Here is a 55,646-nt window from a genome sequence, read left to right as displayed (position 1 = left end):
TAGGTGGGACATTGCGATGCTCATTCTGGTTCTTTCCTTTAGCCCTTGGAGAAGTTAGAGGGAACGGAAAGTGTCTCAAATCATTGTGGCACACAGGGGCAGGAGATTTACGACGAAAATGGACAGCGCTGTTCCGAGCAGTTTTCATTTTCGTAAGACTTTCCCTGCGCGTGCTCCTGTCGGTTTGCCGTTTTGCCAGGTGCGCTGGCCGGAGACGAGGACCGTGCTGACTCCGGTGGCGAGGGCGTGTGGGGCGACGAACGTGGCGTTCTCGTGGATGGCGTCGGGGGAGAACACGGTGATATCGGCGATGCTGCCCACTTTTAGGCTCCCGCGCTCTGTCCAGCCGAGGCGCTGTGCGGGGAGGCTGGTCATCCGCCGAATGGCCTCAGGGAGAGTCAGCAGGTTTTTCTGCTTGACGTAGTGCTCTAAAATACGTGCGAAGGTGCCGTAGGAGCGCGGGTGGGGACGGTGTGCCTCGGCATCGGGGGCATTGGGGTTCATGGCGACGGAGTCAGAACCGATCATCACGCGCGGGTCGGAAAGAATGCGCTCGACATCGGTTTCGCTCATGGCGAAGTGCGCGGCGCTGACCCAGCCGCTTCCTTCGGTGAGCAGGTTCAGGATGAAGTCGCGCGGGTCGAGGTTCTGCGCCTTGGCATTTGCAGTGATGCTCCTACCAACCAGTGCTGCGTGGGGGCAGGAGGCGATCTCAATAGCATCCCAGGAGACGCCGCCGGAGCGCTCAAGCTCGCCCATCCACTCTCTGGCACGGGCACGCAGCATGGGATCGGTGAGGTTTTGGGCGAGATCCTCGGGGTTTCCAGCATTGGCCCAGGTAGGGAGCGCGATGACGGCGAGGCTGGTCTGGTACGCGGTGTAGGGATACTGATCCAGAAGTATGTCCATGCCCCGGCTCTGAGCAGCGTCTACCATCGCCAGAGTCGAGAGAATCTTGCCCCAGTTGCGCCTGCGCTCAGCCTTGTGGTGCGAGAGCTGAAGCGGTAGCCCCGCCCCCTCAGCAACAGCGATTGCCTCCGCCACGGACTCTTCGAGTAAATCGCCCTCGTCTCTTAAGTGTGTCGCATAAAACCCGCCGTAGCTCGCCGCTACTTTGGCAAGCGCGGTGAGCTCTGCCACATCGGCGTAGCTTCCTGGAACATACTCCAGTCCACTGGAGAGGCCAATCGCCCCGGCCCGCATTGCTAAGTCCAGCTCACGTTGCATCGCCGTCAGCTCTGTGTCACTTGGTACGCGCTGTGCCATGCCCATCACGCGCTTTCGGAGGCTCCCGTGCCCGGCAAGCGTAGCGATATTGATCGCCATGCCGCTCTCTTCGACCCGTACAAGAAACCCGGCGAGCGTCTCCCAGTTTAACGTGCCACCCGCGCCCTCCAGCCAGCGGCGCTCCAACCCAAACTCCGATGCGTTCGTCGCAAGCCCCAGAGAAATCCCACAGTTACCGACCACCTCACTCGTCACCCCCTGCGCCAGCGACGACTCCATGCCTGGGGTGAAGAGCACGGAGACATCAGAGTGGGTGTGGATATCAATAAAGCCCGGCGCGATCACTTGCCCTGTCGCATCAATCGTAGTGAGTGCCTCGCTTCGCTCCAAATCCCCAATCGCCGTAATTTTATCCCCGATCACGCCCACATCGGCGCGAAACAGCGTGGTACCAAGGCCATCCGCCACAAGGCCACCAGAGAGGAGAAGATCGAAGCGAGGAGTTATCACGGGTGCTATTGTACCCGGTTGTGGGAGCGCAAAAATGGCCTCTCAAACGCCAGGTGAAAGAGCCAGCACAGGCCCAGAGTCGCCGGTAGCACGGTGACGAGTACTAGAGGAAATATCGAGAGCGGGGCGGCGGCGATGCGCACGGTGAGCGGGTGCAGTCCCAGAGCGAGGAGTGGGTCGTGGAGCAGGTAGAGGCTGTAGGAAAAACTCCCCAGCCAGAGAACGGGGCGGCAGCTCAGGAGTGTAAAGGCCCGTGGGGGTGCCAGAGAGCCGACAATCAATACGGCGACCGTGGCGCTGCCAAGAAGTAAGTCCAGGCTGATCCGGAGCGCACCTGCCTGCCAGTGAGTGCGTGGCCAGGGAAAGCTATCGCGCCAGATTGTCAGCTGCGCCGCGATAGAAACAAGCGTCAGTAGCGTTGCAAGCGCTTTGAGGGCATGGTGGCTGAGGCGAGGGGGATGGACGACCCACTCAGCGGCGAGCATGCCTTGGACAAACAGCAACAAGAACCACGGACTCGTGCCGTCAAGCCGGAGCGCCATGGGGATCGCAACCAGAGCCGCCGCCACAGCGAGCACCACGCACCGCCCCGCATGCCGTCGAACGGGGAGCAGCACGAGCACGAAGAGAAAATAGATCTGGCACTCCAGCGCAATACTCCAGAACGGCCCATTGATGGCGATAGACCAGCGCGGTGTCCAGTTGTGAACCAGAAGTGTGTGTGTCAGCAGGCTCTGCCACTCGCGCGAGTGCGGTGGGAGAATTGCGGGAACCATCACCCCCAGGAGCAGGCTAATGAGCATCGCCGCGAAGTACGCGGGCAAGATGCGCCGGGCGCGGCGTTTCAGGAAGCTCGGCGACAGAGGCAGGCCCGCATGCGGGGCAATCGGCAGCATTAAACAGAAGCCCGAGAGCACGATAAAGATCGCCACCGCGACATGACCGAACTTGAGTAAGTGGAACCAGTGAGGGAAAGTATCGGGTGCCGCCACAGCCACAAAGCGTGCCCAGATATGATTTAGCACGACATAGAACGCGGCAAGTCCACGGATTCCCTCCACAAAGGGGTAGTATTTAGGGGCACTCCTGGGTTGCATCTTCCCGTTATTGTCGGTTCAGCGCTCGGAACTGTTGAGGGCGAGATGCCGTACAATACGGTGAAGAAAGGATACTTCAACCATGCGTTTCTCATTTGTCGCGCCCGCTCTCGTGGCGGCACTCTCGTTTTCTCTTAATTTCCGTCGCCCACGCGGGGCTTGGTGTTGGCGATCCCGCTCCCGCGCTTAAGGTGAGCAAGTGGGTCAAGGGCAAGCCCATCACGCTCACCAAGGGGAAAGTTCACGTGGTCGAGTTCTGGGCGACCTGGTGTGGTCCGTGCCGCACGAGCATCCCGCACCTGACCGAACTCGCCAAGAAATTCCAATCCAAGGCGGACTTTGTCGGGGTGAGTATCAACGAAGGGGCGCCCGAGTTTCAGGCAAATGTCGCCAAGTTTGTCAAGGAGATGGGCTCGAAGATGGACTATAACGTTGCCGTAGACACCGCATCGCGTGGCGGCTTCATGAGCAAGAACTGGATGGACGCCGCCAAGCAAGACGGCATCCCGACCGCTTTTATTGTTGACAAGCTGGGTAAGATCGCCTGGATCGGTCACCCGATGGAGATGGAAGCGCCGCTCGCAAAGATTATCGCCGGAAAGTGGGATATCGCTACTGAGAAGAAGCGTGCCACGGACATGAAAGCGGCGGAAGGGAAGATGCAGGCGTTTGCAAAACAGTTCAATGCACTGCTTCTGGATGCGAAGCTCGACGAAGCCTTTGCTTTTTTAGACAAGGCAGTTGTGAGTAATCCTGCGCTTGGGCTACAAGTCGCGCAGTCGCTGAACCAGATTGCCTGGACAATTGTGGAAGGCAAACAAGAGCTTCCCGAGGAGCTTTCCAAGCTCAAGGGCTCAACCCTGCCTCTGGCGCAAAAGGCTGTAGATCTCACCAAAGGCGAGGACGGCATGATCCTGGACACGCTGGCGTTTATCCACTACAAGGCGGGCAAAGTCAAAGAGGCACTCACGCTGCAAGAGAAGGCCATGACCAAGCTGCCCGCAGGAACCCCAGCGGAGATCAAGAAAGAGATGGAGGAGCGCCTGGTACTCTACAAGAGCAAGCAATAGAGGTGAACCAAGAGAGACAGGGCATGCCAAACAACTTGCTCTGTCTCTCATAAATGTTGTGCGGGCCGGGTACAATGGGCACATTCTTAGTGGAGGTTACTGGTATGGTTCTCAACCGCTTTGCTTTCATTCTCTCCATCTTTGGCCTCGTCGTTGCCGCGTATATGTGGAATATGCACTCGCACCCCCAGGACATTCCCTGTGGCATCCACATGACGAAGGTCTCTGAGTGCACCCAAGTTGCGCTGAGCAAGTACTCACGCTTCCCTGTGGGGTACGGTCCCCCTGTGGCAATGTGGGGAACCTTTGGCTATCTTGGCCTCGCGGGCCTGGCCTTTTTGAGGACGTTGTTCGAGGATGCAAAGCGTAGTCGGCAACTTCTTACCCTCGGACTCGTGCTGGCAACAGGGGCACTGGGATTCGCCCTCTGGCTTACCTATATTGAGATTTATGTGCTTGATGCTATCTGTAAGTGGTGCATGACAAGCCAGGGGATTATTGCGGGAATCTTTTTACTACACTTGACCGACTGGCTCCGGCCATTGATCGGTGGGACGCCAAAGAAATCATGAAATCTGAGACGAAACTACTAGTTGTGATGGGGGCGATTGTCGCTCTCGGGGCGGGTTTTCTTACATTGACCCGAGACCCATCGCTTGATCCGCCCAAGCCACCTCCGACACCTGCACCGCTTACGGAGGCACGGTTTGCGGAGCTTGAGAAAGGGACACGTCACTTTAAGGGCCCGGCGGACGCGCGCTTCACCGTGATCGAGTTCGCCGATTTCCAGTGCCCCTCGTGTCGCTTTGCTTACGAGACGGCCATTAAAGATCTGGGGACCAAGTTTCCTCAGGTTCGATTTGGCTTTAGGCACTTCCCGTTGGAGCGACCCCATCCCTTTGCCATGCCTGCTGCAGTGATGTCCGAGGTGGCGGGCCGTCAGGCACCGGTGAAGTTTTGGGAGTCCTACGAGGCGTTGATGAAGGGTAAGGATGAGCTTGTGGACACGGCCTTCATTGAGAAAGCCGCTGTGGCAGCCAAGCTTGACATGGAGCGCTACAAAAAAGAGAAAGCAGATACGGCGCTGTTAAAAATGGTGCAGTCTGACCGTGACACCGGGATTAGCTTTGGAGTCAACGAGACCCCCACGTTCTTTGTGCATGATCGTAAGACGAAGCGGACGATGATGGTCACGGGCTATCGGCAGCTCTACCCGGAGATCAAAGACATCCCCGGACTGCCGACGCCCATGCCGCCTTCGGACGGCTCCGCACCTCTGCCGCCTGCGGATGGCTCGGCGCCTCATTCGACCAAGTGAGTTCCTGTACACTTCTGCTGGTTCGTCACGGCGAGACCGACTGGAATGCGGAGCAGCGCTGGCAGGGGCAGTGTGATGTCCCGCTCAATGAGACAGGGCGTGCGCAGGCACGCCGACTGGGGATACGTCTTACCCGGCTCTGGGAGCAGGGGGCGCTCCCCCGACCGGCGCGTGTCCTTGTCTCTGATCTATCTCGTGCGTTCGAGACCGCTCAGCTACTGAATGCGGCACCGCTGCTGGAGACGGACATCAGGCTCCGGGAGCGTGGTTTTGGCTCGTGGGAAGGCAAGACAAGCGCGGAAGTCGGTCATCCGCCCGGGAGCCGTGAGCGGGCCCCGGATGCCGAATCCCTAGAGAGTGTCTGGGAGCGTATGCGGGCAGTGACCGAGCCTCTTGAAGGAGTAGTGCTGATTGTGGGACACGGTGGGGCGCTACGAGCGCTCCTCGCCCACGCGGCAGGGCACGGCCCCGAGGGAATGCGGCACTTTACCCTCGCCAACACGAGCCTCTCGGTTGTTACCTATGCACAGCGGGACAGTAAGCTTCTCCGCCTCAACGATATAGCGCACCTCGAAGATGGAACTTAACGTATGCAGGACAAGAAAAATCTACCTAACTTTGCGGTTGTCGCTCCCGGCATCTGGCGAGGTGCGGCCCCTACGACCGAGGGTTTTAAGCAGCTCAAGACAAAAGGCGTGCACACCATAATTGATCTGCGCATCGAGAAAAAAGGGCAAGCGGAGGAAGAAGCCGCCACCAAGGCGCTCGGGCTGAAGCGTGTGCGTATCCCGATGGGGGCCGAGGCACCTACCGAAAAGCAGGTCAAGGAGTTTCTCGGGCTACTCGGCAAATCGGCTACGGAGCCTGTGTTTGTGCACTGTCAGCACGGAGCCGACCGCACCGGAGCGATGGTGGGTATCTGGCGTGTCACACAGCAGGGCTGGGGTTTTGATCAGACCTGGGCGGAGATGCGCAAGTACGGCTTCAAGTCGTGGCTCAAAGAGCTAAAAGGGACGGTGGAGAAGCGGGCCAAAAAGAAATAGGCCGGGGCTGCTTGCCCCGGCCTATTTCTTATCACTTGCCTACTTCTTGCCGCCTGCCTTCAGGGCATCGGCTTCCTTCATGAACTTGCCATCGGGGCCTTGCCAGCGATTGGCTTTAGCATTCCAGACTGGCTTGCCCGCCGCCATCTTAGGTGCGCCCGCCGCCATCTTAGGTGCGCCCGCGGTTGCCGACTTTTCGCCACCGGCTTTTACAAACCGCCCCTTGGCATCGCGAGCGGCTCCCGCCTTCTTAGGCTCTTCTTTTTTAGCGTCCGCCTTGATAAAACGTCCTTTTGCATCACGCTGCGTGGCGGTTTTTGCGCCCTTTTCTCCTGGCTTTGTCTCACCGGGTTTGGTACCCTGGGCAAGTGCCGAAAGGGAGAAGAGGCTCACTGCGCCAAGCGCGATCAAAGACGAAAGTACACGATTACGAAGCATTATTGGCTCCCTGTTTTTTAGAGTTAGTGGTGCAACCCAACATGGTCACACCTGTATTTTGAGTGCCTGAGACGTGAGAAATGTTCCACAGACGGGTACAGTATAACATGTCGTCGTCATTGCAGAAAGTCTTGCCCCGGCGCTGGTATTTGGATGCACTCTCAAGCCTGGCTTTTTTAGCGCTGGGTATTTTCCTAATACGGCCCCTAAAAGCGTTCCCCCCCCTCGCGGTGTTCGTTATCTTATTTCACCTGGGCATGGCGTATTTTTTTGGGCGTAGCGCGGTGCGTAGTCTTTTGAAAATCCGACAGATTCCCTGAAACTAAAAGTTACGGAAAACGGAGCACGACGGGGCTGGTAGAATACCCTCGTGGAGAACTTCAAGCGCCTGCTGCACTATCTGTATCCTTACCGTGTTAGGGTTGGGCTGTCAGTGATCCTGATGTTCGTGGTGACCCTCTCCGCGATTCCGATGCCGCTCTTTCAGAAGCAGATTCTGGATGTGGCCATTCCGCGAGGCGACACAAAGCTTCTCTGGAAGATTTTCTTCGCGGTGATTGGTCTCTCGGCTGCACGTGGTGTTGTCTCTTTCACCCTCAACTATCTGATTTCCTGGCTCGGGCAGCGCGTTGTTTTCGACCTACGCTTCCAGAGCTACCGGCACCTTCAGCGCCTCTCGCTGGCCTACTACGATGGTCGTCAGCCGGGCAAGATCATGGCGCGCCTTACGGGCGATATTGATGTCATCCAGTACGCGCTTACCCAGGGCTTTGTCTATCTCATTACGGATCTTGCGACTCTGGTGATGATTATCGGCTGGCTATTTTATATCGAGTGGCGGCTCGCATTGATTGCACTTATCACGCTGCCGCTTTATGTCGTGAACTACAAATTGCTACTCGGGCGGATTCGCCCTGTCTCTGTCGAGCTGCGTGAGAAGTGGGAGCAGATGCTGGCGGGCCTCACCGAGAAGATCGGTGCCATCGCGGTAGTGAAAGCCTTTGCGCGGGAGGGCTATGAGGAGAGCGAGTTCATCAAGGCCGAGCGCGAGCGCTTTGTGATCGGGATGATGCAGACGCGCCTGAACCGTATTTTGGGGGCGAGCAGTCAGCTCATCCGCATGCTTGGCACCGCCACTCTCCTCTGGTTTGGGGGAAAGCTCGTGGGCTTTAAGGAAATGACAGCAGGGCAGCTCCTGGCATTTTACTCCTACCTTGCCTACCTCTACGACCCTGCTGTGCGTGTCGTGGACTTCAATGTTCAGCTCCAGTGGGCGGGGGCTGCGATCGAGCGTGTCTTCGAGACGTTGGACACGCGCCCTGAGATCATTGATGCGCCTGATGCCACCTATCTGCCGACCGTGAAGGGCGCGATCCACTTCGATCATGTCCACTTCGGTTATGATCCGACCAACTTAGTGCTCCACGACATTAATTTTCGGGTGAACCCTGGTGAGATTATCGCTGTTGTCGGTCCAAGTGGAGCGGGTAAGTCGACACTGGTCAACCTGCTCGCGCGCTTTTACGATGTTACCAAAGGCCGGATTTTTGTAGACGGCCACGATGTGCGTAAAGTGCGCCTTGAGACTATGCGTCGCCATATTGGATTAGTCTCACAAGAAACCATTCTCTTTTCGGTCAGCCTGCGCGAGAATATTCGCTACGGACGCAAAGAGGCCAGTGTGGCTGATGTGATCGCCGCCGCTAAAGCCGCCGATCTGCACGAGTTTATCCTCTCGCTCCCTGACGGCTACGACACCAAGATCGGGGAAGACGGCATCAAGCTCTCCGGTGGTCAGAAGCAGCGCATGGCGATTGCCCGTGCGCTGCTTGCCAACCCGCGTATTCTGATTCTTGACGATGCCACAAGCGCCTTAGACTCGCACACCGAGTCCCATATCCAGGCCGCGCTCGCCGAGCTGATGAAGGGGCGCACGAACTTCGTGATTGCGCACCGTCTCAGCACGATCTTAAACGCCGACCGCATTCTGGTCATGCAAGACGGTAAGATCATTGACCAAGGAACCCACACCGAGCTCAGCGCCCGGCCTGGCCTGTACCAAGATCTCTACAACGAGCAGTTTAAGACTGTCCAGGACCTTACCGACGAAGAAAAAGCTCGCCTGCTGGAGGCGGTATCAGAGCCCATCCTTCAGTAGGCCATCACCAGCGGTAGTCCACGGTTTTCAGAAATACCCGTGAGAGTACCATGTGGCCCGTCGGGGAGGGATGGACCTTATCGCCCGCCAGTGTGCCAAACGCGACGCTCCGGAGCGCTTTGTCGTAGGCGGCTTGCGTGTCTCCGAAGCGGCAGCCCGTCTCCTTGGCGAGCTTGTGGACGAGCTTTCCGTAGACATCCATCTGTGCGCGCATCGGCTGCGCCTTATCCGGCTCGACATAGAACGGGGTGAGTAGCGTGATGCCTTTGACTGTCGGGCGGGTCTTCTCGATTAGCTCACGGTAGGATTTCTCGAACTCCTCGGGGAAAACGCTGTCCGGGTTGTTGGTGCCCGAGAACTGCCGCCAGACATCGTTGGTGCCGATCATAATGCTCAGCCAGTCTGGCTTGAGGTCCAGCACATCCTTTTGCCAGCGCGAGACTAAGTTCCGAATCGTGTTTCCACTAATGCCCGTGTTTAAGACACGAATCTTGCGCTCTGGGTAGGTTGCCCCGAGTAGCGCGTTCACTTGTGCCGGGTAGCCGCCCCCCAAACCACCGCCCTCACCAACGGGCCGCGCCCGTCCCGCATCCGTAATCGAATCGCCGATAAACAGCAACGTTCCGCCTTCAATCTTCATAAAGCACCTACTCCTCGTAAAAATGCCCGGGCCAGTGTCATGTGCCCCACCGGGCCGGGGTGAATCCTGTCCCACGCAATGCTCACCGGATGGCTGTGTTCCAGAAGCGCATTAAAGGCAGCCTGCGTGTCCACGAAAATCGCCTCGAACTCCTCCGCAATCTCGTGCACCGCCGCGCCGTACTCATCCATACGCGCACGCATGGCATCGTCGGGATTGGCTTCGATCATAAACGGAGTCATGAGCACCAGACCCTTGAGCTTGGGGCGCGTTCGGTGGCAGAGGCTCCAGAGCGTCTCACTGTACTCCGCGAGCGGCACGGCGCGTTCGGGGGCGAGCGGTGCGTCGAACTGTCGCCACACATCGTTGATCCCGATCATCACGCAGAGCCACTCGGGAGCCAGATCGGTCACATCTGACTTCCAGCGGGCCGCGAGATCTCGCACTGTGTTGCCACTGCTGCCGACACTTCGGACACGGATCTGGCGTTCGGGGTAGACCGCCCCTAAAATCGCCGCAACATCGCGAACATACCCACCGCCGATGTCTCCCCAGCTCCAGGGATTGGCCTCGCCGACGGGGTGGGCTCGGCCACAATCCGTAATCGAGTCGCCGATAAAAAGTAGATTCGAGTTGGCTTCAATGCGCATAGCGCTTGCTTCGTCAAAAAGCCCTCTATTTCCTTCTTTCTTCACAGCACCTTAGGGTTCGGTATAATGACACGTTATGCCCGTTCCTCCGTCATTCAAACGCCTCGCGCCTGCCGGGTTTTATCTCCTGGCAGGCGTTATTGCTGTCTCTGATCAGGTCGTCAAAGCCCTTGTCAAGGCCCAGATTCCGCTCCACACATCGGTGCCACTTTGGCCGGGGGTGTTTCATTTAACCCACGTCCAGAACGATGGGATTGCTTTTTCCATGCTCGCGGGTAAGACCTGGCTGATCACGATCGCCTCGCTGGTTATCATGACTGGGATTGTTCTCTCGGAGCGGCGGACGAAAGGCGGGCTGGATCGCTTCACGGGAGTTGCGCTGGCGTTGCCGCTCGGGGGGGCGCTGGGAAATTTAATTGACCGTCTGCGCTCCGGGCTTGTCACAGACTTTCTGGACTTTCGCGCGATAAATTTTGCCATTTTCAACGTCGCGGACACGGCGATTACCACGGGGATATGTCTGCTGGCGATCCGCAGTTTTCTGCTGAGTGATCCGAGCGCTCCCCCTGTGCCCCCCCCAATCGCCACGGAGGAGAGTGCCTGATGCTTCCCATTTTATTTCATATCGGGAGCTTCCCGCTGCGCTCGTGGGGCCTCTTGCTCATGATCGCCTTTCTCATGGGGGCCTGGCGTGCTAGCAAGGCAGCGCCACGCTATGGGATCAAGGTGGAAGACTACTGGGACGCGTCGCTGGCCGGGCTATTTGGGGGCGTTCTGGGAGGGCGCTTAGGCTATGTTCTCCAGAACCTCTCCACCTATCTTGAGGATCCCAAAAAGGCGATATTCAGTATAGCGGCGGTCTGGCAGGGAGGCATGACCAGCTTCGGCGGCCTGCTGGGCGGCGTCGCTGTCGGGCTCTATGTCTGCAAGAAAAAGGGCATGAATACCTGGGATGCGATTGATTTGGGGGCGCCGTCGCTGGCAATCGGAATGTTCTTTGGGCGAATCGGGTGTCTGCTCAATGGTTGTTGCTACGGGCACCCGTGTGCGCTGCCGTGGGCAATGGACTTCCACCCCGACGAGCATACCGCGATTCTGAGAGTCCATCCCACGCAGCTCTACGAGGCTCTCGGGGTTGCGATTGCCTATGTTCTTTTAATCTCGCTGGAGAAGCGACGGGCGTTTAGGGGGCAGATTTTCCTGGCTTTTTGTGTTCTCTATGGCATCGTGCGTTTTGTTGTCGAGATCTGGCGCGAGCAGTCGGGTGCGGAGTCCGTTAAGGCAGGGCTCTCCACGGGACAGTGGGCAAGCCTCGGGGTTGCGCTTATCGCCGTCGCAGCCTGGCCGCTTCTGGCGAAGAAAAATCGAATAGTTTAATGATTGAGTTAGTGGTTACAGAGGCAGGAGGGCGCTTGGATGCGTTTCTTGCCGAGCATCTTCCCGAGGTCTCCCGCTCGCAGGCGGCGCGCTGGATTGATGAGGGCGCGGTGATTGTCAATGGGAAAGCGGTCAAGGTGTCCTACAAGACCCAGGCGGGCGATACAATTGGAGTCACGCCGCCGCCGATGAAGAGCACTGAGCTGATTCCTGAGAATATTCCTCTCACTATTGTCTTTGAGGACGAGGACTTGCTGGTGATTCACAAGCCCAAGGGAATGGTGGTGCACCCCGCGCCGGGGGCGCGTACGGGCACGCTGGTGCATGCCCTTCTGTCACACTGCAAGGGGCGGCTCTCAGGAATTGGTGGGGAAGAGCGCCCGGGCATTGTCCATAGATTAGATAAAGACACGTCGGGTTTGTTAGTTGTCGCCAAGAACGATGTGGCGCACCGCCACTTGCAGGAGCAGATTCAGAGCCGTGCCGCTAAGCGTACTTACGTGGCGCTGATCTGGGGGAGCCCCAACTTTGAGGATGCCCTGATCGAGGCCCCGATAGACCGGCATCCCAACGATCGGCACCGGATGGCCGTCAGCCAGCCGGGTGAGGGTCGTGAGGCAGCCACCGAGGTGCATGTGCTGGAGCGCCTTGGCCCGATGACCCTGATCGAGTGTCGGCTCCGCACCGGACGCACGCACCAGATACGTGTTCACTGCCAGTTCGCGGGCTATCCCGTGGTCGGCGACTCGGTCTATGGTGGCCTGCGCAAGCTCGATATTGAGACGCAGGGGCAGGCGCTCCATGCGTGCAAGCTGGAGTTTACGCACCCTCGAACCGGCGCGGCGCTCTCCTTTGAGCTCCCCTTGCCTGGCTACATGCGGGGGATTTGCGCCGCCTACCGCCGAACAAATCCGATGTAGCTCGCGGGGTATAATTGCTCTATGCAACGACTTGCCGCAACTCTTGCCGCGCTGGGGCTCGCCGCGAGCGCTCTCTTGCCCGCCGTGTCCCAGGATAAAGCCAAACCCGCGCCGCCTCGCCCTGAGGTGATTCAGCTCTTCGAGACCCATGTCCGCCCGACTTTTGTGGCCTCATGTCTGGCTTGTCATAGTAAAGGCAATGCGCTGGGGGGCTTGCGCTTCGATGGTCCGGTGACTCTTGCACAGGCCGCCGAGATCGTCAAACGTGTCAAAGGCGAGGGCGGCAAGCCCCGGATGCCCCAGGGAATGGCGGCGCTCGCACCCGAGAAAATCGCGGCGATGGAGGGCTGGGCCAAAGCCGGTGCCCCCTGGCCGGAGCTGAAGGGGTTGTTGGGGGGGAAGCTCTGGTCGCTGGAGCCGGTGAAAAAGCCTCTTCCTCCCGTTAACGCACTAAAAGTCTGGGCGCGCAGTGGCATTGATAACTTTGTGCTGGCTAAACTAGAAGCGGCTAAACAAAAGCCGGTTGCCTACGCCGACCGCCGGACACTGCTGCGCCGGGCGAGCTACGAACTGACAGGGCTGCCGCCAAGCGCTGAAGATGTCACTGCTTTTATTGCGGATAAGTCGCCGGATGCATGGCCTAAAGTCATCGATAAATTGCTTGCCTCGCCGCGCTACGGCGAGCGGATGGCGCGCTTCTGGATGGATATCGCCCGCTACGCCGACACCAAGGGCTATGTCTTCGTGGACGACAGAAACTACTACCACGCCTACACCTACCGAGACTGGCTGATCCAGGCATTTAATGACGACATGCACTACGATCAGTTCCTGCGCTACCAGCTTGCCGCAGACCGAATGGAGCTTGGCGAAGACCGGCGGCATCTGTCTGCCCTCGGTTATTTGACTCTCGGGCGGCGCTTTATCAATAATATCCACGATATTCTCGATGACCGCATTGATGTCACGATGCGTGGGATGCAGGCGATGACCGTGGCGTGCGCCCGCTGCCACGACCATAAGTTCGATCCCATTCCCACCAAGGACTACTACGGCCTCTACGCCATCTTCGCCTCTAGTAGTGAGAACGAGCCTATTATCTCAAAAAAAGAGATCCGTGAGCCGTATGAAAAGCACGATAAGCTGTTCCAGGTCGCTAAAAACGAGCGAGAGGAGCTGATTCGCGCCGAAGTCCGTCGGCTACGTGAGACGGTGAAGGCGAGCACGGCGACCCCTGAGCTCAAAGCCATTCTCCAGGGTTTCCGTGAGAACGAGCAGCCCAATGACAAGCAGCGCGGCGGGCTTTTGCCTAGCTTTGAGGCCACCAAACGCGACCGGCTCGCGGAGCTGGACAAATCTCTGGTCGAGCTGAAGAAGACCTATCCACCCACGCCCGAGTTTGCCCATGCCATGTCCGAGGCGGCTCCACGGCCCGGCGTTGTTTTCAAGCGTGGCAACCCTGGCAGCCCTGGCGATCCCGCACCACGCCACTTTCTGAGCTGCGTGGTAGGCGACACGCAAACCGAGTTCCCAACGGGAGGGCGGCTGGAGCTTGCAAACGCGATTACCGACAAGAACAACCCCCTCACGGCGCGCGTGATCGCGAACCGAATCTGGGGCTTGCACTTTGGCACGGGCATTGTCCGAACCCCGTCCGACTTTGGGCGGCAGGGCGAGAAACCCACGCATCCGGAGCTTCTCGACTGGCTGGCTGCAACCCTTGTGGAAGATAGCTGGAGCCTCAAGAAACTCCAGAAGAAAATCTTGCTCTCGGCCACCTGGATGCAGAGCAGTGATGCTAGCGAGGCCGCATTTGTGAAAGATCCGGAGAACCGGCTCTACGGACGGCAGAATCGGCGGCGCCTAGAGCTGGAGCCGCTGCGCGATAGCCTCTTGCTGGCCTCGGGGGCGCTGGACATGAGCAAGATCGGCGGCAAGAGTGAGGAGCTCTGGATGGGGGCCTACACGAAGCGCCGCGCCGTGTACGGCTTTATCGAGCGCCAGAACCTACCCGCGATCTTTAAGACACTGGACTTTGCCACGCCCGATGTGAGCAGCCCGCAGCGCTTCAAGACCATCGTGCCACAGCAGGCGCTCTTTCTCATGAACTCTCCGCTGGCCGCGGATCAGGCACGTGCACTGGCAAAGGGCGTGACGGGCAAGGACGAAGCGCAGAAAGTGTCGGCGCTCTACCGAAAGCTCTTTGAGCGCTCCCCGACCAAAGACGAGCTCAATCTTGCGCTGAGCTACTTAATCGCCCCCGACAAGGCGGCGCTCAAGCTCGAAACCCAGTCCAGCGCGACGTGGCGCTACGGCTGGGGCCTCGTGGACGATGCGGTTGGGCGCACGACAGCATTCAACGAGTTCAAGGTATTCGCCGATGCCCAGTGGCGTGTGGGCGACAAACTCCCCGACCCCACGCACGGCTGGCCGTTCCTGAGCCGTGAGGGCGGTCATCCTGGCGATCCACAGCACCTAGTGATCCGTCGCTGGGTCAGCCCGCTGGAGGGGACGGTGAAGATCAGCGGAACCCTAAACCACCCTGGCACGGTGGGGGATGGCGTTCGGGGCCGCGTCGTCCACTCACGGAGCGGCGTGCTTGGGGAGTGGGTGGCGCAGAACAGTAAGGCAGAGACTAAGCTCACGGCAGTTGAGGTCAAGCGAGGCGATACCCTAGATTTTGTGGTGGATTGCCGTGCCAACGAGAACACGGACGCCTTTGCCTGGGCACCGATGGTCGTGTTCCCCGGTGCCAAAAAGCAGGCCTGGGCTGCGGACAAAGACTTCGGCGGCCCGCCCCCCGCTCCACCAACGCCGCTGAGTAAGTGGGAGCGATATGCCCAAGCGCTCTTGATGACCAACGAGTTTCTCTACGTGGACTGAAAGTCCTGAGGCAGTGGAGGGGATGTCTCTCGCCGGGCGATATCTCCCTCTCCGCCAAAGATTTGCCCTACAATACCCGCGAAGATGCGGCCTGTATCCCGCCAGAATACTGTAGGGGGCACCCTGACCTGCCGTAGGATGCCACGGTGATCAATCAGGACGGCAAGGCAGGCAAGTCGGTAGAAGCCCCACCAGAGGAGCCAAATTGTCAAGCAGATCGGTGCTGAGTGACGTCGGAAGGCGGCTGTGAGAAATGCCGTATGGAACGCTAGGTGCCCCTCCTCATCCTCGCAAATCTGTGCAAAGAGACGGCGTGCTTCCTCCGCCATGCCCCCATCACGAAGTGCGGCATAGTAGCGCTTGGCAATCATCTCCGCCACCAGCAGGACGCAGATCTCTGTCTTCAGACCCATCCGTCGTCGGAGCATAATAAAGAGAGCATCACTCCAGTGCCAGTGAAGCCGTGGGGCTCCTAGGGCGTCCAGGAGTGCCCCCAGCCACTGTGCGTGATCCTGTTCCTCTCGGATAAATAGAGAAATCGCCTGTTGGTAGGTGGGATCGCCCAGCCGGGCGGCCACCGCCTTGAGGTGTGTTCCCTCACCTGACTCACCGAGCTCAAAGCGCTGGAGGGAGTGTATCAGTGCGTCGTGATTTCCTCCGCCAACGATCCTCGAGGGGAGTGTGAATTGGGGACGGTTGGTGCTACGTGATTGAAAGTAATAGTGCCACTCTTGCATTTCTATCTCGATTCAAAGAACTTTGTTTTACAAAGTATATTGGAGAATGTGCCTGCTGTCAAGGGGAGTGTGGGCTATTTGATGATCGCCTGAAGATTGTGTACGGCATCAGTCGGCCAGAGGACACCGATGGTGAGTAGGAGGTTCGCGTAGGGCTGCTGCTCACCGGTGGCAATCACAAGGGCAACATCGGAGGTGATGGCGGCTTGATAGAACTCGGGCAGGGGGCGCTCAGTCAGTGGGATTTCAGGGAGCAGAGTGCGAAACTCTGACCAGATCGGCGGTTCGGTGCCATCCTCGGACTGCATTACCTCAGCGCTCTCGATGGGGATGGCATGGGTGAGGGCATCGAGCACTTCTGTCACCTTCACGCAGCCGGGCGCGAGGTTTAGAAATACTTTTGTCGCCGTGGGGTTGGACTTGGTGCTATGAGGGTAGTTGCCATCGGTGATCAGCACTTTGGCCCGATGCCCTGCCATGGCGAGGGCACAGAGGATCTCCGGGTGGATCAGGCGGGTTTTGAGCATGCGCTACCCCACTACTCCAGGAGCGCGACGCGGCGCTCGTATTTTTCGTAGGCGGTCAGGCAGGCGGTGAGCCAGGGGAATGCTGCCGCGTAGCCCGCCAGAACATCGCTGGGGTAGTGGACTCCTAGGTAGACCCTGCTTGCTCCGATTAGCGCAATGAACTTGGTCGCCAGAATCGCAATCCCAATGCGCTGCTTTAGCGGCTTGCCCTTCATCCACCAGTAGGCCAGTGTCCCGTAGAAGCACAGCGAGATAAACGAGTGGCCCGAGGGAAAACTAAATGTCTCCTCTGTGGCGAGCGCCTCAACCAGCGTCGGGCGCTGCCGTCCCACGCGGTACTTAATGGTGCCGATAATGGCGCCACCGCCGGAGAGTACCACGGCCATTAAGACGGCTTCGTTGCGCCATTTCTTGCTTCGCCAGGCGATAATCATGCTTGCCGCCCCGAGTGCCGACATGGTATCGGGGCGTGCCAGGTCGGAGACGGTCCGCATGAGTGCGGTGCGGCCCGGTGTACGCAGCGACTTCGCGAGATTTAAGCCATCGTGATCGAAGCGCCAGACTCCATCCTGGCCACGAATATCATCGGCGATCGTGAAGAACAGTGCCATTGCGCCTGCGGACACGGCGGCACCGAGCGCCACAGGCGTCAGGGCAACTTCCACGAGCGGCAGAAGCTTTTTTCGTGCCTTTCGCCCTAAGAATGCCGCCGCCGCCGCACCAGCCGCCGCTGCGAGCCGTCTACTCAGACTCATTCGCTGTCGTCCTTGAAGCCGGAGTTACGGAACATCTCAGCGATTTTCTTATCGCGCTCTAGCCGCTGCTTCTCTTCCCGTGCTATCTTGAAGGGGTTGTTCGACTGCTTTGCACCGCGCATATCGCGATCCATATCCGCAAAGCGCAGATTGGGCGCGTTTTTCTTCTTTCCAAACCGGGTATCAAACCACAGACGTCCACCGCGCACCCACCACCAAGCTGCCGCACTCCCACTCAGGCCGGCAAAACCTGCCCAGGGGCTGTGGAGCATCTGGGCGGTGTAGAAGAACTGTAATAAAACCGTGATTCCGGCGATCCAGAGTGCGGAGATTGGAAAGAGAAACTGGAAACGAATCGTGGCCGCGCGGTTGATCCAGCACCAAGCCACGGTGACTGCTGGAAGCGACATTCCTAAACTGGCAAACACCGCTAAAGGCAGCGGCAGCAGCACGATGGCCAACAAGACAGTCGCACCCGTGAGGGCGGTTGTGGCCAGAACGAACTTGGTGAGCTGGGCGGTGCCCCAGGCGCGTTCCATACTCCCGCAGACCGTCCATGCCCAGAACGCATTACAGAGAGTCCAGAGTGCGCCCCCAGTTCCCACGAGCGGCCAGGTAACGAGTGTCCACGGAAAGTGCAGGCTCTCGGCGGTGAGCGCCAGGCCCCGGGTGAGCCAGCTTCCGTTTGTAAAGTAGCCCAATAGAAATGTCAGAGCACTCGCTCCAATGAGAACGAGCGTGAGGGGAGTGTCGCGTGAGCTAAGCTGTGGCATCTGTGGGGGGGGGGACTGGTTCTGCTGATACATTCTCTCTATTCTACCAAATTTAGTAAAACCAGTAATCGTCTCAGGATCAATCCTAGTATAAGCACGGTGGTTTGCCCTCTTTACGTCCCCGATGATTTGTGTACGGAAACATCATGGGTAAAATCACACACATCCTCGCCGCACTTATGGGGCTCGCGTGCTTGGGGAAAACAGTGAGTGCGGGACATATCGTGCAGCAGACGCGTGTCTTGGCGGGAAAGATAGTCTATGTTGTGCGGGTGAACCTTGACTCAGACAGCGTGCTTGTCCAACCGATGCTAGCACAGGGTGGGGTGGGCTGCTCGGAGAGCCTGGCGTCCATGGCGACGCGTGGGGCAAGAGTGGTTCTGACCGGTGCGTTCTTCGATACCCGTAGCCTCCAACCGATGGGCGATATTGTTATTGGCAAGAAGCTGGTGCATTTTGGGGGGCGTGGGGCAGCACTCTGCTTGCGCCGCGTGAAAGGTGCGGAGGGCTGGGTGGCGGGAATTCGTGCCAATGACGGCATTGACCGCCACACGGACTGGGGCAAGAGTGAGATCGTTCTTGCGGGCGGCATTTTGCTTCTCAAAGACGGCGAGATTGTGGTGAACCCAGCCAAGTCTGGCTTTAGTCCGCTGCTACAGAAGCCCGATCCGCGTGCAGGTGTCGGGATCCTAAAGAGCGGCGATCTGATCTTAGTGGCTACAAAGAGCCCCGTGACGCTGACCGAGTGGGCACAGATTCTTAAAGAAGCCGGGGCGGTGGACGCGCTGAACTACGATGGGGGCTCGTCCACGGGGCTCTATCTCGATGGAAAGGCGCTGGTCGCGCCGGGGCGAAAGCTCACCAACGCGCTGGCTGTCTATGTGGAGCAGCCCACGGCGGTGGCCAAGAAATCGGTCAGTAAAAAGAAACCCGTGGTTGTGGCGAAAGGGTAACACCTCGCCCGTATGGGATAATGCGTTGTGCAAAACCGTGTCTGGGCGGAGGTCTCTCTGGAGGCTATCGCCCATAATTTTCGTCTCCTGAGCGCTCGCTACGGCGATGTTGCCGCCGTCGTGAAGGCCAATGCCTATGGTCATGGCCTGGTTCCCGTGGCGCGGGCGTGCGTTTCCGCCGGGGCAAAGCGGCTCTGTGTCGCAACACTTGAGGAGGGGATGAGCTTGCGTAAAGCAGGACTCTCACAGGCGATCTATCCGCTGAGCGCTCTGCTACCTGAAGAGGCCACCGACTGTGTCCGCGCCGACCTCACCCCGTTTATCTCCAGCCCAGAGTTCTTTGCCGCCTTTGCCGCCGCCGCTAAAAATGCTCCGATTCCCGCACGCTGCTACCTCGTGTTCGACACGGGAATGGGCCGCGAGGGGCTAAATGCCTCTGCACTTCGCCCGCTTCGTGCGAGCTGCCCAGCGCAAGTGGAAATTGTCGGGATCGCCACGCATTTATCGTCTGCCGATGAAGCCGAGCTGCTGCCGACAAAAGCACAGTGTGCGGCGTTTGCTGAAGCCACGGTGGGCTGGCCCGGGGAGGTCTCGGTAACCAACTCGCCGGGAATGCTACGCGTGGAAGCCTCCGGTTTTCACCGCGCCGGAGCGATTCTCTACGGTATCGAGCCATATCCCGGTGCGCTGGACGAGTGCCCCACACTTGCTGCCATGGTCGTTAAGGCGCGTCTGACACTGGTAAAGGCTCTCCCTGCGGGCGCGACCGTGGGCTATGGACGAACCCACACGCTGACCCGCGATTCCGTGATTGCCACTGTCCCGGCGGGCTACGGCGATGGCTGGCTCAGGGCGCTAGGCAACTGTGGCTTTGTGAGCGTGCAGGGCCAGCGTTGCCCAATCGTGGGGCGTGTCTCAATGGATCAGTGCCAGGTGGACATCACGGACGTTGCAGGCGTTTCGGTGGGGGATACCGTGACACTGATCGGAGAGGGAATTACGGCTGTGGAGGTGGCGCAGTGGGCCAAGACAACGGCGCACGAGCCGACGACACTGCTCAATAGCCGGGTGCCGCGTTACTACCCGAGTTCGGTGTGAGAACGGCCAGGAAGCGTTGCAGGGCGCGGGTTGGGGTGCGGCCTTTGGGGAGCAAAACCCCTGTCGGACGGGTGAGCTCCTCGCCCGCAAGGGGACGCGTGACGAGTGTACCGTCGCGCACTTCGCGCTCGATGGTCGGCTCGGGTAGAATGCTCACACCCAGTCCGATCTCGACCACGCGCTTGATGGTCTCGATATTATCAAAAGCCTGCGTGATACGCACCGTGACTCCGTGCTTGGCCAGAAAGGTGTCTATCAAATCGCGCGTCGGGATGTCCTGGGCAAAGGCGACAAAGGCAAGTCCCTGGAGATCTGTTGCCGCAAGGGTGTCTTTCCCTGTCAGGACGTGGTCGGGGGGGAGCGCCACCACCATGTTTTCTGAGGGGAGCGGGAGAATGGAGATTCCGGCGCGCTCGCGGGGGCAGGCGACAATGCCGCAGTCAATGGTTCCCGCCTGAAGCGCTTCGTAGATCTTGTCGGTGCGCAGGTACTCCAGATGAAGGTTGACCATCGGGTATTGCCGTAGAAATGTCGTGACGGCAGGAGTCAGGGCATGGAGCCCAATGGAATAGACAGTCGCCACTTTAAGGGTTCCGCCAATCTCTCGCCCCAGATCTGCCAGCTCACGGTGCAGAGCATCCGCACGTGCTAGAATCTCCAGGGCATAGCTCAGGGTGCGCTCGCCCGCCTCGGTGAAGTGCGCCCCGGGGCGGCCCTTGCCCCGCTCAACCAGGCGATGCCCCAGCTCCTTTTCGAGTGAGAGGACGCGCTGACTCATGGCAGACTGGGAGACAAAGTGCTTGCCTGCCGTCTTGGAGAAAGATCGTGTCTCCGCAAGATCCACAAAGAGCCGAAGTGCGTCAAGATCCACGGCTAGAGTGTACCTGAAAAGACCGTCTCCGCCGGGCCTGTCAGTTGGAGGGAAGAGCCGGGGAGGCCGTCCCAAGTGATAGTGAGTGTCCCGCCGCGCGAGGTCACTGCAACGGGTTCAAGGCGCGTCGCTCGGCCTGTTTGGATCGCGACAGCGGCGGCGGCGCAGGCTCCCGTCCCGCAGCCGAGCGTCTCGCCGACGCCCCGCTCCCAGATGCGCAGTTGAAGGCGATTGGGGCCAGTGGCGACGGCCCAGAGCACGCTGGTTTTCTCTGGGAAGAGCGGGGCATTTTCGAGGGCGGGGGAGTCTTGCAGAAAAGTCGTGTCGCTCGGCAACACCGTGGGCCATAGCACGGTGTGGAGCGAGCCTGTGTCCACCGTGGTTCCACCGGGAACGCTCTGCTCCCAGAATTGCGGCGGTGGCAGCGTGAGAGTTACTTGCGAACCGACAGAGTAGGGAATCGGCCCGGAGCGGGTCTGCGCGATGCCTTCCCTGGGAACTTGGCGGCGCTCCACGGCAAGCGTCACGACGCAGCGGAGGCCATTGCCACACATCGTGTCCTCGGAGCCGTCGGCATTGAAGATGCGAAAGACCAGTCCTTTGTCACAAGGCTTATAGGTCAACAGCCCGTCGGCGCCGATCCCGAAGCGCCGGTCACAGACGCGTCGGGCGAGGGCTGTGAGATCGGTGTTCTCCGGCTCCGCGAGGACAACGAAATCGTTGCCGACCGCCTGCATTTTTGTGAAGGGAGTCACACCAACTCTTCAAGGCGCAGGGCGGCGGTATCTGCAACACGGTTGAACCAAGCGCCACTTGGGTCCACTTGCGGGAACCACCAGGCAGACGGGCGGTAGTCGGTGTGGGGCAGACCGTGCAAGGTCTGGAGCGCATTTTTTGCTAGCCGGGCTTTGGCGATCTCCGCCTCGGTCTCGATACGTCGCAGTGTGGCTCGTGCAGCGATGGCCTCGGGCGCACGCTCGATTACCTTACGCTCACGATGAAGCTGGCGGGCTTTGAGCAGGAGCTGGCGCACCGTGCGGCGATTTTTTGTCAGAGGGATCTCAAAGTGCTGGGTCCGCTCGGCGAGGGCGGCGGAATCCAGCACGGAGCCACGGGCACGAAAATCATCCCCCTTGGCGTGTTCCCGAGTATTGGACTCAGCACGGAGACGACGCACATCCCCTAAGAGCGTGTGCTCTTCGCTTCGGAGCGCCTCGGCTTTATCCCACTGGGCACGCAGAACCTGGCTTGCGTCGGCGTAGTCGGCGCGGGCCGTGAGAAGGCGATGCTGCTCCAGATAGGAAAGCAAAGCGTTCGGGGAGCGCAGTGCCGCGAGTTCTTTAAGGCGGCGCTGCTCCCACTCACGCCCGCGCTGCCAGCACGCCGCGAAGTCATCGGCCTCGACCGTAGGGCGGCCCAGCGCTTGGGCAAGATGAGGCGGCAGAGTCAGAGAGACTCCCGACACAGCGCTGAGGCTGTCCCAGGTGGCGTACCGGACACGCAGAATGGGCCGTAGCTCTGGGTGACGGATTCGGAGGCGCTGGAGTGCCCCCATCAGCTTGGCCGTGCGCCAGGAGTAGCTGCTCGCGCCTTCGTGAAAGACCAGAACCCACTCTGCGGCAAGCATCGGCAAGAGCGCGACTGCTTTTCCGATCAGCACACAGTCCGGCCCCAGTGCGCTCTCAATACGCTCGGCGAGCTGACGTACACTGGTAATCACCTTCTCACCGGGTAGGCAGATCGGCTCGGGTGTGTCTATCCAGATGGAGCCATCGGCACGTACACGCAGCGTTCCCCGGCCTTTTCCAGGCACCACGAGATCGAAGGGACGTGCTCCTGGTAGGAACTGATCGAGGGTGTACTGCTCCCCGCCTTCCACAGCGAGATCGTAGGCTTCGCGTGCCTGAGCGCGTGTGGCGGGATCAAGAAACGCCTGCACCAGCCAGAAGCGCGGCAGCTCGCAGGTCTGAGTGTTGAAGCGCAAGAGCGTGGTGGTGCGTGTGGTGGCAAAATTCTGCGGCGGGGTGCCCAGCAGCAGCTCATAGAGCCGTGGGAGAAGATATTTATACAGACACGGCAGGAGCGCATCGGGGTGCGCGTCTGCGAAGTCGTCCATCCAGCCGAGCAGCGTGTTGCCAACACTACTGCCCTCCGTTGCCCAGGTGATCTGCTCGCGCAGGGTTGGAAGAATCTCGCTGAGCTTCACCTCCGAGGCGATCTGTCGCTCCCAACCGGAGTGCAGGATCCCCGTCCAGCCCCACGCCATGGTTAGTTCGGAGAGAAGCGCATCGGGGTCATCGGCAAAGGCGAGTGCTTTCTTGAGCGAGACACCCGCCTCACTCTGCAAGCGATCCCGGGTGGGGACATCCTCGGAGCCAAAGAGCTGACTCATCTCCCCAGCGGCGGACCAGAGCGCCCGTGTCTTGTTGTCATCGTGGCCCACCAAGGCGAAGGCATCGCTGCCGGGCTGATGGAAACCGTGGAGCTTGGCGAAGTAGTCGGTATCATGGACGCCCGCTAGGATATGTGCGTCGGGCCAGAAGCTGTCGAGCCGTCGCCTCAGGGTCGCTTTTGTGGGCTCGTCCCAGAGCGCGGTTTGCCCGAGCGCAAGGAAAGTGGTTTGGGGGAAGCGCTCACGAAGGACGCAGAGCGCATCCTCCCGACAGTCGCCTTCTGTGTTGGGGGCATCGGTCATTGTAGTAGGGTTCAGTATATCCTAGATACAAACGCCTGTTTAGAGAAGTTCCGGTTAAATTTTATCTGGTTCTAAACCCGCTCGTAGCGCGTGTTGCGGCGGGCGGGCGTGTACCCGGCATCCACAATCAGGCGCTCCATTTCGTCGGTGGAGACGGCGAACGTACAGCCTGCGGTGCTCACCACGTTCTCCTCCATCATGGTCTGGCCGAAGTCATCCACGCCGTAGCGCAGGGAAATCTGCCCGATCTTGGGGCCTTGTGTCACCCAGCTTGCCTGCATGTGTGCGAAGTTATCGAGCATCAGGCGCGCGATGGCGATAGTGCGTAGGTAGTCCAGTCCCGATGCCCGCGTGCCGCCTAGCTCCGTGCCATCGGGCTGGTAGCTCCAGGCTGCGAAGGCCGTAAAGCGCGCGGGGGAACTGGCAATGCTCTCGTCCTGAAGCGCCCTCAGGCGCATAAAGTGCTCAACCCGGTCCTCGTAGGTGTCCACGGAGCCGTACATCATGGTCGCTGTGGAGGGAAGCCCCACTTTATGCGCCACCCGCATACAGTCCAGCCACTCGTCGGCGGTGTCTTTATACTTGCTGATGAAGTTACGCACCCGGTCTGTCAGGATCTCCGCGCCACCGCCGGGGATAGACTGCAAACCCGCGGCTTTGAGGCGCGTGAGGGTTTCCTCCATCGTGAGCTTGCTGATATTTTTCACGTAGATCAGCTCAGCGGGAGAGAAACAGTGACGAATGATGTGCGGGAACTCGGCGCGCATCCAGCTCAGAAGCTCTTCGTACCACTCTATTTTGAGCTTCGGGTTCAGCCCGCCCTGCATCAGCATCTCCACCCCACCTACATCGGAGAGCTCTTGGAGCTTCTGATGAATCTGCTCGCGTGAGAGAATATAGCTCTCGCCGCTCTTGTCGCCGGGCGTGCGGTAGAAGTTGCAGAAGCTACAGCGTACCCAGCAGACATTAGTGTAGTTGATGTTGCGGCTGACGATATAGGTGACCGTTTTCTCGGGATTGAGGCGTCGGCGCACGGCGTCGGCTAGGAGAGCAAGCTCATCGAGGTTCGGGTGGGAGAACAGCCGCAGGGCATCCTCGGCGCTCAGGCGCTCTTGATTCCAGACTTTCTCGGCAATATCGGTGATATCGCTCTCCGGGGCGCGTTTGGACGGGGTAAGAGGGAACATGATCGTCGCCTTTCCAGACTTCGTGATTGTTTTCACAAAGTATACCTGTCGTGAACTTCTCTGTCAACCACTGCGTACATGATACGATGGAAAGGAGATTGCAATGACTATTTTCGGGGCCGTTTGTGCAGTAGTGCTTGGTTTTCAACAGGGCGGGCAGGCGACGCTTCCTACGGAGAAACGGGAAGCGCTTCCCCAAAAAGTGCGGGTAGACGGCCAGCGCGTTGCCTTCGAGCAGCAGAAACTTGCCGTGCGCATCCCGCTGGGCTGGCAGCGTCTGGCCACTGTCGGGCAGTCGTCGGGCTTGCTGGCGAGCTTCGCACCGCTGGGAACCAGCGGCGCAACGCTCGCGCTCTCGTTTTCCGAGGATCCGGGCCGCAGTCGCCTTCCTGACAACCTTCCCACCACGATTGCTCTCGCGCTGGCGAAACGCTATCCGGGCTTTCAGCAGACCACGAAGCAGCGGCTGACACTGGCCGGTGCCGATGCCTGGCTACTTGACGGGCAGCTTAAGCAACCGGGGCAGAGTGCTCTGGTGCGCAACCGACAGGTCTATATCTGCCACCAGGGGCGTATCTACATTCTGACACTCACGTCCAAAAAAGAGGACTTCGAGCGCCTGGCTCCGTCGCTGGAGCGCCTGCTTAAGAGCATTGAGTGGCTCCACTAGCGGCAAACTTGCAACCAGCAAGGCGGTAGGGGTATCCTAAGTCATTATGGGATTTTTACCTCAAGCGCCGCCTGCGATTGCCATTCCGCAGCCTGCCGCACAATCAGCGAGTAGCACAATGGTGTCTGTCGTGCCGAACCTCTACTGGAGTGTCTCCGCGCGAGGTCCGCTCTTGGTTGTTGGCGCGGAGAAATACTCCCTGGTGAGCGAACCCAAGCCCATTGATTTCTTTAGTGGAGCAATGGGTGGGATGTTCGCCATGATGCCAGACATGGAGGCGCTGACCGGTCAGAAAAAGCCCGTTGTGACACCGCTGGGAGCCGCGCCTCGCGAAGGCTGGAACACGGCGCTGGTGGTGCAGCGTTTTGGCGGCCAGGTTGTCCGGTGTGGCGGCGTGAGTGTCTTAGCCGCGCAGCTTCTCCCCGACAAGAGCGCGAGCGCGAGTCCCTTTAGTGATCCCGACATGAAGGAGCTGATGCAGGAGGGAATGGCGATGGGGCTAGGCATGGGCGGAAGCCGCCTTCTTCCGCTTCTTGCCAGCCTGAGTGTGAGCCAGCTCCAGCAAGCGTCGTCGTCGGGCCTGCCGCTCTCTAGCCTCGACACCAAACAGCGTGCGCTCGCGCAGCCTCTGCTGCGTCGAACCCTGCCGTTTCGGTTTGCACAAAAGCCGAACTTCCCCGATGCCGGGCCGCTGGGCACCCCGCCGGTAATCCCCGTGGCGGATCAGAATCAGTTTAGGCTCCGCCTCTCGCGTGCTCTGAACCTGTCTCCTAATCTTCCTGATTTCGCGGCAGCGGGCGGTGGTGGGGCGCGGCTGACGATGCAGTTTGGCAACCTGATCACTGACAGCGACGCGCCGGGAAATACGCGAACCCTGGCACTCAAGGCGGGCAAGGCTCCCAATCCGATGGCGTTTATGGCGCTGCTGGGGGGGGGGGCGGCGGGCAATAAAGGGGTTCCCGCTCGGCGGAAACCCTCTGATCTCAACACCGATTCGGGCGGACTGAATGCCCTGATTCCACTCGCGGGTGTGTCAACGGTGGACGCGCTGGTTGCCCGGATCGCGCAAGCAACGAAAGTGCCGCTCTTTGCGGATCAGCGCATCGGCAAGCTCAGGGTGAGCGCTCGGGGAACCAGTGCACGAGCGGGCGATCTGGTGCAGGCGCTCTGTGTGGCTGTCGGGGGCGCGGTGCGGCGAATCAGCGATGATAGGGAGTCGGTGTACTTACTGACGGATCAAGTGGCGCTCAAGCCTAGCGAGAACCCCATGAGTGCTCTGATGGCACCCATCTCAGGGATGATGCAGGATCAGCGCAGTGCGGAGCGCCTGGCAAAGGATGCCAAGATCCGGCTGATCCGCCAGGCGACCCTGCGGGCGCTGCCACGCGGGACGGGCGCGAACTTCGGCGCGAAGTTCTGGCAGATTGCTGAGGCCAAGCCCACGGGCGACGGAAATATGGTTCCGCTCGGGGAGCTCTCGCCAGAGCTACAGAAGCAAGCTCAGGAGCGGCACGATGCCTTCGCGGGAGCGCTTTCCAACATTCCCGACGGCACTCCTGGAATAACCCGTCGCGACCCGCAGCCTTTAACGCAGGTGCGCTGTAGCCAGAGTATTGTTTTAGAGCTGGTTGCCCCCACACTAGGAGCCGTCGCGACTCTAGCCACCGCCGATGCCAACGAGATCCACCCGGAGCTTCCCGTGCCCGCGCCACCGCCCGCCGTGACGCTCTCGTCCAGTTTGAAGCAGCGTGTGGTCACCACAGCCCTGCCTAGCACCGAGGCGCAGGGAGCGGTTCTGGTCGCGTCGGCGGTGGCGCGGGGCCTGACGGAGCTGCGTGTCTCCGTGCCCGTGGGTAAAGACAAAGAGCTGGCACTCTTGGGCGCGGAAGCAAAGGGAAAGATCGGGGTTGTGGCGGTTCTAGCCCCGCTGGAGCCGCTCACCCCCGATGCTGTGCGTGATAAGTCCTGGGCTGGGCAGTCGCTTACCGAATGGATTGTCTCCCCGGAGTCGGCCAAGCTCCTCGCCAGCATGCCGCCTCAGCTCGCGCCGATGATAGGGCGGATGCTGGGGGCCGATTTTGTCACCCCCGAGAGTGCGGATGTGGCCGGGTTTGTGGCGCGTGCCAAGCGCCTGCTGGCCCTCCCGGGGGTTACTGGCTTTGCGCTGGAGCGCCTGGCAGCCCCTGGCTACCGCGACAGTGCTGGAGGCATGGGCGATGGCTCGGCGTTCTTCTGGCAAGGGGGAGCCAACGCCCGAGAGCGAGTCGCCTTCACCAAGGATCAGAAATCCGATGCGGCGGAGCTGGGCGGCTTCAACTTCGCCGATATCTTCAATGCACAAGGCCCCCGCGCCGCCTGGGGCAAGCGCACGACGGCGCGAAACGATGTGTTCCTGAAGCGCTTGGACACCGCGCTCGCCAAAGAAACGCTCGCTCCCGTGTCTGTTCTGGCCAGTGTTCAGCCGCCGCGCTGGGAAAAATGGACAGGCAAGTACCCCGCAGGAGCCGCGATTACCTCCGCCCTCCGCCCCGCCCTGAAAATACTCGCTTACAGCACTATGTTCGCCCAGCCCGCCCAATTCGGCGATGCCAGCGACTTCGCGGGCTTCGATGAGCCGGATCAGTTCACGGGAGTGCTGGGCAAAGAACTCCAGAAACTCAACGACCCCGAAGCGACCGTCCGCTGGGATGGAATCGTGATAGATTTGGCAGATCTGCCCGTGGACGCAGCACTTGCATTGCTGGAGCGAGCACTGCTACCAAAGTGAGGAAGCACAGCAACAAAAGAGCCGCTGTCACTTAGCGTGTTTGAAGTCCCCAAGGTAGAATAAGGTAACCTTCCCACGGTGGGAAGGAATCCCTTATTGCTAAGGAAATCTAAATGCAACGTCGAGCTTTTACTCTTATCGAACTTCTTGTCGTGATCGCGATCATCGCGATTCTCGCCGCCATTCTCTTTCCTGTTTTCGCCCAGGCTCGCGCCAAGGCCCGTTCCATTAGTTGTGTTAGCAATGTCAAGCAAGGAGCCCTCGCTGTTCTGATGTATGTTCAGGACTACGACGAGATGCTGCCACGCCTCGACAACGACCGCACCGGCGGTCATACTCCTGACTGGGGCGACCCGGGTACCACCCAGGCTTGGGGCAACCACATGTTCCTGGGCGTGGTTCAGCCCTACATGAAGAACTGGCAGATGACGGTCTGCCCTGAAGCGGGCAAGTCTAACTGGCCAGTTGCCATCCCGAACGGTAGCGTCTGGGGCGGACCCTACATCAAGGCAATGGACGATGCGGGCTACTACGCCAGCTCCTTCAGCCAGATGGCTGTCAATATTCTCCTGGTGGAGTGGGGCGCTCGGGGAGCAACCGCTGCTATTACCCGTCCTGCCGAGACTGTGATGCTGGTTGCGGACTCCGTCTGGGACAACACCGGTGTCTCCATCTCCGCCGCCGTGGGTAACACGGGTGTCTGGCCGGAGAACGTGCCTGGTGGCTGTGTGGGTCTGGGAGGACAGGGCTGGACCTGGTACCTGCACTCCAACACGAAAGGCCGTGGCGGAAGCCGCGCCGCCGTGGAGTCGGGCCGCGCCAATGTGGCGTTTGCCGATGGTCACGTCAAGTCCATGGTTCACAACGACTTAGAGCGCTGCGACTTTAGCACCACCGCCAATGGTAGGATCTTCACGTACTGGGACTACCGCTACTAAGAGATCGAGAAAGAGAGTACTATGATTAAGAAATCCCTTTCGACCGCGTTTCTTCTCGCGCTCCTGGTATTGCCGCTCATCGGCTGCAATAGCCAAACACAAGAAGAGAAGCCGGCCCCGACATCCGCCTCTATCGACAATAACTCGCCCGCAGCCAAAACGGCAGTGGGCATCCCGCCACCCGACAGCGGCATGCCGCCCCCTGGTGGGGGGGGTGGTCTGAAGGGCAAGAAGCGCTAGTCGCTTCCTTAACCAAGTGAAAACGGCGCAGAGCATTTGCTCTGCGCCGTTTTTGCGACAAGAGGCTGTGCGCCCTACAATAGGCCATGAGCCTACGCCTCGCGTTCTACGGAGAGTCCCTCGCTGAGCTTCTGGAGATCCTGGAGCGACTTGCACGTGCCGGAGTGAAGACGCAGCTCTGCCTGGCTCCCCCCACGAGCCTGCCCGCCGATCTGGAAGCCATAGGGCTTCTCTGCACCCATCCTGCTGCTCTCCTGCCGCTCCGTGCAACCATCCACCATGTGCTGACAACTCCCGAAGCACTGGGCACGGCTCTGGAGGGAAGCGCGGATTCGCTGGGCACGTCGGCGATTCCCGTCGTGTTTGGTGCGCCGGAGCAGGGCCGCTATGTCGCGTTTCGTGGCCTCCACACCCAGCTCTACCCCGAGGCGCTCTGGGCGATTGCCCGCCAAGAGACAGACCTGGCGGTGACGCTACACCAGGAAACCCAGCGCTTCTCCCTCTACGATATCAACTGCCTGTACCTCGACGCGGGCCGGGAGGCGGTCAGAACCCGCATGCGCGAGATCCAAGCCGACCCCGATCCCAGTGTCGTTTTCTTCGATAGCCTGAGCGTCGCGCACACCGCACTGATCGGGGAGTTTCTCTGGGAGCGTAAGCCGCCTCTCGTTGCCGGCTCCATCGCCGTGGAGAGTGCGCTTCTCGCCGCCTGGAAGACGGCACGGCTCCTGCCCGAACCCGTCACTCTGAGTAAGCCGGAGCGAGTCGAGCAGCTCTTCGTCGTGAGTGGTGCGCCCCCGGAACAGCTCGCGCCGCAGCTTACCTGGGCACGAACACAGGGATTCTTCTGCCACACGTTCCGGGAAGCGGCGCGGGCGCAAAAAGTCATTACCGGGGCGCTCTCAGTCGGGCATAGTGTGGCGCTCTACGCGGGTAGCTCGATCCCCATGGAAACCGAGCTCGCCCAGACTCTGAGCACGGTTCTGAGTACGCAGAAAGTGAAGCGGCTCGTGATCTATGGCGAGCGTCTCTGCCAGAGCCTCGTCGCCCCGCTTGCCTTCGATGCCCTGGAGTGGGTTGCACCACTGCTCCCCGGCGCCCCGCTCTGCCGCCTCGTCGGCGGACCGTTTGCGGGTACCGAGCTGGTTTTGTGCGCAACCCCGCCCGAGCAGGCGGACTTTCTGGCCAGCGTGCGTACCGGAACGCAGGGCTAGAGATGCCACTGCCTGACAAAGATTTATGAAGGAAATCCCGCGCCGCTGGTCAATACTACTACTATGAAACGCATTACGGTGGCTCTCTTGCCTTTTTCGTTGTTGTTCGCGCTGACGGGCTGCGGCGGCTCGGGTACCGCCACGGAGAGCGCTAGCCTACCCGGTGGCTCTGCGTCACGCGGAGCCGGAGCGATGCCCGGGGAGCCTGCAAGCGCGGGAAGCGCAGCAGCGGCAGCGGCACCCTTCACCTCCGTAGGTCTATTTCTCACCGGCACCGATGCCGCAAAGCCGACCTGGGAGCATGTCTGGGCGACCATCTACAAAGTGGAGGGGTTCGGAGCGGATAGCAAGCCTCTCACTCTTTTCACCAGCGGCGAGGGCTTCCTGGTAGACCTCACCCAGCCTGGAGCGCTGCCCGGAGCGGGCGTGGCGGCGGCGAGCCTACCCGGCCTGACCCGATTGCGGCTCACTCTGGCCCCTGCGGTGCAGGCCAGCAAGAGGGAACAGAGTACAGTGGAGACAGTGGCACTGGTGCCCGCCCTGCCCAAGGACGCCGACGGGCGCGCTGTCGCTACCCTCACGCTGCCAAAGCCATTTGAGGGTGGCGCACTCACCCTAGCGGCGGATCTGACAAAGTTTATCCCGACCGACGGCAAAGCGGGGTTGGAGCTGACCCCTGCCGATGCTCCTAAAACCCCGACGCCGCTCACCGCAGCGGGCACGCTACGTGGCGGGCTTCTAATGCTGCCCGGCGGCGGACGCCTCACGCTGGAGCTGGCGGGAGCACAGCTCGCCAACGCCGATGGCAGCTCGCGCCCCAAGCTCACCGATGGCGCGGCGGCGATCGTGGAAGGGCTGCTCTCCCCAGACAGCAAGACACTGACCGTGAGCCGCTTGACACTGGGCCGTGCGGAGCTGGCCGCGCTTGAGGGAGTCCCCTCGGATCCAGACCCGAAGCTGGGAACATTTGCGCTCACCCTGAGCCGTGCCACCGGAGTTTTGCCTACCCGCCTCGCCGTGAGCGCGAATCTCGCGGAGAAAGCGGTTCTGCGCGGACGTGGTGGGCTCCCGCTCACCCGCGAGGCTTTTTTAGCCGCGCTCGCCGAAAAATCAGTCCGTGTACGAATCGAGGGGGGCTACGAGCCCGCCACCAGCGCGTTTGCCGTGCGCCGCGCCTGGCTACTGGGCAAGAGTGCCCGCGAAGCGCAGGCGACGGGTAGTGTCACGGTGGAGGATAAATCAGGCGTTCTCACCCTAGTCCAGCCGACAGACTGGGACGGCTTCACTCCGGGCGAGAAAGGTCTTAGCCTGACTACCACCACCGCAACCGCCTACCTCGACGAAAAGGGGGCGACACTCACCCGCGAGGCGTTTGTCGTCGCACTAAAAGAGCGAACCGCAAGCGCGGTGGGCTTGTTGGATGGCGACGGTAAGCTGGCCGCGACAAAGCTCACTCTAGCCGCCGCCCTTCCCAAGCCGGAGCCGGAAAAGAAACCCGTCGAAGGAGAGAAGAAAGCTGCTGTTCTCGATAAAAAGTCCTCCTAATCTCTATGACCTACTGCGAGTTTGTGCGCTCTGGGAAGGCTCATCCGGTACATGTGCACTACCACGACCATGTCTACGGGTTTCCTGTCACCAGCGACGACATGCTTTTTGAGCGGCTGGTGCTGGAGATCAACCAGGCGGGCCTGAGCTGGGAGACGATCCTCAAAAAGCAAGACGGCTTCCGCGCCGCCTACGACGGTTTTGCAATCGCGAAAGTAGCAGCCTACGCTGAGAGCGACATCGCTCGCCTGCTCACCGATCCAGGGATTATTCGCAATCGGCTGAAAGTGCGCGCCGCAGTCACCAACGCGCAGAAAATTTTAGAGATTCAGGCCACGCACGGGAGCTTTAAAGCCTGGCTGGACGCGCACCACGCCCTCCCTCAACAGGACAAAGCGGCCTGGGTCGCTCTCTTCAAGAAAACATTCACGTTTACGGGCGGTGAGATTGTCGGAGAGTTTCTAATGAGCTGCGGCTACCTCCCAGGGGCGCACGACCCCGACTGTCGCAGACAGCCCTCGGGGTGCTAATCGCTCAAAGTCGGCGACGAGGTCACGGCACTCTTCAAGGCGCTGGATGTCTCGCTGGCCAAGAGCTAGAGTTTTGTGCCAGAGACCACCCGCCCAATTCCCGCCAGATCCAGGGTGATCGCCACATCCACCAGCCCCGCGTCCCGCCAGAGTCGCGCCACCGCCTTGTCCTGCCCCTGCCCCACTTCGACAGCGAGCAAACCGCCGGGCAAAAGCCGTGCGGGTGCTTCCCTTGCCAGTCGCCGGTAGAAGCTCAGCCCCTCGCCGCCCAGAGCAGGATCAAAGAGCGCGGTGTGTGGCTCGAAGTCTCGTACCTCGGGCTCCAGTGTGCTGGTTTCGCTTGGCGCGATATACGGCGGATTACTGACAATCACAGTAAAGCACTGCTCGGGGGGCAGTGGCGCAAGTAAGTCGCCCAAACAAAACTCCACGTGCACCCCGTGCCGTGCCGCGTTCTCCCGCGCAATCTCCAGAGCTGCCTCGGAGATATCCGTCGCCCAGACTTCGGCATCTGGCAAGAGCTTGGCAAGGGTGATCGCAATGCACCCGGAGCCGGTTCCAATATCGAGAACCGCATGGATTCCCCCGTGATCGGGGGCTAGGGGGCCAGTCACCACCTCCACCAAGTGCTCCGTCTCAGGCCGGGGGATCAGCACGGCGGGGGTGACGCGAAAACCAAGGCCGTAGAACTCGCGCTCGCCCAAAATATAGGCCAGCGGCTCGCGGCCTGCGCGACGCAGTAGCCACGGCTCCAAAAACGTCGCATCAAGCTCGGCATCGGGACGCAGAATAAGCTGCTCTCGCGTCAAACTAAAAGCATGCTGAATCAACACTCGCGCCTCGGTACGGGCTTCGGCGGTGGGGATTCCGGCGGCGGTCAGGCGGGTCGTAGCGTCGGTAAGAAGAGCGGAGAGCGTCACGGTGGGCATTTTACCCCCCATCTCCGCCCGGCAGGGGGGAGGAGGTAAAATACGCCACGATGACACAGACAGTAGCGGTGCGCTGGGGACGGACGCTGGGGCTTGCCCTGCCGCTGATCGTGCTCAACACGGGCTGGATCGCCAACTCGGAGATGCGCACGAAGGTCACGGAGATCACCATCACGACGCTGTTTATCGGTGTCGCGTTTCTGCTGTTTCTGCTCAGTATCGGCAATGCGCTGATTCGAAAGCTTGCTCCACAAGCTGCACTGCGACCAGCGGAGCTGTTTGCAGTCTATGTCCTGCTCTCGCTCAGCTCGTCGGTGGCGGGGATTGGGAACCTTGGCTTCTTCACGCCATTTCTCACCAATGCTTGGCGCTACGGCCCCGAGCGCGGCTGGGAGAAGTTCTTCCCCTATCTCCCGTCTGCCCTGCTCGGCCCACGCGACCCGGCGCGGCTGAAAGACTTCTACGAGGGCCACACGAGCTTCTTCACCCGAGAGGCACTGGTGGCCTGGGGGCCAAGTCTAGCATTCTGGGGTGTTTTTCTGTTCTTACTTTTCTCCACACTCCTCTGCCTGGCCTACGCGCTACGCCAGCGCTGGGCGGATCAAGAGCACCTCACTTTCCCCGTGGTCGCCCTCCCGCTGGAGCTCTGCCGCGAGGGCGTGCCGCTTTTTCGCAATAAATTGTTCTGGGCGGGGTTTGCGCTCCCGGCATTTTTCTACACACTCAACACGCTCGCCGGGCTGTATCCCAGCCTGCCGTCGCTGCCGTTCAACAAACCCATAGATCTCATGGCGCTGAACGCGCCGCCCTTTAGTGGCTTTGGAATGGTCGTCGCCCTGATTCATCCGTCGGGGATTGGCTTTGGATTTCTGATCAACGCCGACATGCTGTTCTCGCTCTGGATTTTCCACGCCGCAAAGAAGCTGCTGAACTTCTGGGGCGTGACGCAGAACTGGCGGGACTTGGGCACGGACACGCAGAACGAGCACCCGGATCAGTTTCCCTTTATCCAGTTTCAGTCGTGGGGTGCGTGGCTCGTGGTCTGCGTCGCGGCCCTCTTTGCCGCCCGCCGCTACTTCGCGATGCTCCCGCAACAGCCCGGCGCACGGGTCGCACTCACGGGCGCGGCCATCGGGTTTCTGGCGATCTGGGCGATGCTCGTTCTTGCCGGTGCCCCGTGGTGGCTTCCTCTCGTCTTGCTCACCATCTACATTCTGCTCCAGCTCGCGCTCGCGCGGCTCTCGGCGGAGACGGCGGTCCTCTCGCCACTACTGAACTGGGTGGACCCGCAGAGCATGATCACCACACTCGCGGGAACCGCCGCACTCGCACCCACCGATCTCTCGTACCTTGCGACCCTCTCATGGTTCAACCTGGACTACCGCGCCGCCGTGATGCCCCAGGCGCTCCAGGGGTTTGTCGGGATGCGCCGCTCCCACTCGCCACTTCGCCCGTTTGCCTTCGCCTGCCTGCTCGCACTCGCCGTTGCCATCGTCAGCGCTCTGCTCTGGGACATGCAGTTCTACCACGGGAACGGCGCGGCAACGGCCAATGTGAACAACTACCGCCCCAACATGGGCAGCTCCCCGTGGGCGCAGCTCAACGGCTGGTGGGGCCGCAACCGCGCCCCCGACTCCCACGCCTGGCTCGGCGCTACGTTCGGCGCGGCCACAACGCTCTTACTCGGCTTTCTCCGTACCCGTTTTATGGGCTTCCCCCTCACACCCTCGGCCTACGTGCTCAACCTCACCTGGGCCAACGAGCTTTTCTGGCTGGATCTCTTTATCGCCTGGGTTCTCAAAGCCAGTGTCCTGCGCTACGGTGGCATCAAGCTCTACCGCACCGCGCTCCCCTTCTTCTTCGGCCTCATCCTCGGGGATTTTGTCACCGGGGCGTTTTGGTCGCTCGTGGGACTCGGGCTCGGGGCGGAAATCTACCGCACTTTCCCGAACTAGCCTTGTGCTATAATTTGACTACCCACACGACACGAAAGAGGCAATCTCACTATGGCAACGGAGACTTTAGAGCAGCGTGTTCTACGGCTGGAGAACACTGTCCAAAAGGTGCAGGAGCAGCTTGCTCAGCAACAGCCGCCTATCAAGAAGCGTGGGTGGCGCTGGTTTGTGGGAATCTACGCTGACTCCCCAGACTTCGAGGAAGTCGTGGCGCTTGGCCAGGAGTGGCGCAACGCAGACCGTCCCCACGATCACGATGACGAGAAAGCAGCGTAATGTACCTGCTCGATACGGATCACATGAGTATTCTGGAGCGTGGTGGTACGGCGGCTCTGACACTCACCTTGAAGCTCAGCGCTCTATCAGACTCAGAAGTGGCGACAACCATTGTCAGCTACGAGGAGCAGTGTAAAGGGTGGCTCGCAAAGACGGCGCGGGAGAAAGACGAGCCACTTCTTCGGGCTTATGTACAGCTCGGGCAGCACCTGGAAATCTACGCGGGAATGACCGTCTTTCCTTATGATGCCGACGCGCACCGCTTTTTTCAAGAGCTACAAAGCCAGAAGATCCGTATCGGCACACAGGACCTCAAGATTGCTGCCATCACCCTTGCCAACGATGCGACTCTCCTCACCCGCAACACCCGCGACTTTTCTCGTGTGCCAAACCTCAAGTTTGAGGATTGGACAGTATAGAAGATTGCCGCACCGCTCTCCCCTTCTTCTTCGGCCTCATCCTCGGCGACTTCGTCACCGGTGCCTTCTGGTCGCTAGTCGGGCTAGGACTCGGGGCAGAAATCTACCGCACTTTCCCGAACTAATCTCCAAGCGCTCACCCTGAAATTGCTTATACTGGAAGTTGATGATTTCAAAGTTACCCAAATGGGTTTGGTTCGGGACATGGGCGCTAGCGTTTGTCGGGGGCATGGTCAATGTGGTCGGGCTGCTTGGCTTTGAGCATAGACCTGTGACTCACCTTACGGGAACCACGTCGCTACTTGCGACGGCCTTGGCATCCCTCGATGGGGCGGCGGCACTTCACTTTGTCGCCATTATCGGCTCGTTTTTTGTGGGAACCGTGGTCAGTGGTTTCCTGATTCAGGACAGCACGCTCAAGCTTGGGCGGCGCTACGGAGTGGCCCTACTCTTAGAGTCTGCTCTCCTTGCCGGGGCAGTCCCCTTGCTCAACCGGGGCAGCCTCCTGGGCATTTACTCCGCATCGTGCGCCTGTGGCCTCCAGAACGCGATGATGAGCACCTACAGTGGCGCCGTCATCCGCACTACCCACATCTCCGGGATGTTCACCGACCTGGGTATCTTTCTGGGGCACTTCCTACGCGGCCTGCCCGTGAACCTGCAGCGGCTCCGACTCTGCCTGATCGTCATTTCGGGCTTTCTGTGCGGCGGTATCGTGCGCACGCTCGCGTTCCACCAGCTCCACTACGCGGCTCTGTTTATTCCCTCCGCTTTCACCGCCACAACCTCACTTGCCTACGGCAGCTACTTTTTCTTGAACCGTCGCCCTACATCAACCTAGAGTGGGACTGAAACAGTATGTCACCCTCTAAAAGGGTATAGTATCCTCATGATAAAGCTTTCTCTGCCTCTGGTATGTGCGCTACTTCTGACTGCGCCTTCGGTTCTCGCTCAGGAGAGCGCTTGGCCGCAGTTTCGTGGGCCGAGTGCGAACCCGGTGGGGACGAGTGCGCTGCTGGCGGATCGCTGGAGCAAGACTCAGAATGTGGAGTGGGCGCAGACGATTCCGGGGCGCGGGTGGTCGTCGGCGATTGTGACGGGCAATAAAGTCTTTCTGACCACGGCCACCACCGACGGCAAGTCCAAGGTGCCGCAAAAAGGGACGGAGTACAGCAATGAGTACGTCGCCGAGCTGATGAAGCAAGGGCTCAGCGAGGAAGAGGTGATGAAGAAGGTCAACGAGCGGGACTTTGAGCTGCCCGATGAAGTCCAGCTTCATTATTTTCTTTACTGCCTCGATCTTAAGACTGGCAAGGTGGAGTGGAAGAAAGAGTTCTACACCGGGCGGCCACCGGGCGGACGGCACCGCAAGAACAGCTTCGTCTCTGAGACGCCGGTCACCGACGGTAAGTTTGTCTATGTCTATGTGGCAAACCTCGGGGTGTGGGCCTTTGATCTTGCCGGAAAGCAAACCTGGAAGACGCCACTCGAAGTCAATCCGATCTATCTTGAGTTTGGCACGGGCAGCTCGCCGGTACTGGCGGGCAACCAGCTGATTTTCCTCACCGACAACCAGAAGCAGCAGTATCTGGCGGCGCTCGATAAACAAACGGGCAAGCAGCTCTGGCGCACCGACCGGGATCTGGGGCCAAAGCAGATGCACTCCGGCTGGGCGACCCCATTTCTCTGGAAACACGCCCTCCGCACCGAGCTGGTCACCATTGGCCCCGAAATCGCAGTGAGCTACGACCTCAGTGGCAAAGAGCTGTGGCGTCTGTCAGGAATGTCCGCTGCCCCGATCCCCATGCCCTTCGCCCACGATGGCCTGCTCTACCTCAATGGCGGACGGGGACGGCCTCTGTTCGCGGTTCGTCCGGGGGCCAGCGGCGACATCTCACTCCCGCGTGGCCAGACCTCCAACGAGTTTGTCGCTTGGTCTCAAGCACGTGGCGGTACCTACTTACCCTCCTCCGTGGCCTACCAGGGCGGAATCTACTCGCTTAGTGAGACAGGAATTCTGAGCCGCTTCGATGCCAAGACCGGAGCGCAGACCTACAAAGAGCGCCTCGCCCCGTCGGCCAATGCCTTCACCACATCGCCCTGGGCCTATAATGGAAAGCTGTTCTGCCTGAGCGAGGAGGGCCAAACCTATGTGGTGGCGGCGGGCGATAAGTTCAAAGTGCTGCACACCAACCCGCTCGACGAGATGGTACAGGCATCTCCCGCACTGGTCGGGGAGCGTCTGCTGATCCGCACGGAAAGTAAGCTCTACTCCATCCGCCGCAAAAAATGAGGGCACATAGCCTTCGAAGGCTGTTATAATGAGACCGCCCCTGAACGACTTCAGAGGGTACTAGGAAAGAAGATCAAATGGCAACCTACGAATGTTCGAAGTGTGGAATGAGTGTGAATGCGACCTGTGGAAAGTGTGACGCCCCACTGGTGAATGACAGCTTAGTCCTTCCTGATGGGAAATCCGTGCAGATATCCAAGTGCCCCAATGGTCATGGAAAGATCAAGTCGCCTCTGTGCTGTGGTGAAGATATGACCTGCAAGGTGTAGCCTGTGGAGAGATTGTCGGCGGGTGCAGAAGCAGCTGTTGCGCTGGGTGATAACCACATGCATAACACACTGCTTGGGCATACCCGCCGCTATCCGCGTCGTGGCGTAGGCGCTCCTGCCTGAGGAACTTTCATGATGCTCAAGCCCAAGCCCATTCCCCAGCTCGCTACCTGGGAGGCACGCACGACCAACTGCGCCAAAATCATCGCCGCGCAGCCCGGCGCGGCAAGCGGGGCACTTGGTGAACCTAGCCAGCCCCGACGAGGCCACGGCGACGCAAGCCTCGCTTCGGCTTCTGCGTTTTGGTAAGATAGCCATCGGGCAGCTGCTGGAGCTTGTTGTCAGCGAGAACCCACGCGTCCGGTTTCGCATAGTCTATCTACTGGCTAAAACCGGCGAGCGCGAACTCTTCCCCGTAGTTGCCTCGTTTGTCCACGACCCGGATGATTTTGTGCGCTACGATGCGGTCATGGCCCTCGGCTATCTCGGTGACCCACGCGCCATTCCTTTGCTGGAAGACTTGGCAACCCAGTGGGACGATCCTGCCTGTATCGCCAGCGCGGCCTGCATGAGCCTGGCACGATTCGGGATTGACCATGATCCTTTTTGGACGGAGGTTTTTGAGCGCACCTCCTACCCTCACCCGCCTGCGTTGACCCCTGCTTGAAACTCATTACTGCTCCGGCGTGGGCCAAGCAGCTCCGTGGGGCGGCTTTTTCGCTCGGAGCGAATCCGTTTTCCGTGAAGAGCATAGCAGCCATAGGATACCAAAGATCGCTTCAATTCGTGCTACAATGCGGCAAATGGCAACTCATGGTCTGAATCACGTTAACATCCGCGCCGACCGTGCGCTACTTGGCGCACTGAAAGATTTCTACTGCGCCATCATCGGCTTGCACGACGGCTTCCGCCCTCCGTTTCCTGGCTTTGGCTACTGGCTCTACGCTGAAGGGGCAACCGAGGCCGCTGTCGTGCACCTCTACGAGGCTGAGCCGGGCGAGGTGCATCAAAAAGACACGCCCACTTACTTCGACCACTTCGCCTTCGACTGCACGGACTCTGCGGCGGTTGAGGTGCTACTGACGGAGCGTGAAGTGCCCTTCCATAAGACAACGATTCCCCTCACCGGCCAGCTCCAGTTCTTTGTGGTAGACCCCGCCGGAAATCGCGTCGAGCTGAACTTCGGCACGCCCACCACCTAGCCCCCAGGCTCCTCCACGAGTACCGCGAAGGCGCAGGCGATCTCAGGAAGGTGGGTGAGCGAGATGAGAATCTTGCGGCCCGCGGCTTTCTCGGCGGCTTTTCCCGTGAGAGCGATGCTGGGTGCACCCGACATCGCCCGCTCGACACAGATTTCCTTGAAGGAGACCCCGCCGCCCAGGCACTTAATCACGGCTTCTTTGGCGGCAAAGCGCGCGGCGATATGAGGTGCGGGGTCGGGGCGGGAGAGGCAGTAGGTGGCCTCGCTCTCGGTGAGGATACGCTTGACAAAGCGCTCGGGAAACTCCCCAAGCGCCTTGCGAATGCGCGGGACATCGGTCAGATCGACACCTACCGCAACGATGTTACCGTCCCCCCGCCCGGCGGGGGTTAGGGGGATGGGTTGCATCCTAGTGGCTCTCTTCGGCCTCGATAAAGCGAATCGCCTCAATCGCGGCCATACACCCCATCCCCGCCGCCGTCACCGCCTGTCGGTACATGGTGTCGTAGACATCGCCCGCCGCAAAGCAGCCCGCGATAGGGGTTTTCACGCCGTCGGTGATGAGATAGCCTGCGTTATCCATGGGGAGCTGGTTGGTAAAGAGGGCTGTATTGGGCTGGTGCCCAATCGCCACAAAGACCCCCTGGACATAGTGATCCGAGATGGCACCGGACTTCAGATTCTTGAGCCGGATGCCCGTCACTTTCCCGGTGCCCCCATCCAGAATCTCATCCACGCCGCTGTCCCAGGCGAATGTAATCTTCGGGTTCTTGAGCGCACGATCCGCCATGATCTTGCTGGCGCGGAGCGTATCGCGTCGGTGCACCACGGTCACGGAGGTGCACATACGTGTCAAGTACATCGCCTCCTCCATCGCCGTGTCCCCGCCACCGATCACCGCGACATCTTTGCCACGGAAGAAGAAACCATCACAAGTCGCACACGCGGAGACGCCTTTGTTTTGCAGTCGCTGCTCGCTCTCGATCCCGATCCACTTCGCCGACGCGCCCGTGGCGATCACTAGCGTCTTGGCGTGGACGGTTTGATTGGAGCTGGTCTCGATCACGAAAGGCCGCTGCGACAGATCTACTTTGGTAATCCAGTCAATCCGTACCTCGGTGCCGACACGAATCGCTTGCTCGCGCATGGCGTCCATGAGCTCTGGCCCCTCGATGGGATTAGCGAAGCCGGGATAGTTCTCCACTTCCGTGGTGATCGTGAGCTGCCCGCCCGGCTGGGGGCCTTCAAACACTAAAGGTTTTAGTTCGGCACGGGCAGCATAGATGGCAGCCGTCAGCCCTGCGGGGCCGCTGCCGATAATGACGATTTCGCGTAGTTCACTCATAGTTTCAGTCTCTCTAGTTACAGTTGCCTCCGCCATAGAGTTCCGTCACTCCCCAAAAAGTGCAATGAGCAGAAGAAATGTGGCGGTGTTCTGCAAGAAATGCGCGACCATTCCCGGCACGACACTCTGGCGCAGGTGGCGCATGATCCCAAACGAGACACCGAGCCCTAGAATGGAGAGCCAGTCCTGCATGGGATGCACCGAGGCAAAGATCACGGCGGAGAGCAAAATGCTCGGGATGCCGGAGAAGCGCCGTCGCAGGCCGGTAAAGAGTGCGCCCCGGAAAAACAGCTCCTCAAAAAGCGGGGCAAAGATCGACGCGCTGGCAAAGAGTAGCCCACGCTCCCACAGAGTCGTACTACCCGTCAGAAGTGGCAAGAGTGCATTGGGCTCCGTGTTCGGGTTGTTACGGAAAAGCACTTTGGAGAGGGCTCCCAGGGCAATCGTCAGGGGCAGCGTCATCGCGTAGCCCGCGATCCCGTAGGCGATATTCGTGCCCAGCCGTGTCCGTGTCCAGCCCAGCTCACTCAGGCACGCCCCTCGTTTCTTCGCCTGAACGACCACATAGTACACGGCCAGTGCCCCCATCCCCGCTTGGAGCGCCACTTGCAGCAGAACCTGGGCAGGGTGCAAAGAAAGCCCCGAAATCACCAGTCTCACCAGCAAGGCCCCTGCTCGGTAGATCGCCAGATAGAAGACAAAGCCATCCAGCAGGTCGCCCCAGCCCAGTTGTGCGCTCTCGGACTCAGGGACACGTCCCAGCAGATGCCACTCGCGTCGCGCGGCCACGAACACGGCAAATAGCAGCAGCCCCAGCCCGATCATGCCCAGTAAAATCCCTGCCAGCACTAAGGAAATCATGCGCCAGAGTGCGTTGTGCGCCTGGGTATCGCGGCGGGTTCTGGCGGCGGCGGCAGTGCTCGTGTTCCCCTGGGTCTGGTAGAGATCCGCCAGCACCTGGTGCGTCAGAAAGCCTAGGTGCATCGCCTTGAGCTGCGCCTCGGCATCTGTAGGAAGCGGCGTCTGGGTTGGGCTGTAGAGGGCGCGCCAGAGAGGACGCTCTTTTTCCGGAAGCCGCTTGAGCAGCGCCTCGTCCAGTGGCACAGGCGGCACGGTGAGCTGACTTGCCAGAATCAGCGCTTTGCGCCCAAGTGTGGGATCGGCTTCTTTGAGCGCAAACTGACGATACAGCTCGTGTGCCTGCCACAGCATGCCCTCGTTGACGAGCTTCAGGCCGTAGTGCGTAATGAGAAGACGTTCGGCTTCTAGGGAACCCTCAAACGCCGCCCCGGAGAGCCGATACCGGGTGGGCGTGGCACTTTTAGGGGGACGGGGAGCAAGCCGTGGCCCCAAAAGCATGCTCGCCACCAGGAGCACCAGCCAGAGATAGATTGTCTTTGGGAGCGTCTGCACGCCAGCCTACCTACTTACCCGTCTTGAGCCGCTCCTCAGCGTCCTTGAGGTTCTTGGAGCCCGCCGGGAATTCGGGAAACTTCGTCACGACCTGCTTCCAGACCTGAACGGCATTCTCGAACTTGTTGAGCTTGGTGTAGCTATGGGCGAGCATCGTGTAGCTTGTCACTCCCACGCCGCCAATCTTGATGGCTTTCTGGAAGTAAGGCACCGCGGCGGCGTAGTTCTTCGTCCGAAAGAGCTGCTGCGCCATCTCACTGTTAAGTGCGCCCGGCTTCTTAGAGCGCCGCGTACCGTACTCCAGAAACGCCTCCGCCGACGCACTCTCGCCCAGGCTCCAGAGCAGGTAGCCTCCCGAGCTATAGGCCTCATCGAAGCTCTGATCCGCCTCCACACAGACGCGGCAGAGCGAGACAACGCGAACGTAGTCGCCATCGTGGAAGTACTTATCGCCCGTTTCCCAGAGACCTTCCACCAAGGCATCCACCATTCCCCGTACTTGAGTCTGTGAGGGACTTTTTTTCGGTACGGTGCCCTTGGCAGTGGGCTTTTGCGAAGGCTTCTGTGGAGCTTTTTGCATGAGGCATTGTACCAGTTATCCACAGGTTATCCACAGACAAACCGAGTTATCCACAGGCAACTTCTGGTATCGTATAGGCATGAAAATCACCAAGCTGGAGACGTTTTTGGTTCAGCCTCGCTGGCTATTCCTCAAGATACACACCGATGAGGGTATTGTCGGGCTGGGCGAGCCGCTACTTGAAGGGCGTGCGGAGACATGCGCGATGGCCATTAAGGAGCTGGAGAGTGAGCTTATCGGCCAAGACCCCACAAAAATCATCCACCACTGGCAGGCGCTCTACCGCCATGCGTTTTATCGAGGCGGCGAGATTCTCACCAGTGCCCTCTCCGGGGTCGAGCAGGCACTGTGGGATATTAAAGGAAAAGCACTGGGCGTGCCGATCTACGAGCTTCTGGGCGGCCCGACGCGCGATAAAATCCGCGTCTACTCCCACTGTGGCCTGGGCGATGACCCGGAGCAGAGCGCGGCCAATGTGAAAGCGAAGCTAGCGCAGGGCTACACGGCCATCAAGACAGGTGTTTCAGGAGGCCGTCCACCGCGCATGATCGAGACGCCTGGGTTTGTAGAGCGGGTGCGCGACAAGTTCGCCGCCATGCGTGAGGCAGCCGGGCCGGATGTGGATATCGCTATTGACTTCCACGGAGCCGTTCCTCCCGCCACGGCGATGCTGCTGATCAAGGCGCTGGAACCCTACCAGCCGATGTTTATCGAGGAGCCCGTCAACTGTCAAAACGTGGATATACTGGCAGATATTGCTAGAAAAACGCATTTACCTATAGCGACAGGCGAGCGTCTTTTCACCAAATGGGCCTTCCGTGAGGTGTTGGAAAAGCGCGCAGCGACTATCCTTCAGCCCGATATCTCCCACGCCGGGGGCATCTTCGAGCTACGCCTGATCGCTGGAATGGCGGAGGCCTACTACGCCGGGATCGCACCGCACTGCCCGCTCGGCCCGATCGCTTTCGCCGCGAGTTTACAGCTCGATGCTAGCATCCCCAATTTCCTCATTCAAGAGCAGGTGAACATGGGCGAGGGCTATCTCAAAGAGCCGTTTGTGCCCGTGAACGGCTACGTCCCGCTTCCCACAAAACCCGGCTTGGGAATCGAGCTCGACGAAGACGCCCTAGCGGAGAAACTCGGCCACGACTGGAAACCGCCCCATCTCTATGACGAAGACGGTTCGGTCTGTGACTGGTAGACATTGCATCAAGAGACAAATCATGGTAGATTGACCTTCTGTGTGCGGCGCGGGTCACTCCGCGCCGTTTTCATGCCGTCTAAAATTTCCGGAGCGAGTAGAGAATAATGAAGCGAACCTTCCAACCTAAAAACCGCCGTCGCCTGCGTGTGCATGGATTTCGTGCCCGTATGCAGACCCCCACGGGTCGCCGTGTCCTGAGCAACCGCCGCCAGCGGGGCCGACACGCCCTGACCGTTTTCGCACACAAGGATTAGTTGCCTCACAAGGCCTCGTCCAACGAGATACTGTCCATTCTTTAAGAATATGTTGCCTCGCCCCCAGCGGCTCGTCCGTCATCGGGACTTTCAGGCGACCTACCAGCGCAGGCGTCGGGTGGATCACCTGGCGATGACGCTTTATGTAGGGCGTCAGAGTCAGGGAACGCCGCGGCTGGGTTTTGTCGTATCAAAGAAAGTGGCTAGCAAGGCGCACGATCGCAACCGGGTCAAGCGACGTCTGCGGGCACTGAGCCTGCCGCTTCTACCTAGGCTAGAGAGCTATGATCTGGTTGTCGTGGTGCGCTCACCCGCACTCGCCCTAGATTTTGCGGAGCTGCGCACTGTAGTGGTGCAACTTTTCCAGCAGGCAGGGGTCTTTAACCCGGCAGGAGTCATAAACGACGGTGGCGAGTGATGAAAACACGGCGCAGGCGCAAGCCCTCCACTCTGGGAGTTCTGGTCAAGCAAGCCGGACAGGTAACTGGAAGAATTCTAGTGGCCCTGATCCGGGGCTACCAGCGCGTCTCCCGCTACACGCCGCCCACCTGCCGCTTCACGCCCTCCTGCTCCGAGTACACCGCCCAAGCGATCCATGCCTACGGTCCGCTGCGTGGGAGCTGGCTCGGCCTGCGACGTATCTGTCGCTGCCATCCGTTCCACCCCGGTGGCCACGATCCGGTTCCCGGCCTACCAGAAGGATAAGACTCACGTGACCATTACCCCACGCACCCGCGCACTTGTCGCCTTTCTCACCCTCTTGCTCACACTGCTCTTCGGGGTAGGCTGTGGCCCCAACTACACCATCCCCGACACGCCCGCCGCCGCCGTTGCTGCCGCCGAGGCGAAGGTGAAGTTTGCGGAAGACGCCGAGAAAGCCAAGTCCACTCAGACAGACGCTCTCTGGCAAGAGGCCGCCGGGTTCTACAACGCAGTCGCCAATAAGTTCGTCCCCCAGGCAGAAGGGATGAAGTCTGCCATTATTGCCGCCGACCTCACTTCCACCAAGCTCAAAAACGACTACACGGCCTGGATTCAGATCAAGCAGATCTCGCGACGTGTCATCAGCTCGGATTTGCCGGAAAAAACAGCACTGATTGATAAGATGCACGAGCTGGGCCTAAAGATGGATGAGGCCAATGCCAAAGGCATTGCCTACAAGATCATGAACGGCCTTGTGACGGTTTGTGGCGGTAACTCCGAAATCTCCCCCGTGATTGCGATCTTTGTGATTGCGATCTTTGTGGCGGTTATTATGTGGCCGCTCCAACTCAAGCAGTACAAGTCCTTCAAGGAGCTTGCCAAGTACCAGCCTGAAATTAAAAAGATCCAGGAGCGCTATAAAGAAGATCCCCTGCTGATGCAGCAGAAAATGAGTGAGTTCAACAAGCAGCACGGTGTCAACCCGATGCAGGGCTGCGTGATGATCATTCCTCAGATGCTGATCTTCTTTGCCATGTTCCAACTGATCCAGAGCTACCAGTTCCACTTCACCGACGCCCATTTCCTATGGATCAACCCTACCGTCGGGGCGGCGAGCCTTAAGTGGCCCTACCCGCTCAGTGGCGCACTGGCACACCACCTGGGAGAGCTTGATATTCTGCTGCTGTTCCTCTACGCCCTAGCACAATTTCTCCAGTCAAAGCTCTTACCGGCACCGACAGACCCCACTCAGGCGGAAGTGCAGAAGGCCATGACAACCTTCATGCCCGTCACTTACTTCCTGTTCATGCTCCAGAGCCAGGTCTCGTCGGCGTTTGTTCTCTACTACTTTGTCTCCACCCTGTTTGGGATGCTACGTCAGTGGCTGATGAACCGGATGACGAAAGATGCGGGCGATGGGCCCGTCGTATTGGCAGCAAGCGGCCCTTCAGGGGATAATGGCCCGTCTGGTGCGGGGCTGACGGCCAATGCTAAGCTGATCTCACCGAAAAACCAGAAGAAGAAATAGGAGTAGAAAATGGAGGATGTCAAGGCGCAGGTGCTGACCTTCGCTCAGGAGTTTGCCGCCACAACGGGGCTCGATGTCACCGCGAAAGTGGAACGGGATGAGCCTGAGGGCGTTCTGATCGGCTTTCACGGAGAAGATGCCCGGTTTCTGATCGGGCGGGGAGCTCAGGTTCTAGATGCCCTCCAGCTCTTCGCCATCAGTGCGATTGTGGGCCAGGGAAGGGGACGGCTCCGGGTGACATTTGATGCCGATGGCTACCGCCTGCGCCGGGAGAAGATGCTCACCGACATGGCCAATGAGCTCGCCGATCAGGTTGCCTCAACGGGCCAAGAGGCCGTGCTCGATCCTCTGCCTCCGCTGGAGCGCCGCATTGTCCACCAGACACTCACAGGGCGCACGGATATCCAGACTTACTCTGAAGGCGAAGAGCCAGATCGCTACATCGTTATCGCCCCCCAACAATAACAAAAAACCATGAAAACTTCCCTCAATGACGAGGCACTGGCCCACTGCCGCGCCGCCTTCGCCGCGGATCCCGTGGCGCGGATCGCTCGCAACGCCGTGGCCAAGACCGCCATCAAGGCCGTGGCCCTTAATCGCGATGCCGTCGCACGCCTCACACACACCTACTCGCACAGTGTCAAGACCGGCAAGTCCACCACCCAGAACGCCTCCGGGCGCTGCTGGATGTTCGCCGGACTCAATCTCTTTCGCACCCAAATCGCCGAAAAGCTAGAGGTCGAGGAGTTCGAGCTCTCCCAGAACTATCTGATGTTTTGGGACAAACTTGAGAAGGCAAACTACTTCCTAGAGAATATCCTCGCCACGCTTGATGAGCCTGTGGGAAGCCGACTTTTAGACTGGCTTCTTGCTAGCCCTTTGCAAGACGGCGGGCAGTGGGATATGTTTGCGGCGCTAGTTAAGAAGTACGGCGTCGTGCCCAAAGAGGCCATGCCCGAGACCGAGAGCTCGTCGCGCTCCGGTGATATGAACGCGCTCATCACCCTCAAGCTGCGCCTGGCCGCCTCTGAGCTACGCGCCGTGCAGGCGAGGGGGGCAAACGAGACCGAGCTGAGAGAGCAGAAAGATGCGCTTCTTCCCATGCTCTACCGAATGCTCGCCACCCATCTTGGAGAGCCGCCCACCGAGTTTCTTTGGCAGTGGCGCGATAAAGACAAAAACTTCCACCGCGACGGTATCCTTACGCCACAGCAGTTCTGCAATAAATATGTCAGTGTTGAACTGGACGAGCTGGTCTGCCTGATCCACTGCCCACAGTCCGCCAAGACCTATAACACACTCTACACGATTGCGTATCTGGGCAATGTTATCGGAGGGCAGCCGATTCAGTATCTCAATGTCGAGATGCCCGCACTCAAATCCGCAACCCAGGCGATGATACAAGCGGGTAAGCCCGTCTGGTTTGGCTGCGACGTGGGCAAGCAGATGGACCGCGATCTGGGCCTGATGGATGTAGAGCTCTTCGAGTACGAGCCGCTCTATGGCACCAGCCTGGAGCTAGGCAAAGCCGCTCGCCTCGACTACGGCCAGAGCCTCATGACCCATGCCATGGTACTGACCGGCGTAGACATTGACGAGGCGGGCGCACCGCGCAAGTGGCGTGTTGAGAACTCCTGGGGAGAGCAAGGCGGTGACAAGGGCTTCATGGCCATGACTGATCCCTGGTTCGATGAGTACCTTTACGAAGTGGCGGTCGAGAAGAAGTATCTTTCCAAAGAGCTTCTCGCACTTCTAGATCAGCCCCTCGTTCCCCTCAACCCCTGGGACCCGATGGGCTCGCTCGCCTCAGCAAGCTAGCGTCCTGACTGCCTCCAAAAAGCGGCGCTGGGCTTTGATATAATAAGCGTTCTAAATAAAACTGGAGGAACCTCTCTTGTCAATTCTCGTGGTGGGTGGCGCTGGCTATATCGGCTCGCATGCCTCTTTGTTGCTAAAGGAACGCGGCTACGATGTGGTCGTGCTCGATAACTTTGAGCTGGGCCATCGTAAAGTGACGAAGATACTGGAAGTCCCGTTTGTCTACGCCGACTACGGCGACAGTGTCGCGGTGGGAAAGGCGATCCGTAAGTACGATGTGGATGCCGTCATGCACTTTGGGGCCTACGCCTCGGTGCCGGACTCCGTGGCCGACCCGCGCAAGTACTACGAGGGAAATATAGGCAAGGGCCTAGCACTCCTGGGCGCGATGCTGGATGGCGGGGTCAAGAACCTAATCTTCTCGTCGAGCGCCGCCACGTTTGGCGAGCCGCAGGTCTTGCCCATTCCCGAGGATCATCCCCAGAAAACCACCAACCCCTACGGTGAGACCAAGCTGATGTTCGAGCGCATTTTAAAAGACTACGAGCACGCCTTCGGCCTCACGAGTGTGAGTTTGCGCTACTTCAATGCCGCCGGTGCCGACTCCCAGGGCCGCCTAGGAGAAGACCACAGCCCCGAGCAGCACGCCCTGCCGCTTCTCCTAGACACCGCGCTCGGTCGCCGCGAAAAATTCTTCGTCTACGGCACCGACTGGGACACGCGCGATGGGAGCTGCCTGCGTGACTTTATCCATGTCGAAGACCTCGCCGACGCGCACATCCGCTCGCTAGAATATCTGCGTGAGGGCGGAAAGACCACGGCCTACAACCTCGGCAATACCTACGGCACCACAGTTCTGGAGGCGCTCACCGCCGCCGAGAAAGTCACGGGCACGAAGATCAACTGGGAACCCGCCCCGCGCCGCGCAGGCGATCCCGGACGGCTCTGTGCCTCGTGCGAGAAGATCAAAGCCGAGCTGGGTTGGTCGCCCAAGTACCCCGATATCGAGTCTATCCTCAAGCACGCCTACGAGTGGCGCAAGTCCCATCCCAAGGGCTACTACACCGAATGACAGCAGATTTGGAACGAGCACACAGCAATCTCATCGGGCACTTGCTCAAGATGCACGACTGGGCGCGCCAGATGACGCCCGAGCAGTTCGACTTCACCTACCACCCCGCCGCGCCTACGGCACGCACGCTTGTCACGCACGCCTGGCAGTGGCTTGTCTGCGACCGGCAGCATATTGAGCAGCCCGACGCCAGCAAGCACCCGCGCGTGCCCGAAGCGCCTCAAGACCCGCAGGCACTCTGTGCGGAGCTCGCTGCCGAGATCGCGCGCTGGGACGAAATGCTCAAGGCGATGCCTGCCGAGAAGCTCGACGAGAAGCGCCATCAGTTCAACCGCACGGGCTTCGACTGGAGTGTCCGGGGCTGCGTCTACCACATGCTCCAGAACGTCATCTACAAGCACGGACAGCTCTCGTATTTAGCGTTTTCTTTTGGCATGGACGGCACCGAACCCTACGCCGCACCGTTTCCCAATCCTATCTATGAAGAAATTTTCGGGTAAAAAAGTAATCCGCGTGGTTTTATCTTCCCCATCCGGGGATTAAAAGCCCCAGCAGTAGCAGTTTGCGAATGACTTTTCCGGGCGACCTCCGACCACGGAAGTCGCCCGTATAATGGAGAGTATATGTCCTCGGAACTGAAAATTGTCTCCTACAACCTACTTGGCAATGCCCGTAAGATCCTGCGCTGGGCACGGCAGCTAACGCCCGAGCAGCTCGACTTAACCTACTCCCCCTCGGCCCCCACAGCCCGCAACCTGGTGATCCATACCTGGCAGTGGCTTGCCTGCGACCGTCAGCATATTGAGCAGCCCGATGCCTCACAGCACGCGCTCATCCTTGAAGCCCCTGCCGATCCCGAAGCCCTCTTTGCAGCGTTCGAAGCGGAGCTGGACCGCTGGCAGGCGCTTCTGGCCGGACTCACCGACGACAAACTCGATGAGGTGCGCCATCAGTTTAATGAAGCGGACTCCGACTGGAGTGTCCGCGCTGTGCTCTACCACATGCTTCAGAATGTCCTCTACAAGCTGGGACAGTTTTCCTATCTGTACTACGCCTTTGGCTTGGATGGCACGGCTCCCTACGAGGCTCCCTTTCCTAATCCCATCTACAAAGAAGTCTTCGGCGAGGAATACTACCCGGCGCAATGATAAAATAATCCGCTATGCCTGCTACTTCCCTTGATCAGATCATCTCTCTTTGCAAACGACGCGGTTTTATCTTCCCCGGCTCCGAGATCTACGGCGGCCTCCAGGGAACCTACGACTACGGCCCACTCGGCGTCGAGCTGAAGAATAACCTCAAGCGGCTCTGGTGGAAACACAATGTCTACGAGCGCGACGACATGGAGGGCATCGAGACCGCTCTTCTGACCAACCGCTACGTCCTGCGCTACTCCGGCCACGAACGCGGCTTCACCGATCCACTCGTGGATAACAAGACCACCAAGAAGCGCTATCGGTTCGATCACTTACTTAAAGAGCAGACGTCTGAGGTGCTCGATGCTGTCGCGGCGAGCTTTGGCACGCCGCGCCCCGACGACATGGATGTCTTTGTAGACGCGCTCCTCGGTGATCCGGCAAAGGCGCAGGCGGCGCTCAAGATCGCGAAAGTCGTGGATACTTTCGATGGCAAGCCCGGCGACTGGACCGAGCCGCGCACCTTTAACATGATGTTCAAGACGCAAGTCGGCCCGGTCGCCGACGAGGAGAACTTTGCGTATCTCCGCCCCGAGACGGCGCAGGGGATGTTCGTGAACTTTAAGAACGTCTTAGATTCCACCAATCGTAAGCTGCCGTTTGGAATCGCGCAGCAGGGCAAGAGCTTCCGCAATGAGATCACGCCCCGCAACTTTCTCTTTCGTGTGCGCGAGCTGGAGCAGATGGAGATCGAGTATTTCTGTAAAGCGCAAGACGCACCCCTGCTTCATGAGGAATGGATTCAGGATCACATTAACTGGTGGGTGAACGTGGTCGGGCTGGACCGCGAGAAAATCCAGCTCTTTGAGCACATCAAGCTCGCGCACTACTCCAGCCGCACCGTGGATATACTTTATAACTTCCCGACGCTGGGCTTCGACGAATTAGAAGGAATCGCCAATCGCGGCGACTTTGATCTCGGCTCGCACTCGCGCGCTAACGACACGCTGGGTCTCACTAGCACGGTCGCGCCTAACGAGCACTCCGTGGAAAAGCTGACCTACTTTGACCACGAGACCAACAAGCACATTGTCCCGTTTGTGATCGAGCCCGCCGCCGGGGTAGACCGTGGGGTTCTAGCTGCGCTCTGCGAAGCCTATGACGAGGAGGTGGTGGATGAGGCCAAGGGCGATATTCGCGTCGTGCTGCGCCTCAAGCCCGCGCTCGCACCGATCAAAGTGGCGGTTTTGCCGCTCGCCAAGAACAAGCCCGATATTGTGGCGAAAGCCAAGGCGATCAAGAAAGACCTGCAAAACCAGCTCGGGATGCGCGTGGTCTACGATGACACGGCAGCCATCGGCAAGCTCTACCGCCGCCAAGACGAGGCCGGAACACCGTTCTGCATCACGGTGGATTACGATACTCTGGGGCAGTCCAGAGACGGTGGCACGGAGCTTCTGGACACGGTGACAGTGCGCGACCGGGACTCGATGGCACAGGAGCGCATCGCGATTGGCGATCTTCTGAGTTACTTGCGGGCGCGTTTGGTGTAGGTCGTCATGAAACGCCAGACCAAACCACGCTCCGTAAACCTGACCGGCATGTTTGGGCTTCGCAAGATGCCGCTTCTCTCGCCCGAGATGGCGGCGGCGGGAATCTCCCCCGGTGGCGAGGGCGGACAGTGGCCGCGCGATCTCGTCTGGGGCAAGCGAGGAGAGCTTGCGCTCTGCATTGATGTCGGAGGTCTCTATCTCTCTAGCGATGGCGGTAAGAGCTGGAACCTCTCGATGGAGGGCTTTTCTGCACGCGGTTGCAACACGGTAGCTTTTGATCCCGAGGGAACCGCACCGATGCTTGCCGTCGGGGGGAACTCCATGGATTTCGATCCCGGCTGGCTCGGGGGGAAAACGCCACATGGCCTCTACTGCTGGCGAGCAAAAGAGAGTCGTTGGGAGCAAGTTGTGCCCGTGATGGAGGGCACCGGAGGCCGCGTCGCCTACGATCCCTACAGCTACGGGGTGATTCCCGGTGCCTGCACTGTCGCCTACTACCTCACGCCAAAGTCTGGCCTGTTCCAGTGTGATGAGCTGGGCCACGCCGGTGTCAGGATGAAAGAATGGCGCACCATTAGCGATCCGCTGGGGGGCGAAGACCGAGATGCCTATCTGAGAATTGGGCCTCAGGCAGGAGTTCACCGCATCACCGAGCTCGCTCAAGGGATTGAGACCACGCGCCGTAACTATGTGCCGGGGATTGTGTGGATCGGGGGGAAGCGCGGTTTACTGGCCTCCAAAGACGGCGGCAGAACCTTCCAGCGCCTTCGAGAGCAGACGGTGCATGGGCTGGATGTCACCGACTCCGGGCTGGTCTTTGTCTCAGATGCAGGCGGCGTTCATCAGTCCACCGACGAAGGGAAAACGTGGACGACACTTCCCGGCAACAGACTAGAGCTGAAGGGCAAGCCCGTGCAAAATATCCGGGTGAGCCCCGCCGACCCGAAGCGGCTCTCGTGCTGGATAAAGGGCGATAACTACCAGTGGGTGCGCTCCATCAGCCACGATGGCGGCGAGAGCTGGCAGCCCATCACGATCGAGAGTAAAAACTGTGTCCTGCCCAACAATGTCCGCGATGGCTACTTCGCCTGGTCCCCGACCGATTCGAATACCGTCTTTGGGATCGGCGGAGATACTGTCACCAAGTCCACCGACGGTGGCAAGACATTTCGCTGGAGCGCCAATGGTTACAATGGGATCATGCTCGGGGGATACTTTAATTTTTCAACCCACGCCCCTGACTCGGTCTTTCTCGCTTTTCAAGACTACAACGCCGCCGTGACCCGTGATAACGGCAAGACCTGGCAGTTTATTGGGAATCTGACGTTCTCCGGCCCCGACGTGAGCCTCTCCGATCCCACCAATAAAAATATCCTCTTTGCCAGTAACCTGCGCTCCATAGACGGCGGCAAGACCTGGAAACCCATGCCCGGCTGCGACGGTGTCTACACCCACGCCACAGGCGTGCTCGTTGGCAAAAAAGGCAAGATCATCGTCCTCTCTAACGATCATGGCGCAACCTGGCAGAGAGTTGCGGAGGCTCCCGGCGAGATCTACGACCTCGCTGTAGATCCCCTAAAGCCTGACGTGCTCTATGTCGGTGGCTCAGCCGATATCTACGCCACCAGTGCGACGGTCTGCCGCTCCCAAGATGTGGGAAAAACCTGGGAGAACCTAACGGCAGCCTCGGAACCGCGTGAAGTCAACGCCATCCGCGTCCACCCCAAGACCCGTGAAGTCTGGCTCAACGGCCAGTGCTACGGCATGTGGCGACTCAGTCCAATTTGAAGATCAGGCGCTTGCGCTCTGCCGGAGGCGTGGGAACGGGAGGCGGCGCTTCTTCCTCGGGGGCATGTTCCAGCTCTTGAAGTAAGGGCATCAGCTTGTACTTGCGCTTGTTTTCAAGTAGAAGTGTCTCATAGCGCTGGTTCCACTCACGCCCTTTGCCCAGTACGATCTCCGCTGTCCTTACCACCGCAAGCCAGCTCGCTGCCAATTCATACTGCGCTGACTGGTTATTACCCATAATTGGTGTGGCGATTTTTAGCCCATAGTCACGTACGGGCTGTGGCAAATGCTCCACCACACGCAGAGCTACAGGAAGTGCATACTGACCACTATAGAGCGAGGCAATATTCCAGGCACTCTCCCACTCTTTCTCCTCCAATAAGATTGCAAGCTGTTCTGGCTGTACTCCGTGCCACTCCAGAAGCTGCTTCAGGAGCCGCGTGCGCGCACTCTCGTGCTCGGCGGGCTGGAGTAGGGCGAAGTGTGATTTCCAGAGATCCAGAGTCGGCGATACCAAAAGTAGAGCCTCACGCGCCGCCCGGCTCGCCTCGTTATCTCCCTGTTTCTGCCCCAGCTCCAGTACTTTCTGGGCGAGCTTTTCTACGCCATTGTAACGATAGTAACCGCTCTCTCGGGGCACTAGAAGCTGTGGGAGAAAAAGTTTCCCCAGGCGCAGTGCCAGGGCAGGCGCTTGATGCTGCAAGGTTTCCACCAAAGTGACGTACTCGTCGTTGGAGAGCTCTGTTGCCCGCTTTGTTGCCACCCTCTCCATTTCATCCAGGCGGTTCAAGTAGGTCAGATAGAGCGCCGAGCGCCCCGGCCAGTCCGCTTGGTTAGCGAGAGTAAGGGCATCCTCCCAGCGCCCTTGCTCCCCGAAAAGCGCCAGACGGAGCGTGGTAGCATCGCGGCTCTCGCTGGGAGTACTCTCGGGATTTTTCACAATCTCCTGCGCCGTATCGAACTCACCATCGCCGTAGTCACTGAGCTCCGTTTGCCAGGAAGCCAGTGCGGCCAGCCAGGCTTTGCGCTGCGTGGGTGTGAGAGAGGTGCGTAGGAGCTTTTTCGCTAGTGCCAGCCCAAAGCTCTCAAACTCTACGTTTTCTTCTTCGTCGTAGTCGGCCCACTGCTCCAGAAAGACCTCCATAAACGCTGTCAGCAAAGCCAGTGCACTGTCAGGGAGGTTCTGATCCAGGTAGGAAAACGCCCGCTCGCCGTAGTCGTCCAGTATCTCAGAGACGCCTGAGTTCTCCTCATCGTAGTCGTTTCGGTAGCCGTAGCGCGAGTTACGCTCTAATTGTTTAAACTGCTTACGGACTTCTTTCTGGATCGCGTCATGGCTGATTCCACTCACTTTTTTTA

General features: G+C 59.7%; 60 protein-coding genes. 41 read left to right on the top strand and 19 right to left on the bottom strand.

Annotation, left to right across the window (positions count from 1 at the left end; genetic code table 11):
* Positions 1-144: 144 nt before the first annotated feature.
* A complete protein-coding gene (locus tag ACH2ED_RS14620; RefSeq protein ID WP_395092474.1) occupies positions 145-1,737 on the bottom strand; it encodes an amidohydrolase family protein in 1,593 nt (530 codons plus the stop codon).
* Between the two features lie 5 nt (positions 1,738-1,742).
* Positions 1,743-2,834, bottom strand: a complete 1,092-nt coding sequence (locus ACH2ED_RS14615) for an acyltransferase family protein (RefSeq protein WP_395092471.1) — start codon at positions 2,832-2,834, stop codon at positions 1,743-1,745.
* 95 nt (positions 2,835-2,929) lie between these two features.
* Here ACH2ED_RS14615 and ACH2ED_RS14610 point away from each other — a divergent pair, with 95 nt between their 5' ends.
* The 5 genes from ACH2ED_RS14610 to ACH2ED_RS14590 all read left to right on the top strand — a co-directional run bounded on the left by ACH2ED_RS14610 (position 2,930) and on the right by ACH2ED_RS14590 (position 6,265).
* Complete coding sequence (locus tag ACH2ED_RS14610; RefSeq protein WP_395092468.1) at positions 2,930-3,904, top strand: redoxin family protein; 975 nt, start codon at positions 2,930-2,932, stop codon at positions 3,902-3,904.
* Positions 3,905-3,993: 89 nt separating this feature from the next.
* Positions 3,994-4,476, top strand: coding sequence for a vitamin K epoxide reductase family protein (locus ACH2ED_RS14605; protein ID WP_395092466.1), 483 nt, complete (start codon positions 3,994-3,996; stop codon positions 4,474-4,476).
* Positions 4,473-5,222 (top strand): DsbA family protein, encoded by a 750-nt coding sequence (locus ACH2ED_RS14600; protein ID WP_395092463.1) that lies wholly within the window; start codon positions 4,473-4,475, stop codon positions 5,220-5,222. Before ACH2ED_RS14605 ends, ACH2ED_RS14600 begins: the two co-directional genes overlap by 4 nt.
* Positions 5,219-5,809 carry a histidine phosphatase family protein gene (locus tag ACH2ED_RS14595; RefSeq protein WP_395092461.1) on the top strand — a complete coding sequence of 197 codons (591 nt, stop codon included), beginning with the start codon at positions 5,219-5,221 and terminating at the stop codon, positions 5,807-5,809. The genes ACH2ED_RS14600 and ACH2ED_RS14595 overlap by 4 nt, the downstream gene beginning before the upstream one ends.
* 3 nt (positions 5,810-5,812) lie before the next feature.
* The gene (locus ACH2ED_RS14590) at positions 5,813-6,265 is read left to right on the top strand and encodes a hypothetical protein (protein ID WP_395092458.1); all 453 of its coding nucleotides are present in this window, start codon (positions 5,813-5,815) and stop codon (positions 6,263-6,265) included.
* Between the two features lie 39 nt (positions 6,266-6,304).
* On the opposite strand, the gene ACH2ED_RS14585 is transcribed toward ACH2ED_RS14590, so the two are convergent.
* Positions 6,305-6,703, bottom strand: a complete 399-nt coding sequence (locus ACH2ED_RS14585; RefSeq protein ID WP_395092456.1) for a hypothetical protein — start codon at positions 6,701-6,703, stop codon at positions 6,305-6,307.
* Between the two features lie 370 nt (positions 6,704-7,073).
* Between ACH2ED_RS14585 and ACH2ED_RS14580 the strand changes: the two genes are divergently transcribed.
* Positions 7,074-8,861 (top strand): ABC transporter ATP-binding protein, encoded by a 1,788-nt coding sequence (locus ACH2ED_RS14580; RefSeq protein ID WP_395092453.1) that lies wholly within the window; start codon positions 7,074-7,076, stop codon positions 8,859-8,861.
* Between the two features lie 4 nt (positions 8,862-8,865).
* Here ACH2ED_RS14580 and ACH2ED_RS14575 read toward each other — a convergent pair whose 3' ends face one another.
* Positions 8,866-9,501: an SGNH/GDSL hydrolase family protein gene (locus ACH2ED_RS14575; RefSeq protein WP_395092451.1), complete on the bottom strand. Its 636-nt coding sequence runs from the start codon at positions 9,499-9,501 to the stop codon at positions 8,866-8,868.
* Complete coding sequence (locus tag ACH2ED_RS14570) at positions 9,498-10,151, bottom strand: SGNH/GDSL hydrolase family protein (protein ID WP_395092448.1); 654 nt, start codon at positions 10,149-10,151, stop codon at positions 9,498-9,500. Before ACH2ED_RS14570 ends, ACH2ED_RS14575 begins: the two co-directional genes overlap by 4 nt.
* Before the next feature lie 76 nt (positions 10,152-10,227).
* On the opposite strand from ACH2ED_RS14570, the gene lspA reads away from it, so the two are divergent.
* Genes lspA through ACH2ED_RS14550 form a run of 4 tightly spaced genes read left to right on the top strand, consistent with a single transcriptional unit; the run spans position 10,228 to position 15,331 of the window.
* Positions 10,228-10,755, top strand: coding sequence for a signal peptidase II (gene lspA / locus ACH2ED_RS14565; RefSeq protein ID WP_395092445.1), 528 nt, complete (start codon positions 10,228-10,230; stop codon positions 10,753-10,755).
* Positions 10,755-11,528: a prolipoprotein diacylglyceryl transferase gene (gene lgt, locus ACH2ED_RS14560; RefSeq protein WP_395092443.1), complete on the top strand. Its 774-nt coding sequence runs from the start codon at positions 10,755-10,757 to the stop codon at positions 11,526-11,528. Before lspA ends, lgt begins: the two co-directional genes overlap by 1 nt.
* A complete protein-coding gene (locus ACH2ED_RS14555) occupies positions 11,528-12,448 on the top strand; it encodes an RluA family pseudouridine synthase (protein ID WP_395092441.1) in 921 nt (306 codons plus the stop codon). The genes lgt and ACH2ED_RS14555 overlap by 1 nt, the downstream gene beginning before the upstream one ends.
* 21 nt (positions 12,449-12,469) lie before the next feature.
* Positions 12,470-15,331, top strand: coding sequence for a DUF1549 and DUF1553 domain-containing protein (locus ACH2ED_RS14550; protein WP_395092439.1), 2,862 nt, complete (start codon positions 12,470-12,472; stop codon positions 15,329-15,331).
* On the opposite strand, the gene ACH2ED_RS14545 is transcribed toward ACH2ED_RS14550, so the two are convergent.
* The 4 genes from ACH2ED_RS14545 to ACH2ED_RS14530 all read right to left on the bottom strand — a co-directional run bounded on the left by ACH2ED_RS14545 (position 15,319) and on the right by ACH2ED_RS14530 (position 18,156).
* Entirely contained in the window at positions 15,319-16,068 is a 750-nt protein-coding gene (locus tag ACH2ED_RS14545) for a ferritin-like domain-containing protein (protein ID WP_395092436.1), read from the bottom strand. The two genes, ACH2ED_RS14550 and ACH2ED_RS14545, sit on opposite strands and share 13 nt — an antisense overlap.
* Positions 16,069-16,142: 74 nt before the next feature.
* Positions 16,143-16,595, bottom strand: coding sequence for an RbsD/FucU family protein (locus ACH2ED_RS14540; protein ID WP_395092434.1), 453 nt, complete (start codon positions 16,593-16,595; stop codon positions 16,143-16,145).
* An 11-nt stretch (positions 16,596-16,606) separates the two neighbouring features.
* The gene (locus tag ACH2ED_RS14535; RefSeq protein ID WP_309698101.1) at positions 16,607-17,350 is read right to left on the bottom strand and encodes a phosphatase PAP2 family protein; all 744 of its coding nucleotides are present in this window, start codon (positions 17,348-17,350) and stop codon (positions 16,607-16,609) included.
* Positions 17,347-18,156 carry a DUF1751 domain-containing protein gene (locus ACH2ED_RS14530; protein WP_395092431.1) on the bottom strand — a complete coding sequence of 270 codons (810 nt, stop codon included), beginning with the start codon at positions 18,154-18,156 and terminating at the stop codon, positions 17,347-17,349. The genes ACH2ED_RS14535 and ACH2ED_RS14530 overlap by 4 nt, the downstream gene beginning before the upstream one ends.
* Positions 18,157-18,269: 113 nt before the next feature.
* On the opposite strand from ACH2ED_RS14530, the gene ACH2ED_RS14525 reads away from it, so the two are divergent.
* Both ACH2ED_RS14525 and alr read left to right on the top strand, forming a co-directional pair.
* Entirely contained in the window at positions 18,270-19,076 is an 807-nt protein-coding gene (locus ACH2ED_RS14525; protein WP_395092428.1) for a phosphodiester glycosidase family protein, read from the top strand.
* A 27-nt stretch (positions 19,077-19,103) separates the two neighbouring features.
* Positions 19,104-20,174 carry an alanine racemase gene (alr, locus tag ACH2ED_RS14520; RefSeq protein ID WP_395092426.1) on the top strand — a complete coding sequence of 357 codons (1,071 nt, stop codon included), beginning with the start codon at positions 19,104-19,106 and terminating at the stop codon, positions 20,172-20,174.
* Here alr and ACH2ED_RS14515 read toward each other — a convergent pair.
* The 4 genes from ACH2ED_RS14515 to mqnC form a co-directional block, all read right to left on the bottom strand.
* On the bottom strand, positions 20,134-21,045 hold the full coding sequence (locus ACH2ED_RS14515; protein WP_395092424.1) for a LysR family transcriptional regulator: 912 nt from the start codon (positions 21,043-21,045) through the stop codon (positions 20,134-20,136). The genes alr and ACH2ED_RS14515 overlap by 41 nt on opposite strands.
* A gap of 2 nt (positions 21,046-21,047) precedes the next feature.
* Positions 21,048-21,800, bottom strand: coding sequence for a diaminopimelate epimerase (dapF, locus tag ACH2ED_RS14510; RefSeq protein WP_395092421.1), 753 nt, complete (start codon positions 21,798-21,800; stop codon positions 21,048-21,050).
* Entirely contained in the window at positions 21,797-23,740 is a 1,944-nt protein-coding gene (locus tag ACH2ED_RS14505) for a hypothetical protein (protein WP_395092418.1), read from the bottom strand. Before ACH2ED_RS14505 ends, dapF begins: the two co-directional genes overlap by 4 nt.
* Before the next feature lie 71 nt (positions 23,741-23,811).
* Positions 23,812-24,963: a cyclic dehypoxanthinyl futalosine synthase gene (gene mqnC, locus ACH2ED_RS14500; RefSeq protein ID WP_395092416.1), complete on the bottom strand. Its 1,152-nt coding sequence runs from the start codon at positions 24,961-24,963 to the stop codon at positions 23,812-23,814.
* 67 nt (positions 24,964-25,030) lie between these two features.
* Between mqnC and ACH2ED_RS14495 the strand changes: the two genes are divergently transcribed.
* The 7 genes from ACH2ED_RS14495 to ACH2ED_RS14465 all read left to right on the top strand — a co-directional run bounded on the left by ACH2ED_RS14495 (position 25,031) and on the right by ACH2ED_RS14465 (position 32,831).
* On the top strand, positions 25,031-25,597 hold the full coding sequence (locus ACH2ED_RS14495) for an LpqN/LpqT family lipoprotein (RefSeq protein WP_395092414.1): 567 nt from the start codon (positions 25,031-25,033) through the stop codon (positions 25,595-25,597).
* 46 nt (positions 25,598-25,643) lie between these two features.
* The gene (locus tag ACH2ED_RS14490) at positions 25,644-28,364 is read left to right on the top strand and encodes a hypothetical protein (protein WP_395092412.1); all 2,721 of its coding nucleotides are present in this window, start codon (positions 25,644-25,646) and stop codon (positions 28,362-28,364) included.
* Between the two features lie 113 nt (positions 28,365-28,477).
* Positions 28,478-29,302 (top strand): prepilin-type N-terminal cleavage/methylation domain-containing protein, encoded by an 825-nt coding sequence (locus ACH2ED_RS14485; protein WP_395092410.1) that lies wholly within the window; start codon positions 28,478-28,480, stop codon positions 29,300-29,302.
* 21 nt (positions 29,303-29,323) lie between these two features.
* A complete protein-coding gene (locus ACH2ED_RS14480) occupies positions 29,324-29,542 on the top strand; it encodes a hypothetical protein (RefSeq protein WP_395092407.1) in 219 nt (72 codons plus the stop codon).
* 86 nt (positions 29,543-29,628) lie between these two features.
* The gene (locus ACH2ED_RS14475) at positions 29,629-30,756 is read left to right on the top strand and encodes a hypothetical protein (protein WP_395092404.1); all 1,128 of its coding nucleotides are present in this window, start codon (positions 29,629-29,631) and stop codon (positions 30,754-30,756) included.
* A 63-nt stretch (positions 30,757-30,819) separates the two neighbouring features.
* The gene (locus ACH2ED_RS14470) at positions 30,820-32,301 is read left to right on the top strand and encodes a hypothetical protein (RefSeq protein WP_395092401.1); all 1,482 of its coding nucleotides are present in this window, start codon (positions 30,820-30,822) and stop codon (positions 32,299-32,301) included.
* 5 nt (positions 32,302-32,306) lie between these two features.
* Complete coding sequence (locus ACH2ED_RS14465) at positions 32,307-32,831, top strand: DNA-3-methyladenine glycosylase I (protein ID WP_395092399.1); 525 nt, start codon at positions 32,307-32,309, stop codon at positions 32,829-32,831.
* Positions 32,832-32,896: 65 nt separating this feature from the next.
* Here the strand turns inward: ACH2ED_RS14465 and prmC are convergent, their stop codons facing one another.
* Entirely contained in the window at positions 32,897-33,760 is an 864-nt protein-coding gene (prmC, locus tag ACH2ED_RS14460) for a peptide chain release factor N(5)-glutamine methyltransferase (RefSeq protein WP_395092396.1), read from the bottom strand.
* A gap of 50 nt (positions 33,761-33,810) precedes the next feature.
* Here prmC and ACH2ED_RS14455 point away from each other — a divergent pair, with 50 nt between their 5' ends.
* The 10 genes from ACH2ED_RS14455 to ACH2ED_RS14410 all read left to right on the top strand — a co-directional run bounded on the left by ACH2ED_RS14455 (position 33,811) and on the right by ACH2ED_RS14410 (position 40,174).
* The gene (locus tag ACH2ED_RS14455) at positions 33,811-35,715 is read left to right on the top strand and encodes a DUF6785 family protein (RefSeq protein WP_395092393.1); all 1,905 of its coding nucleotides are present in this window, start codon (positions 33,811-33,813) and stop codon (positions 35,713-35,715) included.
* A gap of 51 nt (positions 35,716-35,766) precedes the next feature.
* The gene (locus tag ACH2ED_RS14450) at positions 35,767-35,991 is read left to right on the top strand and encodes a hypothetical protein (RefSeq protein ID WP_395092390.1); all 225 of its coding nucleotides are present in this window, start codon (positions 35,767-35,769) and stop codon (positions 35,989-35,991) included.
* Positions 35,991-36,410 (top strand): type II toxin-antitoxin system VapC family toxin, encoded by a 420-nt coding sequence (locus ACH2ED_RS14445; RefSeq protein WP_395092387.1) that lies wholly within the window; start codon positions 35,991-35,993, stop codon positions 36,408-36,410. The genes ACH2ED_RS14450 and ACH2ED_RS14445 overlap by 1 nt, the downstream gene beginning before the upstream one ends.
* Positions 36,398-36,535 (top strand): DUF6784 domain-containing protein, encoded by a 138-nt coding sequence (locus ACH2ED_RS14440; protein ID WP_395092384.1) that lies wholly within the window; start codon positions 36,398-36,400, stop codon positions 36,533-36,535. The genes ACH2ED_RS14445 and ACH2ED_RS14440 overlap by 13 nt, the downstream gene beginning before the upstream one ends.
* Before the next feature lie 41 nt (positions 36,536-36,576).
* Positions 36,577-37,251, top strand: coding sequence for a YoaK family protein (locus ACH2ED_RS14435; protein WP_395092381.1), 675 nt, complete (start codon positions 36,577-36,579; stop codon positions 37,249-37,251).
* A 48-nt stretch (positions 37,252-37,299) separates the two neighbouring features.
* Positions 37,300-38,703: a PQQ-binding-like beta-propeller repeat protein gene (locus tag ACH2ED_RS14430; RefSeq protein WP_395092379.1), complete on the top strand. Its 1,404-nt coding sequence runs from the start codon at positions 37,300-37,302 to the stop codon at positions 38,701-38,703.
* A 77-nt stretch (positions 38,704-38,780) separates the two neighbouring features.
* On the top strand, positions 38,781-38,972 hold the full coding sequence (locus tag ACH2ED_RS14425; RefSeq protein ID WP_395092377.1) for a hypothetical protein: 192 nt from the start codon (positions 38,781-38,783) through the stop codon (positions 38,970-38,972).
* 132 nt (positions 38,973-39,104) lie between these two features.
* Entirely contained in the window at positions 39,105-39,281 is a 177-nt protein-coding gene (locus tag ACH2ED_RS14420; protein WP_395092376.1) for a hypothetical protein, read from the top strand.
* Positions 39,214-39,639, top strand: a complete 426-nt coding sequence (locus tag ACH2ED_RS14415; RefSeq protein ID WP_395092373.1) for a HEAT repeat domain-containing protein — start codon at positions 39,214-39,216, stop codon at positions 39,637-39,639. The genes ACH2ED_RS14420 and ACH2ED_RS14415 overlap by 68 nt, the downstream gene beginning before the upstream one ends.
* Positions 39,640-39,775: 136 nt before the next feature.
* Complete coding sequence (locus ACH2ED_RS14410; RefSeq protein ID WP_395092370.1) at positions 39,776-40,174, top strand: VOC family protein; 399 nt, start codon at positions 39,776-39,778, stop codon at positions 40,172-40,174.
* On the opposite strand, the gene acpS is transcribed toward ACH2ED_RS14410, so the two are convergent.
* From acpS to ACH2ED_RS14390, 4 genes are read right to left on the bottom strand one after another with little or no spacing between them, the layout of a single operon-like run.
* Positions 40,171-40,581, bottom strand: coding sequence for a holo-ACP synthase (acpS, locus tag ACH2ED_RS14405; RefSeq protein ID WP_395092368.1), 411 nt, complete (start codon positions 40,579-40,581; stop codon positions 40,171-40,173). The genes ACH2ED_RS14410 and acpS overlap by 4 nt on opposite strands.
* 1 nt (position 40,582) lies before the next feature.
* Complete coding sequence (trxB, locus tag ACH2ED_RS14400) at positions 40,583-41,518, bottom strand: thioredoxin-disulfide reductase (protein ID WP_395092367.1); 936 nt, start codon at positions 41,516-41,518, stop codon at positions 40,583-40,585.
* A 45-nt stretch (positions 41,519-41,563) separates the two neighbouring features.
* Complete coding sequence (locus ACH2ED_RS14395; RefSeq protein WP_395092366.1) at positions 41,564-42,931, bottom strand: CPBP family intramembrane glutamic endopeptidase; 1,368 nt, start codon at positions 42,929-42,931, stop codon at positions 41,564-41,566.
* Between the two features lie 10 nt (positions 42,932-42,941).
* Positions 42,942-43,511, bottom strand: a complete 570-nt coding sequence (locus tag ACH2ED_RS14390; RefSeq protein ID WP_395092364.1) for a tetratricopeptide repeat protein — start codon at positions 43,509-43,511, stop codon at positions 42,942-42,944.
* Between the two features lie 79 nt (positions 43,512-43,590).
* On the opposite strand from ACH2ED_RS14390, the gene dgoD reads away from it, so the two are divergent.
* The 12 genes from dgoD (at position 43,591) to ACH2ED_RS14330 (ending at position 54,287) form a co-directional block, all read left to right on the top strand.
* Positions 43,591-44,712 (top strand): galactonate dehydratase, encoded by a 1,122-nt coding sequence (gene dgoD / locus ACH2ED_RS14385; RefSeq protein WP_395092362.1) that lies wholly within the window; start codon positions 43,591-43,593, stop codon positions 44,710-44,712.
* A 107-nt stretch (positions 44,713-44,819) separates the two neighbouring features.
* Positions 44,820-44,969 (top strand): 50S ribosomal protein L34, encoded by a 150-nt coding sequence (rpmH, locus tag ACH2ED_RS14380; RefSeq protein ID WP_309687190.1) that lies wholly within the window; start codon positions 44,820-44,822, stop codon positions 44,967-44,969.
* Between the two features lie 49 nt (positions 44,970-45,018).
* Complete coding sequence (gene rnpA / locus ACH2ED_RS14375) at positions 45,019-45,387, top strand: ribonuclease P protein component (protein ID WP_395092359.1); 369 nt, start codon at positions 45,019-45,021, stop codon at positions 45,385-45,387.
* Positions 45,387-45,674, top strand: a complete 288-nt coding sequence (gene yidD / locus ACH2ED_RS14370; protein WP_395092357.1) for a membrane protein insertion efficiency factor YidD — start codon at positions 45,387-45,389, stop codon at positions 45,672-45,674. Before rnpA ends, yidD begins: the two co-directional genes overlap by 1 nt.
* 7 nt (positions 45,675-45,681) lie before the next feature.
* A complete protein-coding gene (locus tag ACH2ED_RS14365) occupies positions 45,682-46,920 on the top strand; it encodes a YidC/Oxa1 family membrane protein insertase (protein ID WP_395092354.1) in 1,239 nt (412 codons plus the stop codon).
* 9 nt (positions 46,921-46,929) lie between these two features.
* Positions 46,930-47,385 carry a protein jag gene (locus tag ACH2ED_RS14360; RefSeq protein WP_395092351.1) on the top strand — a complete coding sequence of 152 codons (456 nt, stop codon included), beginning with the start codon at positions 46,930-46,932 and terminating at the stop codon, positions 47,383-47,385.
* Between the two features lie 9 nt (positions 47,386-47,394).
* The gene (locus tag ACH2ED_RS14355) at positions 47,395-48,738 is read left to right on the top strand and encodes a C1 family peptidase (RefSeq protein WP_395092348.1); all 1,344 of its coding nucleotides are present in this window, start codon (positions 47,395-47,397) and stop codon (positions 48,736-48,738) included.
* Positions 48,739-48,814: 76 nt separating this feature from the next.
* Positions 48,815-49,810, top strand: coding sequence for a UDP-glucose 4-epimerase GalE (gene galE / locus ACH2ED_RS14350; protein ID WP_395092345.1), 996 nt, complete (start codon positions 48,815-48,817; stop codon positions 49,808-49,810).
* Positions 49,807-50,310: a DinB family protein gene (locus ACH2ED_RS14345; RefSeq protein ID WP_395092343.1), complete on the top strand. Its 504-nt coding sequence runs from the start codon at positions 49,807-49,809 to the stop codon at positions 50,308-50,310. Before galE ends, ACH2ED_RS14345 begins: the two co-directional genes overlap by 4 nt.
* Before the next feature lie 123 nt (positions 50,311-50,433).
* Complete coding sequence (locus ACH2ED_RS14340) at positions 50,434-50,958, top strand: DinB family protein (protein WP_395092340.1); 525 nt, start codon at positions 50,434-50,436, stop codon at positions 50,956-50,958.
* A gap of 14 nt (positions 50,959-50,972) precedes the next feature.
* Positions 50,973-52,499: a glycine--tRNA ligase gene (locus tag ACH2ED_RS14335; RefSeq protein WP_395092337.1), complete on the top strand. Its 1,527-nt coding sequence runs from the start codon at positions 50,973-50,975 to the stop codon at positions 52,497-52,499.
* 6 nt (positions 52,500-52,505) lie between these two features.
* Entirely contained in the window at positions 52,506-54,287 is a 1,782-nt protein-coding gene (locus ACH2ED_RS14330; RefSeq protein ID WP_395092335.1) for a WD40/YVTN/BNR-like repeat-containing protein, read from the top strand.
* Here ACH2ED_RS14330 and ACH2ED_RS14325 read toward each other — a convergent pair.
* On the bottom strand, positions 54,274-55,646 hold a 1,373-nt coding region (locus ACH2ED_RS14325), incomplete at its 5' end, for a hypothetical protein (RefSeq protein WP_395092332.1). The genes ACH2ED_RS14330 and ACH2ED_RS14325 overlap by 14 nt on opposite strands.

Source organism: Armatimonas sp. (genome assembly GCF_043757465.1).
Classification (GTDB): domain Bacteria; phylum Armatimonadota; class Armatimonadia; order Armatimonadales; family Armatimonadaceae; genus Armatimonas.
This window is presented reverse-complemented; position numbering and strand designations above follow the sequence as displayed.

Coding starts and splice junctions, on each gene's coding strand:
- ACH2ED_RS14615 (WP_395092471.1), bottom strand. CDS start 2,834: ATGCAACCCAGGAGTGCCCCTAAATACTACCCCTTTGTGGAGGGAATC.
- ACH2ED_RS14600 (WP_395092463.1), top strand. CDS start 4,473: ATGAAATCTGAGACGAAACTACTAGTTGTGATGGGGGCGATTGTCGCT.
- ACH2ED_RS14590 (WP_395092458.1), top strand. CDS start 5,813: ATGCAGGACAAGAAAAATCTACCTAACTTTGCGGTTGTCGCTCCCGGC.
- ACH2ED_RS14585 (WP_395092456.1), bottom strand. CDS start 6,703: ATGCTTCGTAATCGTGTACTTTCGTCTTTGATCGCGCTTGGCGCAGTG.
- ACH2ED_RS14575 (WP_395092451.1), bottom strand. CDS start 9,501: ATGAAGATTGAAGGCGGAACGTTGCTGTTTATCGGCGATTCGATTACG.
- ACH2ED_RS14570 (WP_395092448.1), bottom strand. CDS start 10,151: ATGCGCATTGAAGCCAACTCGAATCTACTTTTTATCGGCGACTCGATT.
- lspA (WP_395092445.1), top strand. CDS start 10,228: ATGCCCGTTCCTCCGTCATTCAAACGCCTCGCGCCTGCCGGGTTTTAT.
- lgt (WP_395092443.1), top strand. CDS start 10,755: ATGCTTCCCATTTTATTTCATATCGGGAGCTTCCCGCTGCGCTCGTGG.
- ACH2ED_RS14555 (WP_395092441.1), top strand. CDS start 11,528: ATGATTGAGTTAGTGGTTACAGAGGCAGGAGGGCGCTTGGATGCGTTT.
- ACH2ED_RS14550 (WP_395092439.1), top strand. CDS start 12,470: ATGCAACGACTTGCCGCAACTCTTGCCGCGCTGGGGCTCGCCGCGAGC.
- ACH2ED_RS14545 (WP_395092436.1), bottom strand. CDS start 16,068: ATGCAAGAGTGGCACTATTACTTTCAATCACGTAGCACCAACCGTCCC.
- ACH2ED_RS14540 (WP_395092434.1), bottom strand. CDS start 16,595: ATGCTCAAAACCCGCCTGATCCACCCGGAGATCCTCTGTGCCCTCGCC.
- ACH2ED_RS14535 (WP_309698101.1), bottom strand. CDS start 17,350: ATGAGTCTGAGTAGACGGCTCGCAGCGGCGGCTGGTGCGGCGGCGGCG.
- ACH2ED_RS14530 (WP_395092431.1), bottom strand. CDS start 18,156: ATGTATCAGCAGAACCAGTCCCCCCCCCCACAGATGCCACAGCTTAGC.
- ACH2ED_RS14525 (WP_395092428.1), top strand. CDS start 18,270: ATGGGTAAAATCACACACATCCTCGCCGCACTTATGGGGCTCGCGTGC.
- ACH2ED_RS14505 (WP_395092418.1), bottom strand. CDS start 23,740: ATGACCGATGCCCCCAACACAGAAGGCGACTGTCGGGAGGATGCGCTC.
- ACH2ED_RS14495 (WP_395092414.1), top strand. CDS start 25,031: ATGACTATTTTCGGGGCCGTTTGTGCAGTAGTGCTTGGTTTTCAACAG.
- ACH2ED_RS14490 (WP_395092412.1), top strand. CDS start 25,644: ATGGGATTTTTACCTCAAGCGCCGCCTGCGATTGCCATTCCGCAGCCT.
- ACH2ED_RS14485 (WP_395092410.1), top strand. CDS start 28,478: ATGCAACGTCGAGCTTTTACTCTTATCGAACTTCTTGTCGTGATCGCG.
- ACH2ED_RS14480 (WP_395092407.1), top strand. CDS start 29,324: ATGATTAAGAAATCCCTTTCGACCGCGTTTCTTCTCGCGCTCCTGGTA.
- ACH2ED_RS14475 (WP_395092404.1), top strand. CDS start 29,629: ATGAGCCTACGCCTCGCGTTCTACGGAGAGTCCCTCGCTGAGCTTCTG.
- ACH2ED_RS14470 (WP_395092401.1), top strand. CDS start 30,820: ATGAAACGCATTACGGTGGCTCTCTTGCCTTTTTCGTTGTTGTTCGCG.
- ACH2ED_RS14465 (WP_395092399.1), top strand. CDS start 32,307: ATGACCTACTGCGAGTTTGTGCGCTCTGGGAAGGCTCATCCGGTACAT.
- prmC (WP_395092396.1), bottom strand. CDS start 33,760: ATGCCCACCGTGACGCTCTCCGCTCTTCTTACCGACGCTACGACCCGC.
- ACH2ED_RS14455 (WP_395092393.1), top strand. CDS start 33,811: ATGACACAGACAGTAGCGGTGCGCTGGGGACGGACGCTGGGGCTTGCC.
- ACH2ED_RS14450 (WP_395092390.1), top strand. CDS start 35,767: ATGGCAACGGAGACTTTAGAGCAGCGTGTTCTACGGCTGGAGAACACT.
- ACH2ED_RS14445 (WP_395092387.1), top strand. CDS start 35,991: ATGTACCTGCTCGATACGGATCACATGAGTATTCTGGAGCGTGGTGGT.
- ACH2ED_RS14435 (WP_395092381.1), top strand. CDS start 36,577: ATGATTTCAAAGTTACCCAAATGGGTTTGGTTCGGGACATGGGCGCTA.
- ACH2ED_RS14430 (WP_395092379.1), top strand. CDS start 37,300: ATGATAAAGCTTTCTCTGCCTCTGGTATGTGCGCTACTTCTGACTGCG.
- ACH2ED_RS14425 (WP_395092377.1), top strand. CDS start 38,781: ATGGCAACCTACGAATGTTCGAAGTGTGGAATGAGTGTGAATGCGACC.
- ACH2ED_RS14420 (WP_395092376.1), top strand. CDS start 39,105: ATGATGCTCAAGCCCAAGCCCATTCCCCAGCTCGCTACCTGGGAGGCA.
- ACH2ED_RS14410 (WP_395092370.1), top strand. CDS start 39,776: ATGGCAACTCATGGTCTGAATCACGTTAACATCCGCGCCGACCGTGCG.
- acpS (WP_395092368.1), bottom strand. CDS start 40,581: ATGCAACCCATCCCCCTAACCCCCGCCGGGCGGGGGGACGGTAACATC.
- trxB (WP_395092367.1), bottom strand. CDS start 41,518: ATGAGTGAACTACGCGAAATCGTCATTATCGGCAGCGGCCCCGCAGGG.
- ACH2ED_RS14390 (WP_395092364.1), bottom strand. CDS start 43,511: ATGCAAAAAGCTCCACAGAAGCCTTCGCAAAAGCCCACTGCCAAGGGC.
- dgoD (WP_395092362.1), top strand. CDS start 43,591: ATGAAAATCACCAAGCTGGAGACGTTTTTGGTTCAGCCTCGCTGGCTA.
- rpmH (WP_309687190.1), top strand. CDS start 44,820: ATGAAGCGAACCTTCCAACCTAAAAACCGCCGTCGCCTGCGTGTGCAT.
- rnpA (WP_395092359.1), top strand. CDS start 45,019: ATGTTGCCTCGCCCCCAGCGGCTCGTCCGTCATCGGGACTTTCAGGCG.
- yidD (WP_395092357.1), top strand. CDS start 45,387: ATGAAAACACGGCGCAGGCGCAAGCCCTCCACTCTGGGAGTTCTGGTC.
- ACH2ED_RS14360 (WP_395092351.1), top strand. CDS start 46,930: ATGGAGGATGTCAAGGCGCAGGTGCTGACCTTCGCTCAGGAGTTTGCC.
- ACH2ED_RS14355 (WP_395092348.1), top strand. CDS start 47,395: ATGAAAACTTCCCTCAATGACGAGGCACTGGCCCACTGCCGCGCCGCC.
- ACH2ED_RS14345 (WP_395092343.1), top strand. CDS start 49,807: ATGACAGCAGATTTGGAACGAGCACACAGCAATCTCATCGGGCACTTG.
- ACH2ED_RS14340 (WP_395092340.1), top strand. CDS start 50,434: ATGTCCTCGGAACTGAAAATTGTCTCCTACAACCTACTTGGCAATGCC.
- ACH2ED_RS14335 (WP_395092337.1), top strand. CDS start 50,973: ATGCCTGCTACTTCCCTTGATCAGATCATCTCTCTTTGCAAACGACGC.
- ACH2ED_RS14330 (WP_395092335.1), top strand. CDS start 52,506: ATGAAACGCCAGACCAAACCACGCTCCGTAAACCTGACCGGCATGTTT.